At 63.9% G+C, this 56,929-nt stretch carries 55 protein-coding genes and 2 pseudogenes (1 of these 57 cut by a window edge); 34 read left to right on the top strand and 23 right to left on the bottom strand.

Annotation, left to right across the window (positions count from 1 at the left end; all coding sequences use genetic code 11):
- Positions 1-1,478 carry the 3' portion of a CYTH and CHAD domain-containing protein gene (locus HNP00_RS20635; protein ID WP_184741586.1) on the top strand. It extends 28 nt beyond the left edge of the window, so only the last 1,478 of its 1,506 coding nucleotides appear in the window; its start codon lies beyond the left edge, outside the window; the stop codon is at positions 1,476-1,478.
- A 24-nt stretch (positions 1,479-1,502) separates the two neighbouring features.
- On the opposite strand, the gene HNP00_RS20630 is transcribed toward HNP00_RS20635, so the two are convergent.
- From HNP00_RS20630 to HNP00_RS20595, 8 genes are all read right to left on the bottom strand, one after another.
- Positions 1,503-1,805: a DUF4193 domain-containing protein gene (locus HNP00_RS20630; protein WP_184741585.1), complete on the bottom strand. Its 303-nt coding sequence runs from the start codon at positions 1,803-1,805 to the stop codon at positions 1,503-1,505.
- Positions 1,806-1,890: 85 nt separating this feature from the next.
- Positions 1,891-2,637, bottom strand: a complete 747-nt coding sequence (locus HNP00_RS20625) for a copper homeostasis protein CutC (protein WP_184741584.1) — start codon at positions 2,635-2,637, stop codon at positions 1,891-1,893.
- Positions 2,638-2,664: 27 nt separating this feature from the next.
- Complete coding sequence (locus tag HNP00_RS20620) at positions 2,665-3,834, bottom strand: ROK family transcriptional regulator (protein WP_221451700.1); 1,170 nt, start codon at positions 3,832-3,834, stop codon at positions 2,665-2,667.
- A gap of 32 nt (positions 3,835-3,866) precedes the next feature.
- The gene (locus HNP00_RS20615; RefSeq protein ID WP_184741583.1) at positions 3,867-4,883 is read right to left on the bottom strand and encodes an ROK family protein; all 1,017 of its coding nucleotides are present in this window, start codon (positions 4,881-4,883) and stop codon (positions 3,867-3,869) included.
- A 1-nt stretch (position 4,884) separates the two neighbouring features.
- Positions 4,885-5,724 (bottom strand): carbohydrate ABC transporter permease, encoded by an 840-nt coding sequence (locus tag HNP00_RS20610; RefSeq protein WP_184741582.1) that lies wholly within the window; start codon positions 5,722-5,724, stop codon positions 4,885-4,887.
- Positions 5,725-6,687: a carbohydrate ABC transporter permease gene (locus tag HNP00_RS20605; protein ID WP_184741581.1), complete on the bottom strand. Its 963-nt coding sequence runs from the start codon at positions 6,685-6,687 to the stop codon at positions 5,725-5,727.
- A gap of 30 nt (positions 6,688-6,717) precedes the next feature.
- Complete coding sequence (locus tag HNP00_RS20600; RefSeq protein ID WP_184741580.1) at positions 6,718-8,016, bottom strand: extracellular solute-binding protein; 1,299 nt, start codon at positions 8,014-8,016, stop codon at positions 6,718-6,720.
- A 154-nt stretch (positions 8,017-8,170) separates the two neighbouring features.
- Complete coding sequence (locus HNP00_RS20595; RefSeq protein WP_184741579.1) at positions 8,171-9,688, bottom strand: M81 family metallopeptidase; 1,518 nt, start codon at positions 9,686-9,688, stop codon at positions 8,171-8,173.
- A 173-nt stretch (positions 9,689-9,861) separates the two neighbouring features.
- On the opposite strand from HNP00_RS20595, the gene HNP00_RS20590 reads away from it, so the two are divergent.
- Entirely contained in the window at positions 9,862-10,716 is an 855-nt protein-coding gene (locus HNP00_RS20590; protein WP_184741578.1) for a sugar phosphate isomerase/epimerase, read from the top strand.
- The gene (locus tag HNP00_RS20585) at positions 10,717-11,778 is read left to right on the top strand and encodes a Gfo/Idh/MocA family protein (protein ID WP_184741577.1); all 1,062 of its coding nucleotides are present in this window, start codon (positions 10,717-10,719) and stop codon (positions 11,776-11,778) included.
- A gap of 4 nt (positions 11,779-11,782) precedes the next feature.
- Here the strand turns inward: HNP00_RS20585 and HNP00_RS20580 are convergent, their stop codons facing one another.
- On the bottom strand, positions 11,783-12,280 hold the full coding sequence (locus HNP00_RS20580; protein WP_184741576.1) for a MarR family winged helix-turn-helix transcriptional regulator: 498 nt from the start codon (positions 12,278-12,280) through the stop codon (positions 11,783-11,785).
- A 98-nt stretch (positions 12,281-12,378) separates the two neighbouring features.
- On the opposite strand from HNP00_RS20580, the gene HNP00_RS20575 reads away from it, so the two are divergent.
- Positions 12,379-13,122: a hypothetical protein gene (locus HNP00_RS20575; protein WP_184741575.1), complete on the top strand. Its 744-nt coding sequence runs from the start codon at positions 12,379-12,381 to the stop codon at positions 13,120-13,122.
- Positions 13,119-13,934 (top strand): SDR family NAD(P)-dependent oxidoreductase, encoded by an 816-nt coding sequence (locus HNP00_RS20570; RefSeq protein ID WP_184741574.1) that lies wholly within the window; start codon positions 13,119-13,121, stop codon positions 13,932-13,934. The genes HNP00_RS20575 and HNP00_RS20570 overlap by 4 nt, the downstream gene beginning before the upstream one ends.
- Positions 13,935-14,257: 323 nt before the next feature.
- Here HNP00_RS20570 and HNP00_RS20565 read toward each other — a convergent pair whose 3' ends face one another.
- Positions 14,258-14,830, bottom strand: a complete 573-nt coding sequence (locus HNP00_RS20565; RefSeq protein ID WP_260405091.1) for a DUF1992 domain-containing protein — start codon at positions 14,828-14,830, stop codon at positions 14,258-14,260.
- Positions 14,831-15,031: 201 nt separating this feature from the next.
- Between HNP00_RS20565 and HNP00_RS20560 the strand changes: the two genes are divergently transcribed.
- The gene (locus HNP00_RS20560; protein WP_184741573.1) at positions 15,032-15,283 is read left to right on the top strand and encodes a DUF2630 family protein; all 252 of its coding nucleotides are present in this window, start codon (positions 15,032-15,034) and stop codon (positions 15,281-15,283) included.
- A 98-nt stretch (positions 15,284-15,381) separates the two neighbouring features.
- Positions 15,382-15,852, top strand: coding sequence for an NUDIX domain-containing protein (locus tag HNP00_RS20555; RefSeq protein WP_184741572.1), 471 nt, complete (start codon positions 15,382-15,384; stop codon positions 15,850-15,852).
- On the opposite strand, the gene HNP00_RS20550 is transcribed toward HNP00_RS20555, so the two are convergent.
- Positions 15,849-16,346, bottom strand: a complete 498-nt coding sequence (locus HNP00_RS20550) for a nuclear transport factor 2 family protein (RefSeq protein WP_260405090.1) — start codon at positions 16,344-16,346, stop codon at positions 15,849-15,851. The genes HNP00_RS20555 and HNP00_RS20550 overlap by 4 nt on opposite strands.
- Before the next feature lie 156 nt (positions 16,347-16,502).
- Between HNP00_RS20550 and HNP00_RS20545 the strand changes: the two genes are divergently transcribed.
- Positions 16,503-16,862, top strand: a complete 360-nt coding sequence (locus HNP00_RS20545; protein WP_184741571.1) for a VOC family protein — start codon at positions 16,503-16,505, stop codon at positions 16,860-16,862.
- A 128-nt stretch (positions 16,863-16,990) separates the two neighbouring features.
- Positions 16,991-19,381: an excinuclease ABC subunit UvrA gene (locus HNP00_RS20540; protein ID WP_184741570.1), complete on the top strand. Its 2,391-nt coding sequence runs from the start codon at positions 16,991-16,993 to the stop codon at positions 19,379-19,381.
- A gap of 96 nt (positions 19,382-19,477) precedes the next feature.
- On the opposite strand, the gene HNP00_RS20535 is transcribed toward HNP00_RS20540, so the two are convergent.
- Positions 19,478-19,771 carry a hypothetical protein gene (locus HNP00_RS20535; RefSeq protein ID WP_221451699.1) on the bottom strand — a complete coding sequence of 98 codons (294 nt, stop codon included), beginning with the start codon at positions 19,769-19,771 and terminating at the stop codon, positions 19,478-19,480.
- Between the two features lie 411 nt (positions 19,772-20,182).
- Here HNP00_RS20535 and HNP00_RS20530 point away from each other — a divergent pair, with 411 nt between their 5' ends.
- Complete coding sequence (locus HNP00_RS20530) at positions 20,183-20,413, top strand: hypothetical protein (RefSeq protein WP_184741568.1); 231 nt, start codon at positions 20,183-20,185, stop codon at positions 20,411-20,413.
- A gap of 209 nt (positions 20,414-20,622) precedes the next feature.
- Here the strand turns inward: HNP00_RS20530 and HNP00_RS20525 are convergent, their stop codons facing one another.
- The 3 genes and pseudogenes from HNP00_RS20525 to HNP00_RS20515 form a co-directional block, all read right to left on the bottom strand.
- Complete coding sequence (locus tag HNP00_RS20525) at positions 20,623-20,874, bottom strand: hypothetical protein (protein WP_184741567.1); 252 nt, start codon at positions 20,872-20,874, stop codon at positions 20,623-20,625.
- 305 nt (positions 20,875-21,179) lie between these two features.
- Positions 21,180-22,595, bottom strand: a complete 1,416-nt coding sequence (locus tag HNP00_RS20520; protein ID WP_184741566.1) for an MFS transporter — start codon at positions 22,593-22,595, stop codon at positions 21,180-21,182.
- Between the two features lie 128 nt (positions 22,596-22,723).
- A pseudogene (locus HNP00_RS20515) lies at positions 22,724-22,849 on the bottom strand (FCD domain-containing protein); the annotation flags it as partial.
- On the opposite strand from HNP00_RS20515, the gene HNP00_RS23710 reads away from it, so the two are divergent.
- On the top strand, positions 22,820-23,329 hold the full coding sequence (locus HNP00_RS23710) for a carboxymuconolactone decarboxylase family protein (protein WP_184741565.1): 510 nt from the start codon (positions 22,820-22,822) through the stop codon (positions 23,327-23,329). The pseudogene HNP00_RS20515 and the gene HNP00_RS23710 sit on opposite strands and share 30 nt — an antisense overlap.
- Positions 23,330-23,588: 259 nt before the next feature.
- Entirely contained in the window at positions 23,589-23,801 is a 213-nt protein-coding gene (locus tag HNP00_RS20505) for a hypothetical protein (protein WP_184741564.1), read from the top strand.
- Between the two features lie 91 nt (positions 23,802-23,892).
- On the opposite strand, the pseudogene HNP00_RS20500 reads toward HNP00_RS20505, so the two are convergent.
- Positions 23,893-24,351 (bottom strand): annotated as a pseudogene (locus HNP00_RS20500) (SRPBCC domain-containing protein); the annotation flags it as partial.
- Positions 24,352-24,378: 27 nt separating this feature from the next.
- Between HNP00_RS20500 and HNP00_RS20495 the strand changes: the two are divergent.
- A complete protein-coding gene (locus tag HNP00_RS20495) occupies positions 24,379-24,711 on the top strand; it encodes a hypothetical protein (RefSeq protein ID WP_184741628.1) in 333 nt (110 codons plus the stop codon).
- Here the strand turns inward: HNP00_RS20495 and HNP00_RS20490 are convergent.
- The 4 genes from HNP00_RS20490 to HNP00_RS20475 form a co-directional block, all read right to left on the bottom strand.
- Positions 24,708-25,469, bottom strand: a complete 762-nt coding sequence (locus HNP00_RS20490; protein WP_184741563.1) for an SUMF1/EgtB/PvdO family nonheme iron enzyme — start codon at positions 25,467-25,469, stop codon at positions 24,708-24,710. The genes HNP00_RS20495 and HNP00_RS20490 overlap by 4 nt on opposite strands.
- Before the next feature lie 157 nt (positions 25,470-25,626).
- Positions 25,627-26,460, bottom strand: a complete 834-nt coding sequence (locus tag HNP00_RS20485; RefSeq protein WP_184741562.1) for a type IV toxin-antitoxin system AbiEi family antitoxin domain-containing protein — start codon at positions 26,458-26,460, stop codon at positions 25,627-25,629.
- Positions 26,461-26,631: 171 nt separating this feature from the next.
- Positions 26,632-28,602 (bottom strand): ABC transporter ATP-binding protein, encoded by a 1,971-nt coding sequence (locus HNP00_RS20480; protein WP_311770637.1) that lies wholly within the window; start codon positions 28,600-28,602, stop codon positions 26,632-26,634.
- Positions 28,599-30,332, bottom strand: coding sequence for an ABC transporter ATP-binding protein (locus HNP00_RS20475; RefSeq protein ID WP_184741618.1), 1,734 nt, complete (start codon positions 30,330-30,332; stop codon positions 28,599-28,601). The genes HNP00_RS20480 and HNP00_RS20475 overlap by 4 nt, the downstream gene beginning before the upstream one ends.
- Positions 30,333-30,652: 320 nt before the next feature.
- On the opposite strand from HNP00_RS20475, the gene HNP00_RS20470 reads away from it, so the two are divergent.
- The 15 genes from HNP00_RS20470 (at position 30,653) to HNP00_RS20400 (ending at position 47,460) form a co-directional block, all read left to right on the top strand.
- A complete protein-coding gene (locus HNP00_RS20470; RefSeq protein WP_184741561.1) occupies positions 30,653-31,492 on the top strand; it encodes an alpha/beta fold hydrolase in 840 nt (279 codons plus the stop codon).
- Positions 31,493-31,612: 120 nt separating this feature from the next.
- Positions 31,613-32,086, top strand: a complete 474-nt coding sequence (locus HNP00_RS20465; RefSeq protein WP_184741560.1) for a sensor histidine kinase — start codon at positions 31,613-31,615, stop codon at positions 32,084-32,086.
- A gap of 97 nt (positions 32,087-32,183) precedes the next feature.
- Complete coding sequence (locus tag HNP00_RS20460; RefSeq protein WP_184741559.1) at positions 32,184-33,074, top strand: MurR/RpiR family transcriptional regulator; 891 nt, start codon at positions 32,184-32,186, stop codon at positions 33,072-33,074.
- A gap of 158 nt (positions 33,075-33,232) precedes the next feature.
- Positions 33,233-34,384 carry an ABC transporter ATP-binding protein gene (locus HNP00_RS20455; protein WP_184741558.1) on the top strand — a complete coding sequence of 384 codons (1,152 nt, stop codon included), beginning with the start codon at positions 33,233-33,235 and terminating at the stop codon, positions 34,382-34,384.
- 79 nt (positions 34,385-34,463) lie between these two features.
- Positions 34,464-35,816 (top strand): extracellular solute-binding protein, encoded by a 1,353-nt coding sequence (locus tag HNP00_RS20450; RefSeq protein ID WP_184741557.1) that lies wholly within the window; start codon positions 34,464-34,466, stop codon positions 35,814-35,816.
- Between the two features lie 32 nt (positions 35,817-35,848).
- The gene (locus HNP00_RS20445; protein ID WP_184741556.1) at positions 35,849-36,676 is read left to right on the top strand and encodes a tyrosine-protein phosphatase; all 828 of its coding nucleotides are present in this window, start codon (positions 35,849-35,851) and stop codon (positions 36,674-36,676) included.
- A 52-nt stretch (positions 36,677-36,728) separates the two neighbouring features.
- Positions 36,729-37,691 carry a phosphodiesterase gene (locus HNP00_RS20440; protein WP_184741555.1) on the top strand — a complete coding sequence of 321 codons (963 nt, stop codon included), beginning with the start codon at positions 36,729-36,731 and terminating at the stop codon, positions 37,689-37,691.
- A 31-nt stretch (positions 37,692-37,722) separates the two neighbouring features.
- Positions 37,723-38,679, top strand: coding sequence for a carbohydrate ABC transporter permease (locus HNP00_RS20435; RefSeq protein WP_184741554.1), 957 nt, complete (start codon positions 37,723-37,725; stop codon positions 38,677-38,679).
- A 173-nt stretch (positions 38,680-38,852) separates the two neighbouring features.
- A complete protein-coding gene (locus tag HNP00_RS20430) occupies positions 38,853-39,650 on the top strand; it encodes a carbohydrate ABC transporter permease (RefSeq protein WP_260405088.1) in 798 nt (265 codons plus the stop codon).
- A gap of 261 nt (positions 39,651-39,911) precedes the next feature.
- The gene (locus HNP00_RS20425) at positions 39,912-41,255 is read left to right on the top strand and encodes a cytosine permease (RefSeq protein WP_184741552.1); all 1,344 of its coding nucleotides are present in this window, start codon (positions 39,912-39,914) and stop codon (positions 41,253-41,255) included.
- Positions 41,256-41,306: 51 nt separating this feature from the next.
- Positions 41,307-42,866, top strand: coding sequence for a hydantoinase/oxoprolinase N-terminal domain-containing protein (locus HNP00_RS20420; RefSeq protein ID WP_184741617.1), 1,560 nt, complete (start codon positions 41,307-41,309; stop codon positions 42,864-42,866).
- Complete coding sequence (locus tag HNP00_RS20415) at positions 42,859-43,926, top strand: DUF917 domain-containing protein (protein ID WP_184741551.1); 1,068 nt, start codon at positions 42,859-42,861, stop codon at positions 43,924-43,926. Before HNP00_RS20420 ends, HNP00_RS20415 begins: the two co-directional genes overlap by 8 nt.
- A 70-nt stretch (positions 43,927-43,996) precedes the next feature.
- Entirely contained in the window at positions 43,997-45,046 is a 1,050-nt protein-coding gene (locus HNP00_RS20410; RefSeq protein ID WP_184741550.1) for a DUF917 domain-containing protein, read from the top strand.
- Positions 45,043-46,602, top strand: a complete 1,560-nt coding sequence (locus HNP00_RS23705) for a PucR family transcriptional regulator (protein ID WP_184741549.1) — start codon at positions 45,043-45,045, stop codon at positions 46,600-46,602. Before HNP00_RS20410 ends, HNP00_RS23705 begins: the two co-directional genes overlap by 4 nt.
- A gap of 138 nt (positions 46,603-46,740) precedes the next feature.
- Positions 46,741-47,460 (top strand): aspartate/glutamate racemase family protein, encoded by a 720-nt coding sequence (locus HNP00_RS20400; protein WP_184741548.1) that lies wholly within the window; start codon positions 46,741-46,743, stop codon positions 47,458-47,460.
- Positions 47,461-47,503: 43 nt separating this feature from the next.
- Here HNP00_RS20400 and HNP00_RS20395 read toward each other — a convergent pair whose 3' ends face one another.
- On the bottom strand, positions 47,504-48,256 hold the full coding sequence (locus HNP00_RS20395; RefSeq protein WP_184741547.1) for an HpcH/HpaI aldolase/citrate lyase family protein: 753 nt from the start codon (positions 48,254-48,256) through the stop codon (positions 47,504-47,506).
- 168 nt (positions 48,257-48,424) lie between these two features.
- On the opposite strand from HNP00_RS20395, the gene HNP00_RS20390 reads away from it, so the two are divergent.
- Positions 48,425-49,630, top strand: a complete 1,206-nt coding sequence (locus HNP00_RS20390) for a cysteine desulfurase-like protein (protein ID WP_184741546.1) — start codon at positions 48,425-48,427, stop codon at positions 49,628-49,630.
- Between the two features lie 141 nt (positions 49,631-49,771).
- Here the strand turns inward: HNP00_RS20390 and HNP00_RS20385 are convergent, their stop codons facing one another.
- Positions 49,772-51,145: a formimidoylglutamate deiminase gene (locus HNP00_RS20385; RefSeq protein ID WP_184741545.1), complete on the bottom strand. Its 1,374-nt coding sequence runs from the start codon at positions 51,143-51,145 to the stop codon at positions 49,772-49,774.
- Positions 51,142-52,341 carry an allantoate amidohydrolase gene (locus tag HNP00_RS20380; RefSeq protein WP_184741544.1) on the bottom strand — a complete coding sequence of 400 codons (1,200 nt, stop codon included), beginning with the start codon at positions 52,339-52,341 and terminating at the stop codon, positions 51,142-51,144. The genes HNP00_RS20385 and HNP00_RS20380 overlap by 4 nt, the downstream gene beginning before the upstream one ends.
- A gap of 201 nt (positions 52,342-52,542) precedes the next feature.
- Here HNP00_RS20380 and HNP00_RS20375 point away from each other — a divergent pair, with 201 nt between their 5' ends.
- The 5 genes from HNP00_RS20375 to HNP00_RS20355 all read left to right on the top strand — a co-directional run bounded on the left by HNP00_RS20375 (position 52,543) and on the right by HNP00_RS20355 (position 56,779).
- Positions 52,543-53,274 (top strand): IclR family transcriptional regulator, encoded by a 732-nt coding sequence (locus HNP00_RS20375; protein WP_184741616.1) that lies wholly within the window; start codon positions 52,543-52,545, stop codon positions 53,272-53,274.
- Positions 53,271-54,377 (top strand): ABC transporter ATP-binding protein, encoded by a 1,107-nt coding sequence (locus HNP00_RS20370; RefSeq protein ID WP_184741543.1) that lies wholly within the window; start codon positions 53,271-53,273, stop codon positions 54,375-54,377. The genes HNP00_RS20375 and HNP00_RS20370 overlap by 4 nt, the downstream gene beginning before the upstream one ends.
- Positions 54,374-55,024 carry an ABC transporter permease gene (locus HNP00_RS20365; protein WP_184741542.1) on the top strand — a complete coding sequence of 217 codons (651 nt, stop codon included), beginning with the start codon at positions 54,374-54,376 and terminating at the stop codon, positions 55,022-55,024. The genes HNP00_RS20370 and HNP00_RS20365 overlap by 4 nt, the downstream gene beginning before the upstream one ends.
- Positions 54,985-55,749 carry an ABC transporter permease subunit gene (locus HNP00_RS20360; protein WP_311770634.1) on the top strand — a complete coding sequence of 255 codons (765 nt, stop codon included), beginning with the start codon at positions 54,985-54,987 and terminating at the stop codon, positions 55,747-55,749. The genes HNP00_RS20365 and HNP00_RS20360 overlap by 40 nt, the downstream gene beginning before the upstream one ends.
- Before the next feature lie 115 nt (positions 55,750-55,864).
- Positions 55,865-56,779 carry an ABC transporter substrate-binding protein gene (locus HNP00_RS20355; protein WP_184741540.1) on the top strand — a complete coding sequence of 305 codons (915 nt, stop codon included), beginning with the start codon at positions 55,865-55,867 and terminating at the stop codon, positions 56,777-56,779.
- Positions 56,780-56,929 lie beyond the last annotated feature (150 nt).

Raw genomic sequence — 56,929 nt, 5'->3', positions numbered from 1 at the left:
AACGCAAGTACGACGTTGACATTGAGACGCCCCTTCCCGCGTTCGAGGACATTGCCGGCGTCGAACAGGTCGCTGACCCGGCCGATCATCAACTTGAGGCCGTCTACTTCGACACGGAAGGCCTCATCCTCGCCAAGCACCGCATCACCTTGCGGCGCCGAACCGGCGGCGCGGATTCCGGCTGGCACGTGAAGCTACCGGCTGAACAGGACAGCCGCGTCGAGATCCATGCGCCGCTGGGACAACCTGAGACCGTCCCGGAGGATCTGGCGGAGAAGCTCCTGGTATTCACCCGCGGTGACGAGCTCAGGCCGGTGGCCCGGATCCACACCCGCCGAACCTTGCATCGACTGCACGGAAGCGAGGATGTGACCTTGGCCGACTTCGTGGATGACCATGTGACGGCCGAGACCTTGCACCCAGCGCAGCTTGAGAGGCAATGGCGGGAATGGGAAATTGAACTTGTCCATGGTGACGAAGCCCTCTGGGAGAGCGCGGAGAATATCCTGTCCCAGGCCGGAGCCACTCGTTCCGGGCATGCTTCCAAACTGGCCCGAGCGTTCGGCACGGCCTGGCCTCCCGCCGTTCCTGCACCACCAAAAGCCCGCCCGAAGGGTTCCGCAGGAGACGCGGTAGTTGCGTACTTGGCCGCACAAATCGCCGAAATCACGGCGCAGGATCCGGGAGTCCGGCAAGGCGCCGACGATGCTGTCCACCGCATGCGCTCGGCCACCCGCCGGCTTCGTTCCGCGCTGTCCGCCTACGGCAGGCTGTTCGACGCCGAGGCGGCGGCCCACCTCAAGACGGAACTGAAATGGCTGGCCACGGTCCTTGGCAAGGCCCGGGATGCCGAGGTGCTGCGGGACCGGATCGGGGAATTGCTGAATGACCAACCCGATGCACTCCTGTCCAGTCCGGCCGCCACCAAGATCACGGACGAGCTCGAGGCCGCCTACAACTCGGGATATCGCGAAGCGCTCCGGTCCGTGGGAACGGAGCGCTATTTCCGGCTCCTGGACGAGCTCGAGAAGTTCCGCGACGAACCGCCGACGAGACCGCGTGCTGACAAGAAGGCCCGTCGCGTCACGGCCAAGCTGGCCGGCAAAGCGATCAAGCGGTTGCGCCGGTCCCAAAAAGCAGCGGCCCGGCAGACCGGCGTCGAACATGACACCGCGTTGCATCAGGTCCGCAAAGACGCCAAACGGCTGCGCCACGCAGCCGAAGCGCTACGGGACGTCCACCGGAAACCCGCCGTGAAGCTGGCCCGTGACGCGCAGGAGCTCCAGAAGATCCTGGGGGAGCACCAGGACAGCGTTGTGGCCCGCTCCGTGCTGCTTCGCATTGCGGGCGACGCCGAAGGATCGCCGGAGAACAAAGCAGCCCTCGGCCGCCTACTCGCTGCCGAAGAGCAGCGAGCAACAGACTCCGAGGCCCGCTATGAAAGGGTCGCCAAGAAGAATCGCTTGAATCCCCTGTGACGGACGGGACTGCGCCTCAGGGGCTCAGCCTTCGCACTCTACGCAGTAGGCGTGGCCATTCTTCTCAAGGGCAATCTGGGAGCGGTGACGGACAAGGAAACACGAGTAGCACGTGAACTCGTCTTCCTTCTGCGGGACCACCGCAATGATCAGTTCCTCGGCCACGAATTCGCCGCCGGGCACCTCGTTGCCTTCAAAAGCATCGGCCTCGTCCAGCTCCCGTACTACGCTGCGGGCGTCCGGAGCATTGGCAGACTGCAGGGCCTGAAGTGACGTGCTTTGGGATTCCGCGACGTCGGAGCGGAGTTCGTCGTAATCGGTTGCCACTTGGGGTTTTTCTCTTCTCTTGTGTATTGACTGGCGAATGTGCAACATACACCATGTCGCTGCTATTCCCCACAATGGGACAAAATCAGCGTGTGCGCATCACTGCCTCTGCGGAACGCACGGTCCTGACCAGTCGCTCCACAATGGCCGGATGCGTGACTGAGCGTATCCCATCCCCGCCCCCTGGTCCGGACGGAGCGGAATCGACTGTGAGTTTACGGCCGGAAAAGTGAATCGCCTGAATTCCTGTGGCCAAAAGTCCGGGCACCGACTCTTCCGTGACGCCGCCGCCAGCCATCACCGCAACCCCCTCGGGGAGCGCCGCGACCATGAGCTTGAGCATGTCGACTCCATCGCCTGCGGCCTGTGCGGCTCCCGAGGTGAGAATGCGGCGCGCACCCAGCCGGGCGGCGTCGGCCACTGCTTGAAGCGGTTCCCTTGCCGCATCCACGGCGCGGTGGTATGTCACGAAGTTCCCGTCCGCCGCATCCACCAGCGCCTCGCTGCCCGCGACGTCGACGTCGCCTGAAGCAGTCAGCAGTCCGATGACCACCCCGTCGGCTCCGGCTGCAAGAAGATGCCGGATATCCCGCCGCATGACGTCGATTTCGCACCGTGAATAGACGAAGCCTCCCGTCCGGGAGCGGATGAGCACCTGGACGAAATCCCGGCGACCAGCGTCGCGCGCAAGCTCAACGGCCGCTTCGACCAGGCCTGCGCTCGGGGTCAGGCCGCCAGTGTCGAGCGCCGAACAGAGCTCCACACGGTCCGCGCCGGCCTCGATGGCGCAACGAACCCCGTCCAGGTCCTGGACGCACACTTCAATCTTCATGGTTCCCCTCTTGCGTGGGCCGGATGTTCAGGACGCCAGTACCGTGCGCAAGCACAGCTGGCCGGCCCCGAGCAGGCCCGCCTGCGATCCCGCGAGCGACGCCTCGATCGCGATATTTTTCGTGGCGAGCGGGTGGCAGCTTTCGTAGAGCTGCGACCGCACAGCGGCGACGTAGGGCTCCAATTGCGAGAGCCCGCCGCCCAGTACCACCACATCCGGGTTGACGAAATTCACGACGATACTGAGGGTCTGCCCCAGGATCCGGCCAGCGGTGCGGACACGCGTTGTGGTGTGCGGATCGCCGTTGATGACTTGCTGGACGATGGCGTTGACGTCCACAGCATCGATTCCGACGGCGGCAAGGTCGCGAATGATGGCGGCCCCGCTGGCGACCGTCTCCAGGCAGCCGCGGTTGCCGCAGGAACACGGGGCATCGCCCGCTGCCGGGATCTGCACGTGGGCGATGTCTCCGGCGGCACCGGTGGCGCCCCGGTAGACCTGTCCGTCAATGATGAGCCCACAGCCGATCGCCGCGCCCGCTTTGAGGAACAGCGTGTTCTGCCGCACTTTGGAATCCGGCGTTTCCCGTTGACGGAGCGTGTGCTCCCCTAGAGCCATCATGTTGGCGTCATTGTCGATGACGGCCAAAGTCCCGAATTCCTCGGCAAGCCACTCCCGCACTTTGAATTCGTGCCAGCCGCGCATCCTAGAGGGCGAATCCAGCGCACCCGAGGAAAAGTCGACTGGTCCGGGCAAGGACATCCCCACGCCGCGCAGCGGAGGATCGACGGCCGGATCGCTCAGGGCACGCATCATCGCCGCGGCCTGCGGCAGGACCACTTCGGGGCCGTCGTTGATGTCGATGGTCCTGAGTTCGGACGCCAGCAGATTGCCTGAAAGGTTGAGTCGGCCCACCCATGTGTGGTGCGCGCCCAGATCGGCGGCCAAGATGAAGCCTGCGTCGGGCACCAGTTCCAGGAGGGTGGGCCTCCGCCCGCCGGTCGCCGAACCGGATCCGCTTTCGCTGATAAGCCCGGCTTCCATCAGCTCGTTCACCTTGATGGTGATGGTAGATGGGGCAAGGTTCAAGGTGCGGGCAAGATCTGCGCGCGACGTCGCCCGGCCACTGGCGATCATGGACAGGATGCTGGAAGAGTATTCCGTCAGCGCGATGTCGCGGGGACCGGTTCTTTTCACTGTCTTGGCGTAGGACGGCTTGTAACCCAAAGTCAATCCCTCCAGGGGCTCGGTGTCTGCCGCCCGCCGGTGGGCTGCTCTTTGCAGAGTAGCCGACGAGCCTGCACGGCACCCCCGATCAGTCCGGCGAGGGGGCCGAAGTGCGCAGACCGGAGCAGCGGCCGTCGGTGGAAACTCAGGATGGACTCCAGCCGGGCAGCCACCGGCAAAAGGAGCGCGTCTCCAGCGTTGGACAGCCCGCCGCCGAAGATGACGGCCTGCGGTGCCAGCAGCGCAACGCTTTGCGCGATGGCCAACGCGAGCCCGTCAAAGGCCTGGTTCAGGACCCCGACGGCGGCCGGGTCACCTGCTTCTGCGGCCGCCATGACTTCCTTGGCGCCTTCAACCGGGACACCGGAGACTGCCGCATAGTTGCGTGCGATGGCGGATGCCGAGGACATCGTCTGAAGACACCCGGACGCGCCGCACGTACACGGCATGGCCACGGTGCTCGCAAGGGGTTCCATGCGGGCGTGGCCGATTTCCCCTGCGTACCCGTCGCCGTCGTAGACTTCGCCGTCCAGGATGACCGCGCTGGCAATCCCTGTGCCGATGACCATCACCAGGGCGTTCCGCAGCCCTTTCGCGGCGCCCAGCCTGTGCTCTGCCAGCCCGGCCATCTGGACATCGTTGCCGAGCACCACGGGAAGTCCGGTCCTCGCCTTCAGTGCCGCCGAGACCGCGAAGTTGCTCCACCCTAGATTCACCGCCGAGACCACGACGCCGGCATCTGCGTCCACAATGCCCGGCGCGTTCACCGCGATGGCTCGCGGCCGCTCTGCCACGGGCTTGGATTGATAGGTGGCGACGAGGCCGGAGAGTTGGTCCAGGAACTCCTCCTGCGAACCTCTGGCCGTCGGCGTGGTTCCACGATGGGTGAACCGGCCGTCTTCATCCACGTCGCCGAACTTGAGGTCGGTTCCGCCGACGTCGAAAACCAGGACCGGTGCTCCCCGTCCCAGAAGCAGCGACGCCAGTGGAGGACTGGTGGTTTGTACGCTCGACCGCATTTCAGCCTTTCACCGCACCAGCGACGAGGCCCTGGGCCATCTTCTTCTGGACGATGACAAAGAGAATGATCACCGGCAGCGCCATGAGGGTGGAGCCGGCCATGATTCCGCCCCAGTCCGTGGCTTGGTTCTGGCCGCTGAAGCCCTGGATCCACAGGGGAAGGGTCTTGCTGTTGTCGCTGCTCAGGAGCACAAGGGCCAACGTGTACTCGTTCCAGGCGGCCAGGAAGGCAAAGATCCCGGAAGCCACCAGTCCCGAGCCGAGCAGGGGGAAGGTCACACGGAAGAAGGCGCCCATCCGGGAGCACCCGTCGATCATGGCCGACTCCTCGAGCTCTACCGGGACCCCGTCAACGAAGCCCTTGAGCATCCAGATGGTGAAGGGCACGGAGGCCCCGACATACAGCAGGCTGAGTCCAAGCATGGAGTTGAGCAGATGCCAGCTGTCGATCATCTTGTACTGGGAAATGAACATGGCTTCAGCGGGGATCATCTGGATGACGAGCACCGAGATGATGACGATCTTCCGGCCTTTGAAGCGGAAGCGGCTCAGCGCCATGCTCGCGAAGAAGGCGAAGAGCAGGGCGGCTACCACCACAATCAGGGCAACACCGAAGCTCATCCGCAGGGCGGACCAGAAACGGCTGTCGTGGAGCACCGTCTCGTAGTGTGCCCAGGTGAAGTCGAGCGGCAGGAACGACGGCGTCCGCGATTGCAGGGCATCGTCCGTGACGAGCGAATTGTTGACCAACCAGTAGACCGGGAAAATCCACAGCAAGCCGAAGACCAGGCCGGTGATGTTGGCCGCCGAGCGGCGGACGGGGCTGGGTTTGAGGGCCATTCAGACTTCTCCCTGCTTCAGGAATTGGGTGACATAGCGCCAGGTCAGGAGCAAGGTGATCAGCAGCATGATCAGGGCAGTTGCCGAAGCCACACCATAATCTCCGCCGGACAAGCCCACTTGGTAGACGTAGGTGCCAAGGACGTTGGTCTGCTCGGTGATCCCACCGTTTTTCTGCAGGATGAAGATCTGGGTAAATACGCGCAGGTCCCAGATGATTTCGAGAATCGTGACCAGCAGGAGTACCGGGGCGATCGTTGGAACGGTGATTTCGCGGAATTGTTTCCAGCCGTTGGCGCCGTCGAGGGTGGAGGCCTCCAGCATGGACTCGTCGATCTGGGTAACCGATGCGTAGACCATGAAGACCACCAGCGGGACGCTCATCCAGATGACCAGAATGGCCGCTACTGCGAAGAAGGTCACGGGGTTGGAAAACCAGTTGTATCCAGCCATCCCCTGCAGCCCCAGTCCGGCCAGGCTCCAGTCGACCACACCGGACCTGGAATCGAAGATCCACTGGAACACCTGAAGCGATGACAACACGGGCATGGCCCACGCGAGCAGCATGGCGGCCTGGACGAAGACGGACACCGCGCGGGAGAGCTTGGTGAGCAAAAGCGCGCCCCCGATTCCGATGGCCATTGTCAATGCGGCACACACGAGGCAAAAGGCAAGGGACCTACCCAGCGTGAGCCAGAATGCCGAATCGCCGAGCACGCGGGTGAAGTTATCCAGTCCGACGAATTCGGCTGGTTTGCCGAACTGCTGTTCAAGGGAAAAGTGCTGGAACGCCATGGTGATTTGGCGTAGCAACGGGTAGCCCATGTCCACCAGGACAATGAGCACCGCGGGAAGCAGAAGGAGATACGGCAGGGGGTTGCGCCGGCGCTTTTTGGGGGCCGGTGGTTCAGGCCGGCCAGGCAGAATCCCGCCCGGCTTTGCACGCGTACTGGTTACCGTCATGATTTGGGTCCTTTCTGCTTCCCGCCGGGCTTACTTGCTGTTGAGGATCTCGGTCATTTTGGCGTCGGCGGTCTTGGCCAGGCCAACCGGATCCTTCAGTGCGCCCATGGCCACGAAGAAGTCGTCAACCACCTTGGCGCTCTCCACCAATGCCCAGTTCTTAGCCGCCGGGGTTCCCACGGAATTCCTGACCGCCTCGATGGTGACCTTGGACAGCTCGTCCTGCCCGAGGGCTGCCGCATAGTTCAGGTTTCCGGGGACCCAGCCTCCCTCGGTGGCGAAGAATTCCTGGAACGGCTTGCTGAAGATGAGTTTCAGGGCTTCTTTGGCGAGCCCCCGTGCCTTGCTGTTGTTCGAGATGGCTACGTTCGAGCCGCCGGCAAAAGGGTTGCCTGCGCCATCGCTCTTGGGCGAAGGAAAGTTGAAGTAGCCCACCTTTCCGGCGTCCAGGAGTTCCTTCTTAATCTTCTTCAGGTGGAAGTTGAAGCCGAAGAACATTCCTGCTTCGCCCGTGTTGAAGGCGGTGTACGGCTGGGAACCGATGGTGGAGTCGGTGATCGTTCCAGTGGTGGAGCCCGTCTTCCACAGCTGCTGCAGCTGGGCGATGGCTTTCTGGCTTTCCGGCGAGGACAAGCTGCCTTCCCATTTCCCGTCCTTCTGCACCGCCAGTCGCCCGCCGTTGCTGAAGACCCACGCGAACGCGGATTGGGATGAGATCCCGGGCAGGAACATCCCGGAAAAGTGCGCGTTCTTCTCAGGATTTCCGGCCTGGATTTTCGTTGCGACGGCGGTCAACTCATCAATGGTCTTAGGGATCGCGAGCCCGAGCTCCTGGAACATGTCCTTGCGGTAGAACACAATCCGGCTTCCCGCGTAGAACGGAGCGGCGTACATCTTGTTCTCGAAACTGCCGAGCTCCACGAGCGACTTGGTCAGGTTTGCGCCGCCCAGCTCTTCCTTCACGCCGCTCAGATCGGCGAGGGCTCCCACCGCACAGAACGTGGGGGCCTGGGTGTTGCCAAGTTCGATGATGTCCGGCGTCGATTCGGGGCTGGCAAGGGCGGTCTGGAGCTTCGGGACGATGCCGTCCCACTCCTGCTGCTCGATAGTGAGGGTGGATCCTTGGAACTTCTTTTCGAACTCTTGCTTCAACCAGGCCTGGGCCTTGTCCGAGACGGAGTCCTTCATGAACCAGACCCGCAGCTTTGCCGGGGTGGAAAGGCTGTCTGAAGAAGCGGAGCCCGAGGCCTCGCCACATGCTGACAGCAAAGCTGCGGCGCCCAGTGCTCCGCCCAGACCGAGCAATCCACGTCGACTAAGTTCTTTCATCGCTTCCTCCACTTTGAACTCACAGGGCCGATTGACCATGCAGGAAACGAAATCACGGAGGGTTGATGCTTCGGAAGGTGTTGGAACTTAGTTCGGAATCGAAGTTAGTGAGAGTTCAGTTTGGGTGCCTCGGGCGCCGCCCTCAGCTCATCCGTCAGTGCTCGACGCCGGCAGGCTCGTTGGACGCCGGCACTAACCGCGCGTTCAGATTCGGCGCCGGCTCGCCGTCGTCGAACGGGAACATGGGCCGCGCGATCCTTTGGTGACCCAAGCGGTGCAGATCCTGGTCCACGCCGCCCGGGGTGAGCGCCAGCATCCAGTCGGCGGCCATGTCGAAGAGCTCCGGCTCGAGGTAGCCGATCTTGACCACCACAACATCGGCTGAGCGGGCATCTACGCCGTTCCGGAGGAAGTCCGATTCCAGGTGGTAGGGCTTCCGGCGCCGGGTGACGATGACGCGCAGTCCGCCGACGCGTATCACTGCCTCGTCAAGGGCCACGGGGTCGCCGTGGGCCAGGTGCTCCACGGTGCCGTCCAGCCTTGCCGGACCGGACTGGGTGGCGTCCACGCGTGCGCCGACGTCCACGGAGATGGAGCCTCCGACGCCGGCCGCAATGCAGGCGTCCAAGGCGGCGGCATCCGGGATGGAGGCATAGATCGCCTGCAGTGTTCCGTCAGCGATCGGAGGGTGTTCAAGGAGCCTCTGCAGGGTCCATGTGACGTCCCCGGCTCCCCCGGCAGTGGGGTTGTCCCCGGAATCGCTGATGAAATACGGGCGCTTCGTACTTGCCTCCGCTGCAGCAAGGCATTCAGCGAGCGGCGCCGACGGCGCGACGAAACGGAACTCGTCCCGCCTGTTCCACATCTCGACGGCGAGCCCGCCCGCGTGGCGCGCGACGGCGTCGGCGTCGTCACCGGTGACCATCACCACAGCACGGTTGCGCGGCTCGTCAGCCCAGGCATAACCGATCCACAATGCCGCGTCGAGCACGCCGGGCCGCTCAGCGATCACGGCCACTTTCTCGTACAGCGACTTGGCTGGTTCCAATCGGGTACTGGTCTTCTCGCCGGGCAGCAGGATGGGGACCGGAACCCAGGCCTTGATGGGGCGCCGTGTGGCCTCCGGCAGTGCCAGTCGCTCCAGCAAGTTCATGGCGGCGCGTTCCTTGGTTTCCAGCCAGTCCTCGTGCGGGGCCATGCGGTAGCAGCTGGGGATGTCGAGTTGGTGCGCCAAAGTCCAGGAAACGTTGCCGTGCAGGTCCATGCCACTGGACACCAGTACGTCCGGGCCAAGCAGGCCGCGCAAGGCCAGGAGCAAATCACCTTCGGGATCGTCGACGCCATCGACGCTCATGGCACCGTGGATGTCGAAGTACAGGCCGTCCACCGGGCCCTCGCCCAAGGCATCCGCCACGGCTGAGAGGATTGTCAGTTTCATTTCGGCGTAATCCTCGGCAGGCACGGCCCCGCCGGGGATGGACCGGAAATGGACGAGCGGCACCCACTCCGCGGCTTCGCGCACCGGGTGGCCGGGGGCGAAAAACGGGTACTGCTCCAGGATCTCCTGGCCATCTCGCCGGACGAAGTCCTCCATGCGGGTCCGGGCGGGCGAATAGGTACTGGCTTCGAGTGCGATTCCGGTGATGAGGATCCGGGGCTTCAATTCCGTCATGCAAGCCACCATATTGAGGTTGGGCGCGGAGCCGCGAGGGTCCAGGCGCCAGCTGCGAAAGTTCAATGCCGAATGAAGTTCAGGCCACCCTTTTCGCACGGAATCCTGCGTAACGTGGGCTCGCAAGCGACGGCAAGCGGCACCCAGCGGGACGAACAGAAGAGGATCGAACAATGCAGATAGGGCTAAGCACGTACAGTCTGGCAGGAGCCTTGGCCAACGGACGGGTGGGCCTCTTGGACCTTCCGGGCTGGGCGGCGACGCACGGTGCCAGCCATCTCGAAGTGGCCGAAGCGGGACTGGGCGTGGACCTTTCCTCAGACCAGGCGGCGGCCGAAGGACTGCGGGAACGTGCAGGGGAATCGGGCATCGCCTTGGTCAACTATGTGGTTGGCGCGGACTTCCTCGGCAATGACGCGGCCGAAGAAATCGAACGAGTGAAGACCCACCTGGACACAGCCCACCGGCTGGGGATCAGCCGCTTCCGGCACGATGTTGTGCCTTGGGCCTGGCGCCCGGCTTCCTACACCGAATACCGCAATGCCTTGGAGAGAGTGGTTCCAGCGTCCCGGGAGCTGGCCGACTATGCAGCGGGCTTGGGCATCACCACGAGCGTTGAAAACCATGGCATGGCGTTCAACGTCAGCGAGCGCCTCCTCCAATTGGTGCACGCCGTGGACCGTGAAAACTTCAAGATCACCTTGGACATCGGCAACTTCCTGTGCGTCGATGAACTGCCGGAATCGGCCGTCGCCAAGCTGCTCCCGTATGCGGCAGTGGTCCACCTCAAGGATTTCTACAGCCGGAAGCGAAGCCCCGGCGAAGGTTGGCTGCGAACGTTGGCCGGCGATTACATCCAAGGCTCAGTGCTCGGACTCGGCGATATGGACCTGCCGCGGATCCTGCGCCTCATCAAGGACTTTGGCTTCAGCGGACCATGCTCCGTGGAATACGAGGGCCGCGAGGAGAGTCTCACCGCTGTCCCGGAATCGCTGCGCAACGCCGCCGCACTATGGGAGGGCTGCTGAATGGGGGCGCTGAACGTAGGCGTCATCGGACTGGGAACGATCTCCGAGCTGCATCTGGACGCATACCGGGATTCGCCATCGGCGCACCTCCTTGCCGTCTGCGACATCGATGCCTCGCGCGCCGGGAGCCGCGCTGCCGAATACGGTGCAGTCAAGGTCTTCACCGACTACGCGGAGCTCTTGGCGGATCCGGAGATCGACGCCGTCAGCATCTGCACGCGCAACGACACCCACGCGGAGATCGTGATTGCGGCACTCGAGGCCGGCAAGCATGTGCTGATTGAGAAACCCATGACGGCCTCGCTGCAGCAGGCCCTAGCCGTAGTTGCCGCCGCCCAGCGGAGTACTGCGTCGCTGCAGGTGGCCTACGTGCGCCGCTTCTCGCCCAACGCCGAGGTGCTCAAGCGCTTCATCGACGCCGGAGACCTGGGCCAGATCTACTATGCCAAGGCCACGTGCCTGCGCAGGGTGGGCAATCCCGGTGGCTGGTTCGCTGACAAAACGCTGTCCGGCGGAGGGCCGCTGATCGATCTGGGCGTCCATTTCATCGACATTTGCTGGTGGCTCATGGGCTGCCCTTCCGTGGCCTCGGTTTCCGGGACCGTTTTCCACAAGATCGGTGCCCGGAACAATATCGCCAACTTCAGCCGGTATCTGTCCGCTGATTTCGATCCGGCACGGCAGCCGGTGGACCCGGTGGAGGACCTTGCCACAGCGCTGATCAAATTCAGCAACGGCGCAGTAATGCACTTCGACACTAGTTACTCGATGCACGGCACAGATGAAACCCGGGTCCAGGTCTTTGGAGACAAAGGCGGGGCCCAACTGGAGCCGGCCTTGGAAATCTTCACCGAGCAGCACGACACGCTACTGGATATTTCGCCCGTGCTCGATTCGCCCACCTTCAGCAACGTGGCCTACCGCAACGAGGTGGAACAGTTCCTGGCCACTGCCCGGGGCGAGGCGCCCGAGGCCGCGCCCGCAGCCCACGGCCTTGAACTCATCAAGATCATCTCAGCGATCTACGAGTCCGGCCGGACAGGACGCGAGGTGGTGCTGTAGCAGATCAGGCCGGACGCCCGGCGTCGCGAGGGACGTCCCGCGCGACGTCGCGGTGCAGGTCCCTGTCTAGCCCCTGGCCATTGGCGAGCTGCGCGAGCAGCTCGCCAAGTTGCGTGATCTGTTCGTCTGTCAGCGGGGCCAGGAGCTCCATTTCATGCTGTTCGGCAATCCCGCGCAGTTCCCGCAGTACGCGTTTGCCGGCCTCCGTGAGGTGGAGTTCATAGTTCCGTCGGTCCGTGCTGCTCCGCATTCTCTCCACCAGCCCGCGTTCCTGCAGGGAATCAATGAGTGAAACCACGCGGCTAGGGACGGCACCCAGCCTGTCCGCAAGCGAGCGCTGGCTCAACCCCGGCGAGCGCCCGAGCAGTCGGATGACACCGGCGTCGCTCGGGGTGAGGCCGATCGCCCGGGTGCGCTCGGCAAAGCGGGACGACGCCACGGCACCAAGCTGCGACAAGAGAAAGGCGGTCCGTTTCGGCCGGCCCGGCGTGGCTGAATCCATGGATTCAGAATACATGCTTGACAGAACAATTCCATAGGTGAACCATTTCAATAGTGATGCAATTACGAAGGTTCAGCCACTACGAGAAAGGTTCAGCCATGAGTAGTCGTTCGATTCCCGATGAAGGCCATCCAGCCCGGTCAGGCGGTCCACACCCGGGCGTTCTTGCCCTCGTCAGCCTGGGCATATTCCTCGCCAGCCTCGTCACGTCCGCAATCCTCACGAGCGGCCAAACGTTCGTCTCGCCCTTCGCGCCCGAGGGGCAAGTGGCCGCGTTCTTCCAGCAAAACGTCCCCGCAACGCGCCTCGGCGGCATGCTCCAATTCGGCTCAGCCGTGCCGTTGGGGATCTATGCCGCCACCGTCTACGCCCGGCAGCTCCGGCTCGGCGTGCGCGTCCCCGGACCGGCCATTGGCTTCTTTGGCGGCGTCAGCGCAGCCATCTTCCTCATGTTCTCGGGTTCTGTGACCTGGCTGCTGAGCCGGCCCGAAATCACCACGGATGTCACACTCACCCACGCGCTCTCATTCCTCGCGTTCATCACCGGAGGGGTGGGCTTCGTCGTCGGGATCGGTCTCCTGGTGGCGGGTATCGCGGTCCCTGCCCTGATCCTGCGCTTCATGCCCCGCTGGCTGGCCTGGACCGGCCTCGTCATCGCTGCCCTGTCCGAATTGAGCTTCCTGTCGATGGCGATCGAGCCCTTGCAGTTCCTCCTGCCGATCGGGCGGTTCGGTGGCCTCCTCTGGCTCGTAGCAGCCGGTTTCCTGCTGCCGCGAACCCGGGCGGCCGCGAACCAGGAGCCCCGCGCACACGCGCCTCACGCAAGCCGGGAACGGCCATGACGACGGCGGATCCCACCCGGCCGCTATCCGGCAAGGTCGCTCTCGTCACCGGAGCCAGCCGTGGTATCGGCGCGGAGATCGCAGCCGCCCTTGCCAGCGCCGGCGCAACCGTTGTTCTTGCCTCCCGTGACAGCTCGGGCTTATCCGAGAAGGTCGCCGCCATCGCGGCGGCTGGCGGGAGTGCCGTGGCAATACCCGTAGATGTAGGCAGCCGGGACTCCGTGAAAGCCTTGCTGACCCAGATCCGGGACCGCTTCGGCAGGCTCGACGCTGCGGTCAACAACGCGGCGGGCGGCGGACGGACGCCGGCGCCTCTGGTCGAGTGGTCCAGCGAGGAGTTCGACAGCGCCATCGCGGTGAACCTGCGCGGAGTCTTCCTCTGCCTGAAATACGAAATCGAGCTCATGCTGGCAAGCGGAAGCGGCGGGGCGATCGTGAACATGTCCTCCACAGCCGGCGAACAAGGCGTCTCCGGCATGAGCGGCTACGTGGCGAGCAAATTCGGCGTCGGCGGCCTGACCCGGGTGGCTGCACTCGATTACGCCTCCGAGGGTATCCGGGTCAACGCGATCGCTCCCGGCCCCATCCTCACCGAGCGACTTGCAGGAGCGGGACAGGCCGCCCAGGACCGCGTCGCTGCCGCCGTTCCGCTGGGCCGGATCGGCACGACCGCCGATATCGCTGCAGCGGCCCTCTGGCTTTGCTCGGAGCAGTCGTCGTTCGTCACCGGAACCGTTCTCGCCGTCGACGGCGGCCGGCTGGCGGGAACGCCCGCATTCAACACAAGCCGAAAGGGAAACCAGCCCGACTGAGGTCCAGCGGATGGAGGCGGTGGCAGCACCCCCGGCAAACCCTCCTGCAGATATCCACCCCTCCCGGCAAACCCTCCTGCAGCTATGCGGCCCTCCCGGCAAACCCTCCTGCAGATCTAGGGCGGGATATCGGCCGGAGCGGCGACAGATTGGGTATCAAAGAACGTCCGACGGCGGCTTCCCGCCCGCCTGGCGGGCGACCGCCGTCGCGCGTTCAAGTAACACGACTGCAGGAGGGTCTCGGGAAAACCCGCGATATCTGCAGGAGGGTCGGGAGAAAACGACCCATATGTGAGCGAGGATCCGACGGGCGGCTGACCGGCCTATCCGGTTCCATTCCAGATGCGACGCCACCACGACTGCTTGGCGGCACGTTCGCGATTAACAGTTTCCTCGGCCGCCGCGGCGGCTGCCTCAGTAGCCGCCGCCCGACGCTCGCGCCAGCGTTCCAGCTCGACGCCGACGTCGCGGGTCTTCGTGATCACCGGCGGTCCGCCCTGGAGCTGGCGCCGTGCGTCAATGACGCGTGCGTTGAAATCCTCCACCAGCTCCCGGACCTGCTGCTCTGAGTACAGCGCATCGAGCTTGGCATCCAATTCGGCGTCCTCGGTGCGGAGCAGAATGGCCTTCGGCCCTAGGCCGCTGAGATGCTCACGTTGAATGAGGCCCTTGACCCACCAATCGGGATCGTAGCGCTCCCCCAGCCCCGGGATCGGCTTGCCTGAGTACTTCAGGTTGTCGAACTTCCCCTGGGCCATGGCTTCGCGGATCAAATACTCAACGCGCGCGGCGTCGTCTACCTTCTTGCGCTTCTGCCGCTCTTCTTCCTCGGCGGCCTCAAGTTCGGCTTCTTCCTGTGCCGTCATGCCAGTGGCGCGCACATTTCGCAGTTCCATGGCACGTTCCATCCGGCGCCTGAACGCACTGTTCTCGCCGTTCACGGGTCTTCACCGCCCTCGTTCGCGGAAATCCTGGATCTGAATCCAAGTATTCCGCAAACAGGAGATGGGCGGGCGGGCGAAACAAGACTGCTCTGGCCACGCCCAGTGCACCTCATTACGCTGACTGGTAACGGCTAGGTCAGGAAGAGGGTCACCATGGACGAACAGGGCATTCTCCACCGCATCCAATCGCTCGTCGAAGAAGAACGCGAGCTCCGGGAAAAAGCAGAGGCGGCGCCGCCTGGCCCTGGGCACGCGCCTGACCGCGCAAGGCTGGAGCGCATTGAGCAGGACTTGGATCAGTGCTGGGATCTCTTACGGCAACGGCGCGCAAAGAGGCAGTACGGGGAGAACCCGAACGAGGCCACACCACGGCCCTCAAAACAGGTGGAAGGCTACACCGGCTGAAGCCACAAGGAAAGCAGGACAACGACGGCGGGAGGCTCCCGCCGTCGTCGTCCTGCTTTATACAGCGCGCTACAGCGCCGACCGATAACCTTGGGCAAATGACAGTTCGAAGCGCAGGAATTCTGTTGTATCGTCGGACCTCCACAGCGGAATTGGAGGTGTGGATAGCCCACATGGGCGGACCGTTCTGGTCCCACAAGGATGAACGCGCATGGTCCATTCCCAAAGGCGAATACCTCGAAAGCGAGGACCCGCTGGTAGCTGCCAAGCGCGAGTTCGCAGAGGAAATGGGCACTCCCCCGCCCGACGTCGATTACCTCGGGTTGGGCACCTTCCGGCAACCGTCGGGCAAGCTCATCACCGCCTTCGCGGCTGAGTCCGACTTCGCGCCCGAAAGAATTGAAAGCAACACCTTTGAGCTGGAGTGGCCGCGAGGATCCGGCATTGTCCGGAGCTACCCCGAGATCGACGACGCCGTGTGGGCCACGGAGACCATAGCCCGCGCCAAACTGGTGGGCGGGCAGGTGCCTATCCTCGACGCGTTGATCCGGCACCTCGGGAGCGCTTAGGCCTGCACGATCGACTCGATGGGCCGCGGGGAAAGTATCGGATCTGCGTGACGGTGGAGAACCTTCCACTCCCCGTCTTCCCATCGGAAAATCGTGGTCACGCGGAGGGGTATTGGGGACACTTCATCAGACCCGCCTACCTTGGCCCGGGCCCGTTCAATTTCAACAATGTACGCAAGATCCGTCCCGGTGTAGCCGGAGATTCGTTCGAAGCTGATGGGCTCGCCTTCCCTCAACTGGGAGGCTGCCCGGTCCATGGTCGCCTCGACCGCGTTCCGGCCCCGTGCTGGCGGGCCGAGCGGATTGGCGAGCGTGACGTCGTCGCGCTTCGAAAACAGCTTCTTCTGCAGTTCCGGGTCTCCCGTGACGAACGCGTCGAGCGCCCGATGATATTTCTCCACCATCAGATCGAGATCGGACCCGTGCATTGGTTCCTCCACCCTCGCTTTTGCGCCGGCGCGGCGTGCCAGGTGCGGCGTGCCGTATTCGGTCATAGTGGCACCGTTGACGAACGGCGTCTACGTGCGATTTCCTTTGCGCCCAGACCGGTCAGGAATGGAGAAGCGCCGCTAACGGGCCGCGCCTAGAATGGCGGTCATGGACAACATCGTCCACGCCAGCTTTGTCCCGCAATGACTTCAGGAGTGATCATGAGCGACTCTTCCAACGAGGGAATCAAGACCGTGCTGCATCCCGTTTCCGATCTCGCGGCGGCGAAAGCCGTTTATGCCGCACTGCTTGGCATACAACCGCAAGCCGACGGACCCTATTACGTCGGCTTCGACGTCGCGGGCCAGCACATCGGGCTGGTGCCGGGCGGCGGTCCCCAACACATGACCTCGCCCGTGGCCTACTGGCACGTTTCGGACATCGAGGCGAAGCTGGCCGAAGTAACCGCCGCGGGTGCCACAGTGAACGAAGCAGCCCACGACGTCGGAGGGGGCCGTTTGGTAGCCACCGTCACCGACCCGGACGGCAACGTCCTCGGACTGCTTCAGGATCCTCAATAGCCAACCGCGCACACGGGCTTCCGCCCGTGTGCGCGGCCACCAAGACGTACTACTTGGTGCTAGTTAGATAGAGCCAGACTTGCCAACGGAGGCCGCGAAGGCGGCACCGCGTACCAGATGGAGACATGATGAGCACGGCCACGAGCACGGACACGCAGTCGCCTGAGCTGCACATCGCTGACACCCACGATCTGATCCGGGTGCAGGGCGCGCGGGAGAACAACCTCAAGGACATCAGCATCGAGCTGCCAAAGCGCCGGCTGACCGTGTTCACGGGCGTCTCCGGTTCGGGCAAGAGCTCCCTTGTGTTCGCCACGATCGCCGCGGAGTCGCAGCGGATGATCAACGAAACGTACAGCACTTTTGTGCAGGGGTTCATGGCCACGATGGCCCGGCCGGACGTCGACCTGCTCGAGGGACTCACGACGGCGATCATCGTCGACCAGGAGCGAATGGGCGCAAACCCCCGTTCCACGGTGGGTACCGCCACCGATGCGAACGCCATGCTGCGCATGCTCTTCAGCCGGCTTGGCCAACCGCACATCGGATCACCCCAGGCGTTCTCGTTCAATGTCGCCTCGATCTCCGGCGCCGGCGCGGTCACCCTAGAGCGCGGCGGCACCACGACGAAGGAGCGCCGCAGTTTCAGTATCACGGGCGGCATGTGCCCGCGCTGCGAAGGGCGCGGCTCCGTCACCGACTTCGACTTGACCGCCCTGTACGACGGCGGCAAGTCGCTCGCAGAGGGCGCGCTCACCATCCCCGGCTACAGCATGGACGGCTGGTACGGCCGCATCTTCAGCGGCTCCGGCTTCTTCGACATGGACAAGCCGATCAGCAAGTACACCAAAAGGGAACTCCACGACCTGCTCCACAAGGAGCCGACCAAGATCAAGGTCGAAGGCATCAACCTGACATACGAAGGCCTGATCCCGAAGATCCAGAAGTCCATGCTCTCCAAGGACCCTGAGGGAATGCAGCCGCACATCCGTGCCTTCGTGGAGCGGGCGATCACCTTCACCACCTGTCCAGAATGCGATGGCACCCGGCTCACCGAGGCGGCCCGCTCGTCGAAGATCAAGGGAATCAGCATCGCCGACGCGTGTTCGATGCAGATCAGCGACCTCGCCGAATGGGTGCGGGGCCTCGATGAGCCGTCAGTTGCCCCGCTGCTCAAAGGGCTGCGGCACCTCCTCGACTCGTTCGCGGAGATCGGGCTTGGTTATCTCTCACTCGATCGGCCGGCAGGTACTCTTTCCGGCGGTGAGGCGCAGCGCACCAAGATGATCCGGCATCTGGGCTCCTCACTCACCGACGTCACCTACGTCTTTGACGAGCCCACCATCGGCTTGCACCCGCATGACATCGAGCGCATGAACAAGCTCCTGCTGCAGCTGCGGGACAAAGGCAACACCGTGCTCGTCGTGGAGCACAAGCCGGAAGCGATCGCGATCGCCGATCACGTCGTCGACCTCGGCCCTGGCGCGGGCACCGCCGGTGGCGAGGTGGTGTTTGAGGGCACGCTCGACGGGTTGCGGTCCAGCGGCACTCTGACTGGCCGCCACCTTGGGGACCGCGCCACCCTCAAGGAGACCACGCGGAATCCCGCGGGGGCGCTGGAGATCCGTGGCGCGGCTGCGAACAACCTGCGCGAGGTCGACATCGACATTCCGCTGGGGGTCCTCGTCGTCGTCACCGGCGTCGCGGGTTCCGGCAAGAGCTCCCTGATTCACGGCTCGCTGTCCGGGAGGGACGGCGTCGTATCGATCGATCAGGCGGGGATCAAGGGCTCGCGGCGGAGCAACCCCGCGACGTACACAGGATTGCTTGAGCCGATTCGTAAGGCGTTCGCGAAGGCCAACGGCGTGAAGCCGGCGCTGTTCAGCGCGAACTCGGAGGGCGCGTGCCCCACCTGCAACGGCGCGGGCGTCATCTATACGGACCTCGGGTTCATGGACACCGTGTCCACTCCCTGCGAGGAGTGCGAAGGCAAACGGTTCCAGGCATCCGTGCTCGAATACCGCCTCGGCGGCCGCAACATCGCCGAGGTCCTGGCGATGCCCGTGAAAGAAGCCGAAGAATTCTTCTCCGACGGCGAGGCCCGCATTCCGGCCGCCCACGCAATCCTGAAGAGGCTGGCCGACGTCGGACTCGGCTACCTCAGTCTCGGCCAGCCGCTCACGACGCTTTCCGGCGGCGAGCGGCAGCGGATCAAGCTCGCCACCCACATGGGTGAAAAGGGCGGCGTACTCGTCCTCGACGAGCCCACCTCGGGCTTGCATCTCGCCGACGTAGAACAGTTGCTCGGCTTGCTCGACCGGCTCGTGGACTCCGGCAAGTCGGTCATTGTCATCGAGCACCACCAGGCGGTCATGGCGCACGCCGACTGGATCATCGATCTCGGCCCAGGCGCCGGTCACGACGGCGGGAAGGTCGTGTTCGAGGGCACGCCCGCCGATCTCGTCGCCGCGCGTTCAACCCTCACCGGCGAGCACCTGGCGGCGTACGTCGGGGGGTGAGCTAGCGGGATTGTAGAGCGCATCCCCAGGTTTGTGCTTCGACCGGGCAGTACTCAACTTTGCCCCGATGCCACTCAATTTGTGGTCATCGGACACTCAGTGGCATTTTCGCGCACCTAGGCTCATCCCAGGACCGGCGTCGATCCTGATAGCTCCAAAATCATAGTGCGGCAGGACCTCCAGCCGGGCCTCTTGCGGAAAACTATATTTGGGGAGTCGAATTTTGATGAAGAAGATATCAATTTGGACGAGATCCGGGATGGTTGGAGCGGTGGTCGCAGCTGTGATGGCTGCTGGGGCAGGCGTTGCAAACGCTTCGTCGGCCGAAGCCTTACCTTCGTCAAGCCAGAGTGCCGAGCCGCCTTCGCTCGAAGCAAGAGTGACCACCACTGTTCAGCCTGGAACCACCACGGTTGAGTCACAATCTGGAGCACAGGCAATGCGACTCACCGTTCCCGGTCAAAGGTCAGGGACGACGCCGGCTGAACTCAAAGGCGTCCCTGACGGTCACTTTGTTGGCGAGGGCGCCCCGCTTTTGACTACCGTCCTGTCCGGTGCGACAACAACTACCTACGGCACTCAGAACGGTTCGCAGACGCTGATCACAGTCCAATCAGACAAGGCACCTCGCGAGTACCGATTCCCGTTAGATCTCGCGGTTGGATCCACCGCGAAGGTGGAAGCTGATGGTTCGGTCCTGATTCGAGACAGCGCAGGTGCTACGGCATCAACCTTTCCAACCCGTCCTCTCCGCTCCGGGATATGCCTGGGCGAGACTGCGGCTTCTGAGAGAAGGCAATCGTGAAATGGTACAGCTACGCGCATCCGCCGATCTTTATGGTGTCCCTGGCGATCCTTTTTATGACCAATTGGGACCTGTGGCTTCGAATCCTCTTGCCATCGGTGGTTCTAGTTTTGTACGTGATCAATGAAGTAGTTCTTTACCGGAGGGAGAAGGCCGCACGTGCACGCGCAGCCGAGCTTGATCATCAGGACCCGTTGGCGCACGCCTACCGGGAGCCACATGGCTAGGCTCCAGATAAACGGCACGCACTCATCGCGTAGGCCACGCGGGCTTTGAAGCGAAACAGTTGACCTGGCTTCCATGCCAGGTCAACTGAGCACTGCCTCGACGCGTATCGGAACTGATCTACGACGAGCTCGAACGTACGGTCCCACAACTTCAGAAACGCGACACTAGATCCGTAGGATTCCCTGTGCGGGCCTCCGGCCTGGCCCATTCATATTGCTTCCGGGATACCGAATCGCCTCGCCACGAGTACGCGAATGGCCCAGAGTAAAGGCTGATCTTCTAGCTCAACTCCCTTGTCCCCGTAAATTACGCCCTTTTCGCTGCCCACTGCATCGATGTCAAAAAGCCTCAGGATCTCGCTCACGTGAAACTGATACTCGGTGGAGATCATTTGGCGAGACGCACGAACTGGAATTGTGCTGAGTGCGCGCGCGACCTCAGCCTGGATGGATTCAGTCATTTGGCCGCGTCGCTTTACCTGCGCACCAGTCGCTCACCGTCAGGTTGTTTCCACCGGTTCCCACCCTCCAGTTCACTGTCCTGGTTCGGTCTTGCCGTACAAATTTAGATCGCGCCGACTTTCGAGTTTTCAATGCTTTCCCCTGAGCGTCCGGACGGGATTTCGGTGCAACCGCCGCCACTATTCGTGCACTGTTGCATGACGTTCGCCCTTGCACAAGGTGCTCGGCTTGCTCGACCGGCTGGTCGATTCCGGCAAGTCGGCCATCGTCACCGAGCACCTGGCCGCGTACGTCGGGGGGTGAGCTAGCGGGACGGCTGGCTCTCCTTGGTAGCGCCCGGCACGTGGATGAAGAGGCTGGCGAGGGCGGTGACCAGGAGAAGGGCCGCCGCGATGATGAAGCTGGTCTGCATTCCGTGGACGAAGCCGGCGGGGTCGGCGATGAGGGCGCCGAAGACGGCGATGGCGACCGCGCCGCCAACTTGTCGGAAGGTGTTGAAGACTGCGCTGGCCGTGCCTGCCTTTTCGCCCGGTACGCTCGCGAGCACGACGGCGGTCACCTGCGGCATCGCGATCGATCCACCGGAACCCGTGAAAACAAGGAAGGTACCGACGAGTAGCGGCGATCCCAGCGGCGCCGTGAAAAGCATCGCGGTGAGTCCCACCACCATGGACGTCAATCCGACGACGACCGGTACCCGTGTCCCGAACCGGTTCGACAAGCTTCCGCTGACGATGTTGCCGACAATACTGAATGCCGCAGAAGGAAGGAAAGCGAACCCGGCCTGAAGCGGTGTGAGTCCGAGGTGCTGTTGGAGGAAGAGACTGACGACAAAGACGGTACCGAAGTGGCCCACCATGAACGCAAATCCCACCGAGAGTGAGATTCTCATGCCGGTGGATCGAAACAGCCCAAGCGGCATCATCGGGTGCCGGCCACGCGCCTGGATCAGGAGGAAAGCTGCGAGGCTAACGCCTGCGAGGACCAGGCTCACGATGACGGGCACCGCGCCGAAGCCCTCGGTTCCTCCCGTGATGAGGCCGTACATCAACGCGGTCAGGGCAACGATCGCTGCGGCCTGACCAGCCCAGTCGAATGGAGTTGGCCGTCGGGGCGATGTGGCAACGGAAGCCAGGAGCACCAGCATCGCGACGCAGACGGGAAGGTTGATGCCGAACACGAGCCGCCAGTTCAGCGTGGTGAGGAGGCCGCCCACAAGCGGTCCCACGGCTCCGGCCACGGCCCCGCCGACCGCCCAGATCCCGAGGGCATGTGCACGACGGCGTGGATCGGGAAAGGCCTGCCGAATCAGCGCCATCGACGCCGGCAGCATGATCGACGCCGCACCTCCTTGGAGGAAGCGGGCGGCAATGAGAACCCCCGAGGTCGGCGCGAGGGCGCACGCGACCGACGCCACCAGGAACAGCGCGATACCCCATCCCAGTGACCTTTTCGCGCCGATCCGATCCGACAGGTTCCCCGCGAACAGCAGTAGCGAAGCAAACATCAGTGTGTAGCCGTCGATCACCCACTGCAGGCCGGCTGTTCCGCCCCCGAGCTCCTTGCCGATGCTGGTGAGCGCGACATTGACGATCAGGATGTCGAGGGTGATCAGGAGGAACCCCAGCGACGCAATCATGAGCGTGAGCCGTGCCCGGGGCGCATCGGCCACGGGCGATGAAGGAACCGGAGCCGGCAACGTGGTTTCAGGGTGCGTCATGGTTTAAGGAAACAGCCCACGGAAAAAATGAGGGAGTCTCTATCGTGAGCGGTACTGGCAGTGACCCCCAACCGAGGCGCGATTACCGGGAAAGCTAAGCGCCGCCGTCGGGCACCCGTCGTCGGGCACTAGGCGACCAACACAGCGGCAGCGCTGTCCATGTGCTCGAGGATGGTCTTGCGGGCCAGCGAGGCATCGCCAGTCTCGATGGCGGCCACGATGTCATGGTGCCGCTCGACACTCATGTTCCTGACGCCCTTCCGTACGTCGGCATGGCCAAAGTCTTCGACTTCGTCCACACGACAAACGAGGTCCTCGCCGAGAACGGCGTCGAGCTCCCCCTCCCGGGCCAATCGACCACGACGCCCGGGGACAGGGCGGAGAAGGGCCTTGCGGTGCAGAAAGCAATTGCCGGGGCAGAGAAGATCGACGACATGTACGCTTCCGCGCCCGACGACGAGATGCACTTCCAGCGCTACCTGGCGGCAAACTGCTTCGGAGACCACCTCACGCGCACTGGCATTGATGTCCCGACCCGGGAACTGCTCACCTTCTCGATACTCGTCTCCCTCGGTGGGTGCGAGCCCCAGGTCAAGGGACACGTGGCCGCAAACCTGAACGTCGGCAACGGCCGTGGTGCGCTGATCGACGTCATCACCCAGCTTCTGCCGTACATCGGCTATCCCCGCACGCTCAACGCGCTCCGTGTGGTGAACGAGGTGGCTCCTGCCTGAGTCGAATCACTGTGATGAGACTCACTCGCAAAAAACGCAATCTGGCTTGAGCCGTTTGCGCCTGCCTGTGCACTATGGAAAGGCAGGCTAGGACACAATGTCCCGGCCAAGTTTTACCCATCCTGGTGGACGCGATGAGGCCAAACCGGTGAGCTCGTCGAGCCGCCTTGAGTCTCAGGCGTTCATGGATTGCTCGTACCGCGGCTTCGCACTGGCGCGATAGCCGAATATCCGGATTCATGAATGGAAGCGCTGAACAATGACGTTTGAAACTGCCGACTCTGTGACCCTGAAGATTTGGGACCGCTCAACCACCCACCACACGCTGGACGCACTGGTGCATGACTTCTCGGTGCGCCACAACACCTCCAAAGCCAGCATTGCGGTTACCTGCAGCGGGCCGAACACCTTCACTGTCAGCCTGAATGGCAGCGCAGCCAAGGCCACAGCCTTCGACGCACACTCCCTGTAACAGCGCTCTTTCAGACGCAACGCGACGACGACGGCGGGAGGCACCTCCCGCCGTCGTTCGCTGTTCCGGCCCGGTCCGGAGGGGCGGGTCCGGCGCGGGAGTGCTCGGAAAGGAGCGCGTCGATCTGGCTGGCTGCCTCCTGCATTCCTTCTTCCTCTCCCATGTCGATCATCTTCTTCATCTGTTCTTCTGATTCGAAGGTGGACAGGATGGTCATGCGGGTGCGGTCGCCGATCTCCTCGAGGCTCACGGTCGCGTGACCGGCACCGATATCCTCCACGGGAGCGCCATTTTCGTCGGCAAAACCGTCGTCGAACTCCAGACGGGTCGGAGCTTGGATGGACGTGATGCGCCACCAGCCGCCAGGTTTCTCGCCGTCGGGACCGGTCATGTAATAGCTGGCCTTTCCGCCCGGCTCGAACTCGAACTGCTCGAACGTGGCTGGCCAGGTAGGCGGACCCCACCAGCGCTCAAGCTGGCGTGGATCTTCCCAGATTTGCCAGACCCGTTCAGCACTGGCATCGAACTCGGCGACGAGGGTTAAGCTCAACGCTTCGGGATTCTTGGTGGAACTGTCGTGGCGGCAGTTGCACTCGCAGTCACTTACTTCGCGGACTCTCGGCGTTTCGTCGACCTTAGATCCGTGACGGCAAATTTCTACGATGGGTCGACTGAGAAGACCAAGGAAGTCTGCTGGCTGGACGTGGATTGCACTCAGGCATTCAGAACCAGGGACGTTGTCCTGATGAAGTTCGAGTCGCGAGATAGTGCTGCGAAAGCAGCCGGCAAACTCGATGGCAAGGCTTATCAATCCGACTATGTGGTCTTGGATTTCACGAATTCGTCAACGACTTCAGCAGAGGAAGACAACATGAAGAAGGTTCTCGACAGCATGAAGACTTCGCACTAGTCGAACTTCAGCGGAGTCCAACCGAACGGAATCGGGCCTCGCACATTGGCCTGGTTCCGGTCGGATTCGGCGGACCAACCCTGTGCTGACTTTGCGGTTGGTGCACCACAGGCGCCGCGCGCCACCCGGAAACCCACATCTTCCAGGACGGCATCGGGAGCACTGCCCCGCCGTACCGACGCACGCACGTTCCATGCTTCGTCGGCCCAGCCACCGCCACGGAATGTCCTGTAGTCGCCGTATCTCGCCGTATCCGCATAGTCCCAGCACCACTCCCAGACATTGCCGAGCATGTCGTAGGCGCCGAACCCGTTGGGAGTCTTTAGCGCCACGTCGCTCGGCGCGGACAACTCGTCCTTCGCGGTCCAAGCAATCTCGCTGAGCGGACCATAGTGCGGGCCGACGGACCCTGCGCGGCAGGCATATTCCCATTCCGCCTCGGTGGGCAGCCGGTAGCCGTTGGCCGCGACGTTCCATTCGACGCTGCGGCCCGATCGCGCATATGCCGGGTTGAGATCCTCGGCTTCAGATGCCGCGTTGCACCAATCGATCGCCTCAAACCAGGTGACGCCGTGTGCTGGCGTTCGCGGATCCGTCAGCCCACGCCCGGCGGTTGCGGCAAATTCGGCTCGCGTAACCACTGTCCGAGCGATTTCAAAACCCATCAGGTCCACTGAGTTTGTGCGGCCACTGCGGGCATCACGGAGTTCAATCTGGCCAGCAGGCAGGCTGAGGAGCTGTGGCGGGTTGATGTCCATGGGAACCAACCCTAAATGTCGCGCGCCCTCTTCGTCTCTCCCCTGTACAGCGAGTGTCACGCGAGGCAGGTTTTTGGCCGCGGCTGGCATCCAAGCTCCTGATTTCCCGGGCTTTTCCCTGACGCATGGCCCCAAAAAGTTGCCCGGAGTGACACTGCTACGCTGCCGGACGGGCAATTTTCCCGCGCCCAAGCACCGAAAGAACCTCCGCAACCATGGTTTCTGCTTCATAGACCACGTCCGAATAGTAGTAACGGAGCACCGTATAGCCCTGAACCACGGACGAGTTGTTACGGCGATGGTCTTTCTTTACCTGCCGCCAATCCGCATGGTGGCGCCCGTCGAGTTCCACCAATAGCCAACCGTCCAGCAACAGGTCCATGTAGCCCACGCCGTCGAGATAGAACTGTGGCAGGACGTGTATTCCGGCCCTCCGGAAGTAGGTCCGGGCCAGCGTCTCCAACATCGATTCAGCCCCGCGATCCACCCAACGTAGAACCTCGAGTGCCTTGCCGTTGCGCTTTCCCGGCAACCGCTCCCGCAGGAATCCCACTGTCATATCACCCCGGGTCACAGCACACTCCACCATGACCAAGGAATCTTGCCAGGGCAGGCAGCGCAATGCGTGGATCAGGATATCTGCCAGGGAGGCCACTGGTCTGTGCGGATGCGCGGGGAGCAGCAAACCACCGTGATGTAGGACATCGCAGGCCCCTTGGTTGCGCCTGTGGTGGACGTGCAGCGGGCCGGACTGGTCAATAACCCACAACCCGTAGAACGGGGCCGCACTGACGCAGGTCCGTATTTGGCGGTTCCGGACCAGGGCCACATCGGCGACGGATGCCGAAGCCAGCGCGTAGACGCCGCGTGCCGGTTGTTCCACACCGCGGCGGACCGCCCTCCTCAGCTGGCCGTCCGTGATGCCAAGACGCGCCAGCACGGGCCTTCGCGCCACACCCCCACAGAGGTTGAGCGCCTTTTCGACGTCCATGTAGCCATCGTGCCGGGCCGCGGCGCGTCTGCGTCACCCCCGGCACGCCTATGTGGACAAGCAAACGTCACGCCTGGCACATTTTTAGCGGCCGGCTGGAACCAAAAGCCTGGATTTCCGGCTTCCCCCCGACCCAAGGCCCCAAAAAGTTGCCCAGCGTGACGGGCTCCCTCAGACCTCCGCCACCGGCGCCGCGAACTGGGCCTCATACAACCTCGAGTAAGCGCCTCCAGCGGCCAGCAGTTCCGCATGCGTTCCTTGCTCCACGATCTGCCCGGCTTCCATTACCAGGATGAGGTCAGCGTCGCGGATCGTGGAAAGGCGGTGCGCGATCACAAAGCTCGTGCGGTCCGAACGCAGGGCGCTCATGGCCTTCTGTACCAGCACCTCGGTCCGGGTATCCACGGAGCTGGTGGCCTCGTCCAGAATCAAGACTGACGGACGGGCCAAGAACGCCCGGGCGATGGTGAGTAGCTGCATCTCACCTGCAGAAACGTTGCTACCTTCGTCGTCGAGCACGGTGTCGTACCCTTCCGGGAGCGAGTGCACGAAGCGGTCCACGTACGTCGCTTGTGCGGCCTCCAGAATCTCGGCTTCGGTAGCGTCCGGCCGGCCGTAGGCGATGTTGTCCCGGATGGTGCCGCCGAACAGCCACGTATCCTGCAGCACCATGCCCATCCGCGAGCGCAGCTCATACCGCGACATCGAGGCGACGTCGACGCCGTCGAGCGTAATCCGCCCCGCGTCGAGCTCGTAGAAGCGCATCATCAGGTTCACGAGGGTGGTCTTGCCTGCCCCCGTGGGTCCGACGATCGCGACGGATTGTCCGGGCTCGGCCACAAGGCTCAAGTCCTGGATCAGCGGCTTGTCGGCCGAGTAAGAGAACGAGATGTTCTCGAACACCAAGCGCCCGCGCGTCACTTCGGGAACAGCCGAGCGCTCAGGATCAGCGCTCTGCTCCTCGGTATCGAGCAGCGCGAAGACGCGCTCGGCGGATGCAACCCCGGACTGGAGCAGGTTGGCCATGGAACCAAGCTGCGCGAGCGGCTGGGTGAACTGGCGGGAGTACTGGATGAAGGCCTGGACATCGCCCAGCTGCATGGCGCCGGAGGCTACCTGTAGCCCTCCCACCACGGCGATCCCCACATAGACCAGGTTGCCGATGAATGTCAGTGCCGGCATGATCAGGCCGCTGATGAACTGGGCACCGAAACTGGCCGAGAACAACTCCGCGTTCTTCTCGCGAAAGCGCTGCTCCACCTCCCGCTGCCGGCCGAACACCTTCACGAGAGCATGTCCAGTGTAGGTCTCTTCGATCTGGCCGTTCAGCTCTCCGGTGTTCTTCCACTGGGCCACGAACAGCTTCTGCGAGCGCTTGGCGATCAGCATGGTGGTCGCGAGCGTCAAGGGCACAGTGACCAAGGTGATGAACGCCAGAATCGGCGAAAGCAGGAACATCATGAAGATGACGCCCGCCACGGTGAGCAGCGAGGTGACCGCCTGGCTGATGGACTGCTGGAGGCTTTGCGAGATGTTGTCGACGTCGTTGGTCACCCGGCTGAGCAGCTCACCGCGCTGCACTGAGTCGAAGTAGCGCAATGGAAGGCGGTTGATTTTCGCCTCGATCTGCTCGCGCAGCCGGTACACAATGCGCTGCACGACGCCGTTGAGCACGTACGCCTGAATCCACCCGAACGCTGAGGCCAAGACATAGAGGACCAGCACCCACAGCAGGATCGAGGACAACGCCCCGAAGTCGATCCCGACCCCCGGGGTCAGTTCCATGCCCCTGAGCATGTCCGCCCTGGAGTTCTGGCCGGATGCGCGCAACCCGTCGATGAGTTGTTGCTTGCTCACCCCGGCGGGAAGTTGCTTGGATACGACGCCGGCAAAGATCAGGTTGGTTCCTTCGCCTAGCAGCCGCGGGCCGATCACTGACAGGGTCACGCTCGCGACAGCCAGGAAAAGGACCAGGGTCAGCCACATGCGCTCTGGCCGAAGGGTGCCCAAGAGCCGCTTGGCCGAAGGCAGGAAGTTCATGGCCTTTTCGGCTGGGACGTTCATGCCAGCGAAAGGTCCGCCGCGGCCTGGCCCCATCGGCGGACGGGGCGGGCGGTTGGCGGTGCTGGGTGCGCTGCTCATGCCGCCTCCTCCGCTGCCAGTTGTGAAGAAACTATCTCGCGGTAGGTTTCGGAGGTCTCCAGCAACTCGTCGTGGGTTCCGCGCCCCACCAGATGCCCGTCGTCGAGCACCAAAATCTGCTCAGCGTCGGCGATGCTGGACACCCGCTGGGCGATGATGACCATGGTGGCGCCGGACGTGTGGCGCTTGAGCGCTTGGCGCAGCCTGGCGTCGGTGGCGGTATCCAGGGAGGAGAAGGAATCGTCGAAGATGTAGAGCTCGGGCTGCTTCACGAGCGCCCGGGCGATGGCGAGGCGCTGGCGCTGTCCGCCGGAAACGTTGGTGCCGCCCTGCGAGATCGGAGCATCCAGCCCGCCTTCCATTTCCTCGACGAAGTCCTGGGCCTGGGCGATGGAGAGGGCCCGCCAGAGTTCTTCCTCCGTGGCGTCGGGCTTGCCGTAGAGCAGGTTGCTGCGGACGGTGCCGGAGAACAGGTAGGGCTTTTGCGGGACCAGCCCGATGTGCCCCCACAGGAGGTCCGGGTGCAGATCGCGGACGTCGACGCCGTCGATCCTCACCGAGCCGCTGCTTGCGTCGAAGAGCCGTGGCAGCAAGTTGACCAAGGTGGTCTTGCCCGCACCTGTGCTGCCGATGATCGCCGTCGTCTGGCCCGCGCGGGCCTGGAAGCTGATCCCGTTGAGGACCGGCTGCTCGGCGCCCGGATAGGCGAATCCGACGTCGAGCAATTCCAGTTCGCCGCGCCCGGCGGTCTCCGTGACCGGATTTTCGGGAGGCCGGACGCTCGATTGGGTCTCCAGAACCTGTCCGATGCGGTCCGCCGAAACAGCCGCACGCGGGATCATCACGGCCATGAATGTGGCCATCATGACGGACATCAGGATCTGCATGAGGTAGCTCAGGAAAGCGATCAACGTGCCCACTTGCATGGAGCCGTCGTCGATCCGGAACGAGCCGAACCAGATCACGGCAACGCTGGAGACGTTGAGCACCAGCATCACCACCGGGAACATGAGGGCCATGAGCCGCCCTGCACGCAATGCCATCTCCGTGACGTCCTGGTTGGCTGAGGCGAAGCGTTCTGTCTCCATGTCCTCGCGCACGAACGCACGCACCACGCGGATGCCGGCAAGCTGTTCGCGGAGCACCCTGTTCACGGTGTCGATCCGGACCTGCATCTTGCGGAACAACGGCACCATGCGGCTCACAATGAGGCCCACCGCAACGAGGAGCACGGGAACGCTCACTGCGATCAACCAAGACAACTGGGCATCCTGCCGGACGGCCATAATCACGCCGCCAATGCTGAGTATGGGCGCCGCCACCATGAGTGTGCAGGTCATCAGGACGAGTTGCTGGACCTGCTGCACATCGTTGGTGGAACGGGTGATCAGGGACGGCGCGCCGAAGCGGGTGACCTCCTGCTCGGAGAACTCCCCCACCCTGGTGAAAATGGCGCCGCGCAGATCCCGCCCCAACCCCATGGCCGCTTTCGCGCCGAAGTATACGGCCGTCACCGAACAGGCGATCTGCAGGAGGGTGATGAGCAGCATCAGGCTGCCCATGCCAAGGATGTACCCGGTGTCCCCCTTTGCCACGCCTTCGTCAATGATGTCGGCGTTCAGAGTGGGCAAGTACAGCGACGCGATGGACTGCGCGAGCTGGAAAACGACGACGGCGATCAGCAGCCGCCGATGTGGCCGCAGGTACTGAACGAGAAGTTTCCAGAGCATCGGTCTCCAACTCACGTAGTGATTCGAAGGCCAGTCTACGACTGGTTGCTGGGGGCAACTAGAGCTTTCCCTCAGGGCGAAGCCTCCGGTGATCCTCGCTCAGATATGACGCCCCTCTTGGCGACCCTCCTGCAGATATACGGGCCGTTCGCCCAAACCCTCCTGCAGATCTTGTGAGTGAGCGTCTGCCGAAACGCCCTCAAAAGTGAGCGAGCGTCCCAGGCCGCCAGCGACTGCGAAGACGAAGACGGGTGCCGCCGTCGTACCCGGACAGTAGGCTGGGAACGCTCGATAAGAAACGCTACGAAAGGACCGTAGTCATGGCTTTCATCACCGTCGGAAATGAAAACAGCACCGAGATAGAGATCTATTACGAGGACCACGGAACCGGCCAGGCAGTGGTCCTGATCCACGGCTACCCCTTGGACGGTTCGTCCTGGGAGAAGCAGTCCGCGGCATTGCTCGACGCCGGCTACCGCGTCATCACTTACGACCGCCGCGGCTTCGGCAAGTCCAGCAAGCCAACCGTTGGCTACGACTACGACACCTTCGCAGCAGACCTGAACACGCTGCTGGAAGCACTGAACCTGAACGACGCCGTGCTGGTGGGATTCTCGATGGGTACCGGCGAGGTGGCCCGCTACATCAGCACCTACGGCTCGGCACGGGTGGCGAAGGCCGTGTTCCTTGGGTCCCTGGAACCGTTCCTGCTTCAGACCGAAGACAACCCCGGCGGAGTCCCGCAGTCCGTGTTCGACGGCCTCACCGAAGCCGTCACAGCCGATCGATACGCCTTCTTCACCGAGTTCTTCCAAAACTTCTACAACAGCGGCACTTTCCTCGGAACGCCGCGGCTAAGCCAGGAGTCGGTCAATGCCAGCTGGAACCTCGCAGCCCAATCAGGTGCCCACGCCTCAGTTGCCGCACAGCCCACGTGGCTCACGGATTTCCGCGCGGACATCCCGAAGATCGACGTTCCCGCCTTGATTGTCCACGGCACCGAGGATCACATCCTCCCCATCGACGTCACGGGCCGCAGGTTCGCCGAAGCACTGCCCAGCGCGGAGTACCTGGAGATCGACGGGGCCCCGCACGGCATGCTGTGGACGCATGCCGCCGAGATCAACAGGGCCTTGCTGGGCTTCCTGACAAGAAATTAGGACGAAACTAACCAAATCTCGCGGGAACCTTAATCCCCAGGGTCCACTCTTAATTCAAGCAGAGGCGGAATCCACCCGCCCGCGAAAGCACCAAAGCTGCAAGGGGAAGCAGGACCGGCCATGAAGACAGCAACAGCGCTGGACGAGGTTACCGCCATCAACGGCGTCATCACCGATCAGCAACCCGTTGACTTCCACGCTTTGGGGCTCGCGGGCTGTATCGACCGCCTGGCCGCACCGCTCCGCCGCCAGGGCACCGAGGTCCATTGGGAGACGCCGCACCATGGGATCGAAATCTCGTCCAGCTCCGCTTCCCTCCTCTACCACGCAGCCAAGGAAGCCCTCAGCAACGCGTTCAAGTACGCGCACGCCCACGACATCACCGTCCGGCTTGCCGCCGTCTACCACGGGATCCGGCTGACCGTCACGGACAACGGTGCCGGCTTCGACGGCCAGGCCTTGCCGGCAGGCGGGCACCACGGATTCGGACTCCGCCTGATGTCCATCGCAGTCAACGAGGTGGGCGGCGATGTCTCGGTCGTCTCCACGCCAGGCAGTGGCACTTGCGTCACCGTCACGCTGCCGCTCGACTGACGTCAGGTCCAGTGCCCGACGGCGGCGCGCACCCGCCGTCGTCATCGGTTTCGACGCTGCTGGTTCGCTATTCAAGTGAATCTGGTATGAAAGGCCAATGACCCCGTACAAGTCCGAGCCGCCCTTGGGCGGTTCCCGCGCTCACATCAAGTCGATTTTCCCGTCGTTGGCCCGCAGCGAACAGCGTGTGGCCCAGTTGTGCCTCGATTCCCCGGAAACCGTGGCCAGGATGTCGGTGGCGGACCTCGTGACCCAGACCGGGACGTCGCCAGCCACGATCGTGCGGGCCTGCAAGAGCATGGGCTTCGACGGATTCCAACACTTGCGCCAAGTCCTGCTGCGGGATCTGGGCGCGGCTGCACGGGACAGCATCCAACAGGAGGATTCCGGGGCCACGGGAGAACCTGGGTCCTCGGAGCATCTGGTCTCGGGGATCTTTTCCCGGGCATCCCACGATATCCGCGGTGCGCTGGGTTCTTTGGACTTCAAGGCCTTCGACGCCGCGGTGAAGGCGATCCGCGAAGGCGGGCGACTGCTCGTGGTGGCCAATGGAGGGTCCCTCGCTCCCGCCCAATCCTTGGCCCTGCGGTTCCTGGCCGCCGGGGTGCAATGCGAGGCGCCATCCGACATTGTTTCGCAACACATCTCCGCCAAACTCCTCTCCGCCCGGGATGTCTGCATTGCCGTGAGTGACAGCGGAATGAACTCCTTCACGATTGGCTCGGCGCGGATCGCGGCCGACCGCATGGCCACGGTGATCGGGGTGACCAGCTACGCGAAATCCGAGCTTGCCGAGCTCTCGACCCACACTCTGGTGGCCGGGGCGGAATTCCATTCGTGGAACGACCAGCTGCCCATTGGGAATATCGTCCAGATGCTGGTGCTGTCCGCCCTGCACGCCGCAGTGACTGCGGACTCTCCCGAGGTTGAACGCGCCCGCTCCGCCGTGTTTGAAGAAGTCCTCCACATGGTGGAAAACCCCGAATAGCTTTTGGCGCGAACGCGGGCAGTTTCAACTGTTTCCTGTCCGCGCACGGGGAGTTCATCAACTCCGCACCGACTGTTAATAATCGAACCCCACTCTTCAAGGGTAAGACGTTTCCTAAATAATTCGATGTAGGAAACATCGTTTCCCCGGAGGTGCTCGTGGGCCGACTTGTGCTCAACCAGTTGTCGCGTTCATTCAAGAACGTGTCGGCGGTAAAGAACGTATCGCTCACCGTTGAAGACGGTGACTTCTTGGTCTTGCTCGGCCCCAGCGGCTGCGGCAAGACCACCCTGCTCCGCATGATCGCGGGCCTGCTGGACCCGACGTCGGGGTCGCTCGAACTGGACGGCAGGGACATCACAGCTGCTCCGTCCAAGAAGCGGGACTTGGCCATGGTGTTCCAGAGCTACGCCCTGTACCCGCACCTGAGCGTGGCGAACAACCTGGCCTTCCCGCTCCACGTGCGGCGCACCGACAAGCAGGAAGTCAAGAAGCGTGTGGAAGCCGTGGCCGAAATGGTGGAGATCGGCCACCTCCTGGACCGCAAGCCCAAGGAACTGTCCGGCGGCCAGCGCCAACGCGTTGCAGTAGCACGAGCCTTGGTGCGCGACCCCAAGGCGTTCCTCATGGACGAACCCCTGTCCAACCTGGATGCCAAGCTGCGCACGGCAACCCGGCAGGAGCTGGCCGGACTGCACAAGCGCCTCGGTGCCACGTTCATCTACGTCACGCACGACCAAGTGGAAGCCATGACCATGGCCACCAAGATCGCGCTCCTCAACGGAGGCCAACTCGAGCAGCTCGGCACACCGGAAGAGCTCTACGACAAACCCGCATCCGTGTTCGCCGCGGGCTTCCTGGGCTCCCCTGCCACCAATCTGATCGAAGCCGAGCTTTCCACAAGCAACGGCTCCATCACTGTCATGGCACCCTCGGTGGAAGCCGTGCTGTGGGACGGGGAGACACCCCGGCGTGACGTGGTGCTCGGCATCCGCCCGGAGCACTTGAGCATCCACGCACCCGGTTCTTCCGCAGCCGCGCCGAGTTCCGGAGCAGCCCTTCGGGGCATCGTTGACCTGGCCGAAAACCTTGGCAGCGAACAAGTCATCTACTGCCGGGTCGGCGAGAACCGCGTGGCCGTTCGCGCACCGCGGGACCTGCACTGGGAGCCGGGCAACGCCGTCGTCCTCAGCGCCGACGCCAAGCACCTCCACCTCTTTGACCGCACAAGCGGCCGCCGCCTCGAATGGCAGGCAGACGCGAAACACGCGTCCACTGCCAGCTCGGCCCAACCCACCGCATCGGTATAGCCTCCGCGCTTTCCCCCCATACTCCGGCCCCCAACCGGAACCTGCAGTACCCACCCAACCCAGCAATCAAGGAAGTATTGTGCGTCCTCTCCGTTCAATTGCACTGACCATCGCTGCCGGCACAGCCGCACTGGCACTCGCCGGTTGCTCCGGCACCTCCCAGGCCAGCACCGTGACCAACCAGATCCCAGAGCTGAAGTCCGATCAGCAAGTAAACATCACCTTCGAAAGCTACAACCTGGCACAGGCAGGCGTCTGGACCGATACCGTCAAAGGCCTCGTAGCCGACTTCGAGAAGGCCCACCCGAACATCCACGTCACCGCGCAGGCACCGCAGGGCGGCGGCGCCGTCGGATCCAACACTGTCAGCAGCGTCCAGACCCAGCTCCTTGCCGGCCACGCACCCGACGTCGCACAGTTGACGTTCGATTCGCTGGACTTCGCCGCCACTCAGCTCGGCGCCCAGCCGATCAGCGACCTCGTCGGCAAGGACGCCGTTGACCAGGCGCTCGGAGGCGCCCACCCCTTCCACCCGAACGCGAAGCACCTGGCCGACTGGAACGGCAAGACCTACGGCATTCCCTACGTTTTCTCCACCCCTGTCCTCTTCTACAACGCCACCAAGCTCGCCGACGCCGGCATCGCCAACCCGGACCTCTCCACGTGGGACAAGGTCGAAGCCGCGGCCAAGGCCGTCACCGCAAAAACGGGAAAGCCCTCCCTCGACATTTCCTGCACAAGCATCGGCGGCAACTGGTGCATGCAGGGCGTCTTCAAGTCGAACGGGGCCCAGGTCCTCTCCGATGACCGCAAGACCATCGGTTTCGGCTCGGACGCGGCAATCGACACCGTCACCAAGATGGCTCAGCTGTCGAAGGACGGCGTGCTGCGCAATGCAGACAGCAATGCGCAGTTCGAAGGCCTCCCCAAGGGCGACACCGCCTTCATCCTCACCACCTCGGCCCTGCAGGGATCGTTCATGTCGGCTGCCACCAAGGGCGGCTGGCAGCTCAAAGCAGCCGGAATGCCGTCCTTCGGAAGCAAGCCGGCCGTGCCCACCAACTCCGGCTCGGCCTTGTTCGTCCTCTCCCAGGATCCCGCAAAGCAGCGCGCCGGCTGGGAACTGATCAAGTTCATGACCAGCGACCACGCCTACGAACAGATCTCCACCAAGATCGGTTACCTGCCGCTGCGCACCTCGCTGACGGCTGCTGGTGGTTCCCTTTACGACTGGGCCCAGAAGAACCCGCTCCTGGCCCCTAACCTCGTCCAGCTTGACCGCCTCCAGCCGTGGGTTTCCTACCCGGGCAACAGCTATGTGCAGATCGACGACATCCTCGGCAAAGCCGTAGAGAACGTCGTCTACTACGGCAAGGACGCAAAAACCACCATGGCCGACGCCCAGAAGCGCGCCCAGGACCTGATCCCCTAACTTTCACTGATCGATCCGGAAGGACACCAGCTGTGACAACCACTGCCGAGGACGCCGTCTTCGGAACCCGTAACCGCCCCTACCCCGTGGAGGGCACCTACAACTTCCGGAGCACGGCGGGCTATGCCGCCGCCGCGCGGACCGACGCTACCGCGCAGGCCGACGCGCAGACCGACGCTACCGCGCGGACCATCCGCGAAGGAAAGCTGTACCGCTCGGACGCACTGCACGGACTGACCGACGCCGGACGCCGGCAATTCTCAGAGCTCGGCATCCGTATGGTCATCGATTTGCGCGACCGCACCGAGTTGGCGAAATCACCCAGCAAACTCGACGGACTCGCCGTCGACATAAGGCACAACCCGATTTTCGAAGAGGGCCACGTCCCGGGTACCGCGGAGATCACCACCCTCGTGGACATCTACCGCCTCATGATCCGCAGCCACGCCCGGCGCCTTGCCGACGCGGTTCGCCTCATTGCGGACTCCGGAACGGACCCGGTGCTGGTGCACTGCACGGCAGGCAAGGACCGCACCGGCGTCGTGATTGCCCTGGCCCTCCTGGCGGCGGAAGTGGATCGCGAGCAAGTGATCCTCGACTACACAGCCAGCGAGGAGAACCTACGCGGCGAATGGAGCGAGGCCATGATGGCCGCCGCCTCCGGCCACCCGGGCCTGGCCGGCATCGGCGAGGAACTCCGAGAAATCATCTCCGCGAGCCCCGCCACCGTCCTGGCGACCACCTTGGACCTCGTTGACGAAATGTACGGCAGCACCACCGGCCTGCTCCAGGCGCACGATTTCAGCGACGCCGACCTCGAACGGCTCAGGGACGTCCTGACCGTCAGCTCCACCCGCTAAGAACCACCGCTACCGCAGCTACTTACGAAGACCCTTACAAGGAGACAAGACCATGAGCACCGAACGTCAGCACCCCGCTCCCGAGCACTTCATCCTGCACATCAGCGACACCCACTTTGTGGCCGACAACGACCTCCTGCACGGCAGCGTGGACAGCGACGAGAACCTCCGCCAACTGTTCCGCGACTTCGTCAAAGCCCAGGTCAAGCCCGAGGCTCTGGTGTTCACCGGCGACCTCGCCGACACCGGACGCCCCGACGCCTACGTCCGCCTGCGCAACATCGTGGAGCCCGTGGCCGAGGAACTCGGCGCCAAGATCATCTGGGTCATGGGCAACCACGATGCGCGCACGGCCTTCCGTTCGGGCCTCCTGGACTCCGACGCCGGTGAAGAATCCGTGGACATGGTCCACGACGTCAACGGCCTGCGCATCATCGCCCTGGACTCCACGGTTCCGGGCAAGCACCACGGAGAAATCTCCGACGAGCAGCTGGCCTGGCTGTCCGATGTCCTCGCCACCCCGGCCCCGCACGGCACCCTCATCGCCCTGCACCACCCGCCGGTCCCCAGCCCCCTGGAGATGATGGCAATGTTCGAACTTCGTGAGCAGAGCCGCTTCGAGAAGGTCATCGAGGGCACCGACGTCCGAGGCATCCTGGCCGGCCACCTGCACTACTCCACCTTCAGCACCTTCGCCGGGGCTCCCGTGACGGTTGCTTCGGCCACGTGCTACACACAGGACCTGAACGTTGCCCCGAAGTCGATGCGCGGCCAGAACGGCGCCCAGGCGTTCAACCTGATCCACCTCTACCAGGACAAGATGCTCAGCTCCGTCGTCCCGATCGGCGAGTTCTCCACCGTGTACTCGGTCACGGCCGAGCAGATGGCAGCCTTCCAGAAGATGACCCTCGAAGAAGCAACCGCCGCGATGACCGCCCCCAGTGAGGCGTCCGACGTCGAGCGCTCCACCGACGCCGAGACGGCCGACGGCGAGTTCGCCGAAAGCGTTCGCTAACCAGCCACAGCACCGAAAGGAAGCCGACAGAATGTTCATCGAGACCGCCGGGCCGGCAGCGGGCATTGCCCCTGCCGGCCCGGCCGGGCGCACGGCTACGCGGCGCTCCAAGCGCCGCATCCTGAGCCCTTACCTCTACATCCTTCCCGCCGTCGTCCTACTGCTCGTCTGGACGTACTGGCCGCTGGGACAGACCGTCAACCTGTCCTTCAACGACTGGAACCTGATCCCCACGAGGCCCAAACAATATGTTGACGTGCAGAAGTACGCGAAGGTCCTGAGCCTGCCCGAACTGCACCAGGCCCTGATCAACACCGGCTTGTACATCCTGGCGTTCCTGGGTATTTCCGTTGCCTTGCCGCTCGTGTTCGCGCTACTTTCGCGCAAGGTCCAGGGCAAGGCCCGCACTGCCTACCAGGCCCTGATCTTCGTGCCGTTCCTTATCACTCCCGTGGCCAGCAGCGCGATCTGGCGGTGGCTGTTCGCTCCTGAGGGCGGAACGATCCCGGCGATTGCCGCAGCCCTTGGCGCCCCGATGGGGAATGTGTTCCGCGATCCTGACAGTTCGATGACTGCGGTGATCGTGATCGTCGGCTGGCAGATGCTCGGCTTCGGCGTGCTGGTGGTTTCAGCCGGGCTGGCAGGAATCAGCCCGGACTATGCCGCCGCTGCATCGATCGACGGCGCCAGTGGAAGGCAGATCACGTGGCGGATCATCATCCCCCTACTTTCGCCCAGCCTGGTCTTCCTCGCGCTCATGACCATCCTGCTGTCTGCGCAGTGGACATATCCCATCATCGACCTCGTGACGCAGGGCGGGCCGGGCAATTCGTCTACCAACATCTACTACCTGCTGTACCAGTTCGGTTTCAGGAACTTCGATGCCGGCCTCTCCTCCGCCGCGGGCACGCTCTTCTTCCTCGGATTCGGGCTGATCGCCCTGGTCTTCGTGGAGCTCTCGGAGCGACTCAGCTTCTACGACAACTAGAAAGAACCACCATGGCCTTCATTACCATCGCCCCGCCGGCCCAGCCTGGTTCCGCTGATACTTCGACAGTCCCGGAGCGTTCGAAAGCTTCAGGGCCGACGACGGCCCCTGCCGCCGGTCTTAGACGCACGCGGTTTGCGTCGTTGCGGCTTGGGTCGTTGCGGACTGTGTTTTTGAGAACACTGCCCAGTCACGTTCTGCTGATCGCCTTGGCGATCGTTTCGATCTTCCCCATCTACTGGATGTTCGTCACGGCCTTCCGGCCGCCGTCGGACGCCCTGTCCATCAACCCGTTGCCGGGACCGCTGAGCCTGGAGAACTTCCAGTACGTCCTGAAGACCATCCCCATCGCGGGCATGCTGGCGAATACCTTTGGCATGGCACTGGCACTGGCTGCGTCCCAGCTGCTCGTGGCCATCCTGGCTTCCTACGGCTTCGCGCGTTGGGACTTTGTTGGGAAGAAGGCCCTGTACCTGCTGTTCGTGGGGTCCTGGCTGGTGCCCTTCCAAGTCACCATGATTCCCAACTACCTGCTGGTGTCCCAGATGGGCCTCCTCAACACCATCACCGGCGTCGTCATCCCGCAGCTTTGTTCGGCCTTCGCCGTGATGATGCTGCGGCAACACCTTGAGGCCTTCCCCAAGGATCTCCTGGATGCGAGCCAGATGGATGGCCGGTCTTCGTGGCGGACACTGTGGGAAGTGGTGGTTCCGAACCTCCGGCCAGCGCTGGCGGCCCTGGGCATCATGCTGTTCATCAGCGCCTGGAACGAATACTTGTGGCCTTCCCTGATCATGCAGAAGTCCGATGCCCTGATCCAGGTAGGCATCCGCGGCTTCCTGGGCGCCGAAGGCAACAACTGGGGCGCCATCATGGCTGCATCATCCCTCGCCTGCCTGCCGATCTTCCTGATCTACATCTTCCTGCAGCGATACGTGGTGGACGCGTTTGTCCGCTCGGGTTTGAAGTAGCGACCGCCCCGACGCTCGCTCACATATGCCGCCGTTTCGGCCGACGCTCGCTCACATATGCCGCCGTTTCGGCCGACGCTCGCTCACTAGAAATGAGCGAGGGTGCCGAAAAACAGCCACAAAGGTGAGCGAGCGTCCTGGGTGGGAGTAAATGCATGATGCCCTGCTACTCTTCGTAAACAGGGCATCATGCCCCGTGATGGACACCACATTCAGGCATATCTTGAAGACCTCCCCAACCCACAATCCTTGGAGGTCCCGATGGCAACAGCAGTCGGTCACGATGACTATGCACTTGAACGGGTTCCCGCATCCGCACGCTTCCACTGGTTTTCGGTGGCCACCCAGCGCTTTGGCCAGCTCAGTTCCCTGGCCAGCTTCTTGCTCGGGGCCACCCTCGGTTTCGGCATGGATTTCTGGAGTGCCGTCCTCGCCATAACGCTCGGCTCGGTCATCCTTGAAATCGTCACCATCTTCACTGGTATCGCGGGACAGCGCGAAGGCCTGTCGACGTCGGTACTCGCCCGTTGGACGGGCTTTGGCGGAGCCGGATCCTCACTGATCGGCATCGCGATCAGCCTGAGTGCCATCGGCTGGTTCGGCATCCAGAACGCGGTCTCGGCGCAAGGCCTGGCCAACTTGGTCGGCGTTCTTCCCGCGTGGGCATGGGCCCTCATATTCGGTGTGCTGGTCACCCTGATCGTCATGTTCGGCATGGCTTCCATGGCTTGGACCGCGTACGTCGCCGTACCCGCGTTCCTCCTGCTCGCGGGCTGGTCCATCATTGCCGAATTGTCCAAGCACAGCCTGGGAGACCTCCTCACGGCACCGCCCGGAGGCCCCGCGCTCACGCTGATCCAAGGCACCACGATTGTTGCCGGCGGCTTTATCGTTGGCGCGGTCATTACACCGGACATGTCCCGCTTCAACCGCTCGGCCAAGGACGTCGTCAAGCAAACGGTCCTCGGTATCACCCTAGGGGAATACGTCATCGGACTCATCGGCGTCCTGCTGGCGTTGGCCCTCAAGACCAACGACGTCGTCGCGATCGTCACCTCGACGTCCGGCTTCATCGGCACGCTGATCGTCATCACCGCAACGCTCAAGATCAACGACTGGAACCTCTACGCGGCTTCCTTGGGCATCGTCAACTTCGCCGATCGCACCATGAAGCGCAAACTGCACCGCGGTGCTGTTACCCTCACCGTCGGGCTCATCGGCACTGTCTTGGGCGCGGCGGGAATCCTGGGACACTTCACGGACTTCCTCATCCTGCTCGGCGTCGTCTTCCCGCCCATCGCAGGCATCATGGTGGCCGAGTATTTCGTGGTCCGCAAATGGCGAAGTGAACTGGACTCCAGCCGCAAGCTCGGCCGCTTGCCCGAACACGCCCCCTCGTGGGTGCCCGCCACGATCGTCATCTGGGTGCTCGCCTCTGTCATCGGATACTTCGTGGCATGGGGCCTGCCGTCCATCAATTCCCTCTTCATTGCTTTCATCCTCTACGCCGTCGCAGGACGAATGGGCTTGATCCGGGGCATCGGCAGCACCAAGACCTACCCGGACCACGAGCCAATTTCCGTCCCGGAACCTGCCGCCTCCTAACGCCGAACGTCGCCGTCCCCCGTACCTGAAATCAAAGGAGAATCAACCATGATCCGCATCGGCATAGACGTCGGCGGCACCAATACCGACGCCGTCCTCATGAATGGCAGCAGCGTCCTGGCTGCCACCAAGACCCACACCACCGAGGACGTCACCAGCGGAATCGTCAGCGCCCTAAGGCAGCTCCGCGAAGCTGCCAGCTTCGAACCCGGCGACGTAGCCGCCGTCATGATCGGCACTACGCACTTCATCAATGCGCTCGTGGAGGGCAAGAACCTGACCCCAACGGCAGCCATCCGCTTCGGACTTCCGGCCACCCGGGCACTGCCGCCAATGGTGGACTGGCCAAGCCGCTTAGTGGACGTCCTCGGCGGACACAGCTACCTCTGCCACGGCGGACACGAGTATGACGGCCGCCAGATCAGCCCCTTCGACGAGCGCGAGTTCAGGGAAGTCCTGGACAAGGTTGCGGACGCCGGTGCCCGCTCCATTGCGCTGTCCTCGGTGTTCTCCCCCATCAATGCCGAGTTCGAGCTGCGGGCAGCACAGATCGTGGAGAGCGAGTATCCGGAATTGTCCGTCAGCCTCTCCCACGAGATCGGAAGGATGGGCCTGCTCGGCCGCGAAAACGCCACCATCATCAATGCTGCGCTGCGCGACCTCGCCGACCACGTGACGTCAGGCCTCAGCCGCACCGTAGCCGATGCAGGTATTAGCGCGCCGGTGTACCTCAGCCAGAACGATGGCACCCTGATGGACATCGACTACGCCCGCAGGTACCCGGTGGCCACGTTCGCGTCCGGTCCCACCAACTCCATGCGCGGGGCCGCGTTCCTCTCCGGAGAGCAGGACTGCGCGGTGGTCGACGTCGGCGGCACCACCACCGACGTCGGAATCCTCCAGTCGGGCTTCCCCCGCGAGGCGTCCACCGACGTCGCAGTCGCCGGCGTCCAGACGAACTTCCGCATGCCCGATGTGCTGTCCATTGGAATCGGCGGCGGCAGTTTGATCCGCTCGCTCGACGGGAGGGTCGAGGTGGGTCCGGGCAGTGTCGGCTACGCGTTGACCGAACGTGCCCTGCTCTTCGGCGGAGACACCCTGACGGCTACCGATGTTGCCGCAGCGGCTGGCCTGATCCGGCTCGGCGAGCAGGACCGGGTGGCTGGACTGGACCCCGCAATGGTGCGGGCCGCCCTGGAAAGCATCGCTACGCGGACGGCCGAGACCGTGGACCGAATGAGGACCTCGGCCGAACCTGTGCCCGTGGTGGTAGTCGGCGGCGGCGGATTCTTGGTCCCGGACAACCTCGCCGGCGCCTCGGCAGTGCTACGGCCCGAGCACGGTTCGGTCGCCAATGCCATTGGTGCGGCGATCGCGCAGGTGGGTGGCGAAGTGGACCGGGTCTTCTCCGTGGATCCCGGAAGTCGCGATTTAGTGCTCGACGCCGCGCGGCAGGAAGCCACCGACCGTGCCATCGCGGCCGGAGCACGCCCCGATTCGGTCTCGATCGTGGACATCGAAGAAGTTCCCTTGGCGTATTTGCCCGGCAACGCCACACGTATCCGGGTCAAAGCAGTCGGCAACCTGGCTCTTGGAGGCAACAATGCGTGAAATTGACGAAACCCAGATGTCGGACATCGCCCGCGGTGCCGCGGTGCTGGGCACGGGAGGCGGCGGCGATCCCTACGTCGGCCGCCTCCTGGCCGAGCAGGCACTGCGCCGGCACGGTCCAGTGACCCTGCTCGACGTCGACGAGTTGCCAGAGGACGCCGTCGTCGTCCCAGTTGCGCTCATGGGCGCCCCCACGGTAATGCTCGAGAAGATGCCGGCGGGCGACGAAGCCACCAACGCCCTCCGCGCCGTCGAGCAATTGATCGGCAAGCGCGTCACGCACACGGTCTCGATCGAGGCCGGCGGCCTGAACTCGGTGACTCCCTTCATTGCCGCGGCGGAACTGGGATTACCCCTGGTTGACGCCGACGCTATGGGCCGAGCCTTCCCCGAGCTTCAAATGGTCCTGCCCACGCTGAGCGGAGTCCAAGCGAGTCCCATGACCATGGCGGACGAGCGCGGTAATGCCATCACATTACAGACCGTGGACAATGCCTGGGCCGAACGCTTGGCCCGCGCCGTCACCGTGGAGATGGGTTGCACGGCCGCGGTCAGCCTGTACGTCTTGACCGGTAAGCAAATCAAGGAGCTCATGGTTCCTGGAACCATCACCTTGTGCGAACGGCTGGGAACCGGCATCCGCGAAGCCCGCGAACAACACCGGGATCCGGTAGCCGTAGCGACGGAACTGCTGCGCGGCCGGAAGCTGTTCACTGGCAAGATCGTGGACATCCAGCGCAAGACGGAGGCCGGCTTCGCACGCGGCGAGGCACACGTGGATGGCGTTGGCGAGGACCTTGGCTCACACTTCGAACTCGCCTTCCAGAACGAACACCTCGTGGCGCGGCGCGACGGCGAAGTGGTAGCCAGCGTCCCGGATCTCATCTGCGTCCTGGACACGGATTCCGGCGAGCCAGTCACCACGGAGATGCTCCGCTATGGCGTCCGGGTCACAGTCCTCGCTGCCCCTTGCGATCCGCGCTGGCGCACCGATGCAGCGCTCGAACTGGTAGGACCGGGTTACTTCGGCTACGACCACCAGTACGTGCCAATCGGCTGAATCGCCATGCCACAATGATCAACATGAGGACCCATCCCGTGCCACCACAGCAGTGACACCAGGATCGCCGATGGAGCGTTATCTGGGCGTGGACGATGTGTCCGCTTTGGCCTCAGGCGCTGGGCTGCTGGGTTCCGGGGGCGGCGGGGACGTCGCCGTCGGGGCCCGGCTTTTGCGTCATGCGCTCCAGGACGGAGGGCGTGCCCGTTTGGTAGCAGCGGAAGACTTGCCGCCGGAAACCGTCGTGGTCCACGTCGGGCTTGCCGGAGCACCGGATGTCGTCGCCGAGCGGCCGCCCGGTGGAGAAGACTTCGCCAATGCCGTCACGGCACTGGCAGGTGCGCTGCGCCAACGCGTTGGAGCCATCGGCGTGATCGAAATCGGCGGCTTGAACGCACTCATCCCCTTGGTTGCCGCGCAAGTGCTTGGCCTTCCCGTGGTAGACGGCGATCTCATGGGCAGGGCCTTCCCTCGCATCAGCCAGACAACGCTCGCCGCCGCAGGCCATCCGGCGACGCCCATGGCGGTGGTCGGGCCTGCGGCAGATTCCGTCATTATCGAATCCGCATCCGTCGATGCCGCTGATCGGATCATGCGCGCGAACGTCGCCGCCCTCGGAGGCGCCGCAGCGGTGGCCCTCTACCCGTGCCGCGCGGACACCTTGGCGGCACTTGGCCTGCCCGGTTCGGTCAGCGGCTGCATTGCGCTCGGACAGGCCTTGGCCGACTCCGCGGGGCGCAGCGTTTCGGACCTCGCTGCCAGGCTGGGCGGCGAGTTGTTATGCGAAGGCAGGGTGGATGAAATCCGGCCCCGGCGCGGCGATATCCCTGGGAGCCTCACGGTCACGGACCGTTCAGCGGGGCATATCCTCAGGCTGGACATGCTCGACGAATACTTGAACGTAGCCGTCGACGGCGTCTCCCGTGCGTCCGCGCCGGATGTCTTGGCGGTGTTGGACCCGGTGACCTTTGCGCCCGTCCCGCCGGACAGGCTCCGCTCGGGACAATCCATCGCGTTGCTTCGTCTCCCGCTCATGCCGGGCTGGCCGCACGGGGCTGAAGAGCTGATCGGACTCGCCGCTTTCGGGATCGACTCGGGCCGGCCGGAGGCCACCCGGTGACCGCTAATTTCACCCCAGTCAGTGTCCGGGAACTCCTCACCGAAACAGTGCTCGCGTGTGCCGGCGTCGTCGCCGGACGCGAGGGTCTCGGCCGCGAGGTCCGGGACTTGAGCTGGTACACCGGGGAGCTCCCGACGACGGCGAACGGTCACCTTGTGGTGTGCGCCGCAGAGGCGGTGACACCGTCCTATCGTCTGGAAGCCCTCGTCCGGCGGGCGGAATCGGCCGGTGTTGCAGCGCTGCTGATCACCGCTGAAGCGCAGTCACCCTTGCTCTCCACCCTGCGGTTGGCCGACCGTCTCGCCATCCCCGTGCTGTCCATTGTGGGGGCCGACCTCGTGGACCTGCTCCATCGTCTCACCATCCGGGTCCGTGCACCCGAAGTGCAGCGGGCAAGGCTCATCGAGGACGTGGTCCGTCGGCTTAGCACCAAAACCACGGCGGAAGACATTCTGGCCGCACTGAGCTTGGCATTATCCCAAGCGGTCTGGCTGCTGTCCTCCGACGGGAGCACGATCCACGGTGAGTCTCTCAGCCTGCCTTCGACACTCAGGCTGGACCTCACCGTTCCACAGCACAGCGACCCCTCACCTTCCGGACAAATCCTGGTCCATCCGGTGACAGAGCCGGGGTCCACGCAGGCCGCCGCGTGGCTCGCTTCCCAGACGGCCGGCAGCGGCGAGCACCAGCGCATCGCAACGGCTTCTGCCTTGGCAGTTGCCGAACCCTACGTCCGGGCGTGGCTCACCAGTCAGCGCGCGGCAGCTGAGAGGGATTCAGTGTTCCATGGACGCCTTCTCGCGGACCTCATCGCGGGGCAGGGTGTGGCGAGCCAAGATGTCGTGGAACGTGCGTTGTCCGCGGGCTGGCGCCTCCAGGACTGGCACGTCGGTATCCATCTGATCCGGACTGCCCGGCTTGGGGATCCCTTGCAGGATGATCCCGTGACCTCCATGCGGAAACTGCGGAGCGCCCTGGAGGCCCAAAAGCTTGTTGGACCCGTTGTGGACCGTGGTGATGGCTGGACCGTCTGGATCAGCAGCGCTACCGAACCGCCGTCGTCGGATGGCCGCCGGGTTCTGCGCTCGGTGCGCCTTGTGCTGGCCCAACTGCCCGCCCACTGGGAGGTGGTGGCCGGAGTGGGACGGGTCCACCATGGCCCCGGTGGGTTGGCCAGCACCCTCTTGGAGGCGCGTGATGCGGCAACGCTGGCAAGGACGCACGACTACCGTCCTGCGGCCGAACACATCGATGAGCTGGGCGTCGCGAGACTCTTGGCTGCGTGGCAGGATTCCGAGATCCTGCGGGCGTTCGCCGAGACTGCGCTGGCACCCCTCAAAGGCGTCGACGGCGGGCAGCTTCTCCGCACGCTGCAGGTCTACCTTGAGGCTGGAGGCTCGGTCTCCACTACTGGCATCGTCCTAGGCTTGCACCGCAATACCGTCACGGCACGCCTGCACCGACTCCGCGAGCGCTTGGGCGTGGACCTCGATGATCCCAACCAGCGGCTGGCGCTTCAATTGGCCTGCCGCACCATCGAGACTGAGCACGGCTAAGCCCTGCCCGGGAAGATCGAAGTCCGTCCGGGCACTTAGCACAATGATCCTGGGTTCGCAGTGCGCTCTGCCCGTTCTGGGCCTTGGATGATGCACCTAGTGTTGCCAGCACATGTACCCCTTACAGAAGGATCTGTCATGCATCTTCGAGTCATAGTCCCCGTGATCAGCGAGAGCTTTGCCGAGCCGGTCGCCGCAGAGATCGCCGCCTGGGTTGCCCCTGGAACCACGTTTGACGTGGTCGCCCTGGCGCGCGGAACGGCAAGCATCGAGTCCGAGTACGACGAAGCCCTCGCGGCACCGGGCATCCTTGACCGGATCGACGAGGCGAGCAGCGACGGCGTTGATGCCGTGTTCGTCACGTGCTTCGGCGATCCGGGCGTGCACGCGGCGCGGGAGATCGCGGACTACCCGGTGGTTGGCGGCTTCGAACCGGCCGTCTTGCACGCCTTGAGCCTGGGCGAAAAGATTGGCATCGTCACGGTGCTGCCCAACGTCCTGCCGATGCTCCGCAGCCTCACCCGGCGGTATGGCTTGAGCGAGCGGATCGGCTGCATCCGCGTGGTGGACTTGCCTGTGCTCGGCTTGGAGGACCACGAACTCCTTCTGGACCGCCTCTACGTCCAGGCGTCGGAGGCTGTTGCCAAGGGCGAGGCCGATGTCATCGTGCTCGGGTGCACCGGAATGCTCGGGGTGGCTGCCGCACTACAGCGGCGGCTCGAAGAGAGCGGCACGTACGTACCGGTGGTGGATCCCACCGGTGCCGCTGTCACTTGGCTCGAAAGCAGCGCAAGGCTGGGCGTACGGCCAAGCCGCACCACGTACATGCGTCCGCCGGTGAAGACCCGCAGCGTCTGACTCGGTGGCCGAGTCCTGTGGTGAACCTAGTCCCGTGGTGAACCTAGTCCCGTGCGGCCGAAAGTGCCGCGCGGGTGGCCGCCAATTTGGCTTCGGCGCCGGCCCGCAGGAAGGCGAGGTCGGAGTCGACAGCCAGCAAATCGGCGTCGTGCAACGCACGGCTCAACTCCGGGGAGCCGCTGAACGCACCCGACAGCTTCCCATGATTCCGGGCCACCGCCAGAACGCGGCCGATCGCGTCGATGGTCTTCGGATCCGTGACGCCATGGGCGGCGCCCAGGGATAGGGCCAAATCGTAGGGGCCGAGGAAGATCCCGTCGATCCCATCGGTCTGCGCGATTGCTTCGGCGTTGGCCAGCCCGGCGTCGCTCTCGATCATGGCCAGGCATAACACCCTCCCTTCAGGCTGGAGCAGCGAAGGCGCCGCGACGGCAGATCGTGAAGCCCCGGAACTGCGGACACCCTCCGGCGGAAAGGTGCGGGCGGCGGCGATCGCCGCGGCCTGTGCCGCGGACTCGACCATGGGGACTACGACGCCGGCCGCTCCGGCGTCGAGCGCACGGCCGATCTCCGCCGCGCTGTGCCCAGACGTTCGCACCAAAGCAGGCGTTCGGTTGAGTTCGCAAGCGCGAAGCAACCCGGGGAGTCCCTCCAAGGCGGCGGTGCCGTGTTGCAAGTCGATGCCGATCCAGTCGAATCCGCTGCCGGACAAGGCTTCTATGCCGTGCGCGTCCAGAAAAGTGACCCAAGCGCCAAGGCGGTTCGTCAGTTGACTGAGCATATGGGCCGACGTCATGGATTCTCCTGGCTAGGTTCCGGGGCAGGGCAGTTGAAGGGTCGGGTCAACCAACGCAAATCTACGGCGGGAGCGCAACAGGCACGTTAGGCAGACTGCCCTTTCTGAGCCCGGAAACTAGGCGTTCCGCCCTTCGACGCCCGAACGACAAACCCATAGCCTAGCCCCATGACGCTCGACATTCATCTCCTTCGGAAGCTGTACCCCGCCCTCTCCGACGGAACCGCCTACCTGGACGGCGCTGGAGGCACACAGCTTCCGGATTCCGTGATCGACGCAGTGTCGGACGCCTACCGCAGCGGACTCGGCAACGCCCATGGAGAATTTCCCGCCAGCCGGCGTGCGGACAAGCTGGCGGCCGAGGCGCGGCTCGCCGTGGCGGACCTGGTGGGCGGCCAGCCCGACGGCGTCATCCTCGGTCCCAATATGACCACCTTGACGTACCGGCTTGCCGGCGCACTCGCAAGACAGTGGAGCTCCGGAGACGAGATCGTCTTGTCCCAGCTGGATCACGATGCCAATGTGCGCCCCTGGGTGCAGTTCGCCGGAAGGCATGGCGTTCGCGTGAGGTGGGCAATCGTGGATACGTCCACGGGCGAACTCCCGGTGGACCAGTTCGAAGGGCTGGTCAACGAGCGCACCCGATTGCTCGCCGTCACCGCAGCGTCGAACGTTCTGGGAACCCGGCCGGATGTCCGCGCCATCACCGATATCGCCCATCGTCACGGCGCTTTGACCTACGTAGACGGAGTCGCCGCCGCGCCGCACGTACCCATCGATATGGCCGCATTGGGCGCAGATTTCTTCGCTACCTCGGCGTATAAGTGGTCCGGCCCGCACATCGGCACGGTGGTAGCCGATCCGGCCCTGCTCGAGTCGCTTCAGCCCGACAAGCTCGCCGCATCATCAAACTCAGTCCCCGAGAGATTCGAAACCGGAACGCTGGCTTTTGCGGACCTCGCAGGCGTCACCGCCGCCGTCGAGCACGTTGCGGGACTCAGCGGCAACCCGGGCCAATCCCGCAGGGAGCGGGTGCTGAACTCAATGGCGGCCGTCCAGGCACATGAGGAAGCTGAGTTCACCGTGCTTCTCGACGCGCTGGCGGCCATGCCGCACGTGCGTTTGTTCGGCAGACCGGCGTCGCGCACGCCGGTGGCGTACTTTCGAGTTGCCAGCCGCACTCCGCAACAGGTGGCGGCGCGTCTCGCGGCCCGTGGGGTGAACGTGTGGCATGGACACGCCTACGCGTGGGAGCTCACCCAGGCTTTGGGCGTCAGGCACGACGGCGGTGCTGTGCGGGCAAGCCTGGCGCCGTATAACGACGCGGACGACGTCGCCCGGCTGCTCCGCGGGGTTGAGGAACTGGCACCGTAGTTCGTTCAGGCTTGGACCTAAGCGTGCCGTTCTTGCCTCCGTCACGCCCTGCAACTTCTTGTTGGCGCCAGCGTCCCTCCACCCCGGAATTCCGGGTCCAAGTACCGGCAGCACCTCCAAAAACCTGCTCAGCGTGACGCCCTAGGAAAACTCTTTGAGTGCCTCCATCAGGAGCCTCCCCGGGGCGCCAAGGCGTACATGGACTCCGTTCGAAGCCACCAGTTCACCGGCAATGACGACGGCGGTAACGTCACTCGCTGTCGCGCTGAACGCGAACTGCTGTGGCATGGAACCGGCGGTCCGCACCGAGTCCGGAGCCACAGCCATGAGGTCGCACACTGCGCCTACCTCGAGTGCCGACGCTATGGGAGTGCCCATCGAAGCTGTCGCCCCGACCGTGGCGGCGCGAAGCAGTTCCTGCGGTGAAAACCTGCCCCGCTGACCGGAACCGAGGCGTTCTCCGTGCTCCAGGGTGCGCATTTCAACCCAAGGATCGATCACGGCGTGCTGGTCCGTGCCGAGCGCGATGATCGCCCCGGCGTCGGACAATGCGCGGGCCGGCCCGATCCCATCGGCGAGATCGGCCTCGGTGCTCGGACACATCACCACAGTGCCTCCAGCGTCCCCAAGCAACTGGATGTCCTCCGGTGTCAGGTGGGTCGCATGGACGGCGGAGAGCTGCGCGGACAACAAGCCATGCCGGGCAAGAAGTCCTGCCGGGGTGACGCCGTAGGCCTGCAGGCAGGCCTCGTTCTCAGCCGGTTGTTCGCTCAGATGAATGTGGAGCGGGATGTCGTCTGGCAACTGCCGGGCGACCGTCTTGAGGGCATCTTCGGGTACGCCACGGACGGAATGCAGGGCGGCGCCCACGCTGACCATGTCCGGCGGGAAGTTCCGCGCTATCTCGACTCGCAGGGAGGCGAGCCGGTCCAACCATGCCTGGGCGTCGGCGTCGCCGAACCGTGCCTGTTCCGGGCTGAGCGGTGTTCCGATGCCTCCCGCGAGATAAAGGGTGTCCAGCAAAGTGAGGCGGATCCCGGCTGCGACGGCTGCCCTTGCCAACGCCAATTCCATCGCGTGCGGCTCGGCGTATGGTGTTCCTTCGGGCTCGTGGTGAACGTAGTGGAACTCCGCCACGCTGCTGAAGCCCGAGACCACCATTTCGGTGAAGACTGCCGTTGCGAGCTTTTCGTATTTCTCGGGTGTCAGTTCCGCGGCGCTCCGGTACATCTGCTCCCGCCATACCCAGAAGTCACCGCGGCCATCGTGCGTCCGTCCGCGCAGGATCCGGTGGAATGCGTGCGAGTGGGCGTTGGCCGCCGCCGGGAAAACGACGCCATTCAGTACCTGGTCACCGGGCTCGGGCTGGACCCCGGTGGAGATGCTGGAAATGCGAAAGTTTTCCACCTCCAGCCGGACGCCGGCGGCTGCCGTCGAACCGCCGGCGCCAGAACCCCTCGCGCCAGCACCGCCGTCGATGCTTACCAAGGCCGTCTCGCACCAGAATGCAATCACAGGAGTCCCTCCAAAACGTCGGCAAGGGCAGCGGCGCCGGCAGAAGCGTCCTCGTCCGCCACGTACTCTTCCGGGGAGTGCGAGATTCCGCTGGGGTTGCGGACGAAGACCATCGCCGAGGGGACATGTCCAGCCAGCACACCGGCGTCGTGCCCTGCACCGGTAGCCAGAACTGGGGCCCCGGGCAGGAGGTCGTTGATGCGTCGGCTCAAGCCGGGATCGAAGTGCACGGTGTCGCTGTAGGACTCCTCGGTGAGGGTGACGGTGCATCCTTCGCTCGCCGCGATTTCCCGGGCTGCGGAGTAGATCGATTCGATCAGTTGTGCCGTGACGGCGTCGTCGGGATGGCGGGCGTCAAGCCACAGATCGACGCGCGACGCAATCACGTTGGTGCCGCCGGGAACCGGCGTCAGGCGGCCCACGGTGGCCCGGGCGTCCGGCTGCTTGGCCGCGGTGTCGCGGACGGCAACGACGATCTGTGCGGCCGCGACCATCGGATCGGCACGGTCGGCCATGAGCGTCGTACCGGCGTGGTTGCCCTGGCCGCTGACGCTCAGCTTCCAGCGGCCGTGGCCCAGAATGGAGCTTCCGACGGCGATGGCCGGCCCGCTCTGGCCCAGCCCCTTGCCCTGTTCCACATGGAGTTCAACGAAGTCGCCGATTCGCGCAAGCGCCTCCTGATCGGGCCCGACGTGCCGTGGATCCAGGCCGTGGCCCCGGGCGACGTCGGCAAAAGTGTTGCCGTCGACGTCGCGCAGGTTCAGTGCTTTGTCGACGTCGATGGCGCCGGTCAGGAGCCGCGACCCCAAGCAGGCCACGCCAAAGCGGGATCCTTCTTCTTCCGGGAAGACCGTGACGGCCAGCGAACGCTTGGGGGCCGTGGTGCGGGACTTGAGGAGGTCGACGGCGGCCAGCGCGGAAGCGACGCCGAGCGGCCCGTCAAACGCCCCTCCGCCAGGGACGGAGTCGAGGTGGCTGCCGGTGACAAGCGCACCGTCCTGGGGCTTTCCCCACCAAGCCCAGATGATGCCATTGCGGTCGGTCTCGACGTCGAGGCCGCGCTGCTGGGCTTGTTCGATGAACCACTGCCTGAGGTCGAGCTCGGGCGTCGAGTAGACGGCCCTGGAGTATCCTCCGCGCACCGCATCGCGGCCCACGTCCTTGATTGAGTCAAGGAGCTGATTGACGGTTTCCACGTGTTCCTCCGATTAATGAAGACTGCCACCAAGTAAAAACTAGATTCCACTCCTTGACAAGACCCCGAGCGTAGAGCCATCACAATTAACAGGCTAGAAACACCGCCGATACGCCTTGACGTCACAGGGTGTCTCAAATCCCGGAATATTTGGAAATTTCTAGAAATCTATTGCCATCCGATGAAAGTTGATTTTTACTTAGTGGCAAGACAAGGTGATTCAGACCACTTGAAAGCAGGCCAAGCAGTGGCAGCAGATTCCTCCACACGGACGGTCGAAAGGGCCTTGGCCCTCCTGAGCGCGGTCTGCACCGATGGCTCCATCAGCCTGAGCGACGCAGCACGCGTTGTTGACTTGTCGGCCAGCACCGCACTCCGCCTCCTCCGTACCTTGGAAGGCAGCGGATTCGTGAAGCGGGATCCGGGCGGAAACTTCCGTCCTGGTGCCAGCGTGATCCAGTTGGGAGCCCTCGCGTTGGGACAGGAGTCTCTCGTATCGCTCTGCACGCCACATATGAAGCGGCTCGTGGCTGAAACGGGCGAGTCCTGCTATTTGAGTATTCCCGGTCCTGGGGAAACCGGAATCTACATTGCCATCGTCGAAGGTACCCGCTCCGTCCGGCACACCAGCTGGGTCGGCAGGAGCATTCCGCTGGAAGGGTCCGCCGCTGGCAAGGTCCTCACCGGCGGGCAGAACGGCCGCGGCTACGCCATCGTGCGGAGCGGCGTGGAAGACGACATCACGGCCGTCGCCGCACCCATTGTGATCGGCGGACGCACCGTGGCAGCCCTCAGCATCGTCGCGCCCAGCTACCGCTTGGACGAGGCGAAGGCCCAGACATTTGGCGAGGAACTGGCGAGGGTGGCGGACAACATCCTCGTGGAACCCTCCGGAGACCATGAAGTGCCCCAGGAAAGCATGGAAAAGAAATGATCAAGTTTGAAAATGTCACCAAGGCGTACCCGGATGGGACGGTCGCCGTCGACGGCCTGAACCTCGAGGCACCCACCGGCAAGCTGACCATCTTGGTTGGCCCGTCCGGTTGTGGCAAAACCACTTCGCTGAGGATGATCAACCGCCTCATCGAACCCACCAGCGGTACCATCTACCTCGATGACCAGCCGACGTCGGGCATGGACGCAGCGCTGCTGCGCCGCCGCATCGGCTACGTCATCCAGCATGCAGGCCTGTTTCCGCACCGCACCATCGTGGACAATGTGGCCACCATGCCCGTGCTGCTTGGCGAGAGCCGGCAAAAGGCGCGCATGAAGGCCCTCGAACTCATGGAGCGCGTCGGCCTCCCGGCGAGTTTCGCCAAGCGCTACCCGTGGCAGTTGTCCGGCGGACAGCAGCAGCGCGTTGGCGTGGCCCGCGCGCTGGCTTCGGATCCGGCTTTCATGCTCATGGACGAACCCTTCAGCGCCGTCGACCCCGTGGTGCGGGCGCAACTCCAGGAGGAGTTCCTCCGGCTGCAGCGCGAGATCGGCAAGACCATCATCATGGTCACCCACGACATCGACGAAGCCCTCAAGCTCGGCGACCAGGTTGCCGTGATGCGCGTCGGTGGCAAGCTCGCCCAAATGGCAACGCCGTCGGAGCTGCTGACGTCCCCTGCTGACGAATTCGTGGCCGACTTCGTGGGGCGTGACCGCGGTTACCGTTCGCTCGGTTTCACCAATGCGGCCGGCACGGTAGCAGTTGCGGAAGAAGCCGTGGTCACGCTGGGGGCCTCCGCCGCCGAGGCACAGAGCAAAGCTACCGGCGCCTGGGTCCTGGTGGTCGACCCTCTGCGGAGGCCGCTCGGCTGGGCGCAAGCCGATCTCATCAAGGGCGAACTCAAGAGGGAGCACCTGAACCTCAGCGGCACCTCCGCATCGTCCTCCGGGACCATGCGCCAATTGCTCGACGCCGCACTCTCCTCACCCAGCCGGCGCGGCGTCGTCGTCAACGAACACGGCGAGCTCATCGGCACGGTGACTGCCACCGACGTCGTCAAGGCGATCGAGGCAGAACCACACTTGGAGACGGCGCGATGAACTTTGAATGGCTGGGCCGCCAATCCGACAACATCGTCTTCCTCCTCGGCTGGCACGTACTGCTCGCCGTCACTCCCCTCATCCTGGGCCTGTTGATCGCGCTGCCCCTTGGCTGGTGGGCACACCGCAGCCGCCGGATCTACCCCCTTTTGGTGGGCATCGCGGGCCTCCTTTACACGGTCCCTTCCCTCGCGTTGTTCGTCCTGTTGCCGCTGGTCCTTGGCACCAAGATCCTGGACCCGCTCAACATCGTTGCCGCCCTGACCATTTACACCGTGGCCCTGCTGGTACGAGTGGTGGCTGACGCCTTGGATTCCGTACCGGAAGACACAGTCCAAGCCGCGAAGGCCATGGGCTACCGCGGATACCAAAGCCTGGTGAAAGTGGAGCTTCCCGTGGGCGTCCCCGTCATCAGCGCAGGCCTGCGCGTCGCGGCGGTCTCCAACGTGAGCCTCGTTTCCGTGGCAGCGTTGCTGGGTATCCCTCAGCTCGGTTCGCTCTTCACCCAAGGCTTCCAGTTGCGGTTCTTCACCCCGATCATCGCCGGCATCATCCTCTGCGTGGTCCTGGCCATGATCCTTGACGGACTGATCATCCTCCTCAACCGGTGGCTGACACCGTGGACCCCCAAGGTGGTGGCATCATGATCAACTACTTGTTCAATCCCGCGCACTGGAGCGGCGCCGACGGCATCCCCACCCTAATCGGGGAGCACCTGCTCTACTCCCTCATCGCACTGGCCGTCGCGGCCATCATCGCAGTTCCGCTCGGCATCTACATCGGCGTCACCGGCAAGGGCGTCTTCATGATCGCCGGCCTGGCCAACGCCCTCCGCGCCCTCCCCAGCGTGGGCCTGCTGATCCTCTTGGTCCTCCTCATCTCGCCAGCCTTCCCGTCCAAGATGGGCTACATCCTGCCGAGCCTCATCGTCCTGGTGCTGCTCGCGGTCCCGCCCATCCTGACCAACACCTACGCCGGTGTCCGCGCTGTGGATGCCGCCGCCGTCGATGCCGCCAAGGGCATGGGCTTCCGCACCATGAAGATCCTCACGGACATCCAACTCCCTTGCTCGCTTCCGCTCATGCTGTCCGGTGTCCGGAGCGCACTGCTGCAGATCATCTCGACGGCGACCATCGCAGCGTACATTTCGCTCGGCGGCCTCGGACGGCTGCTGATCGACGGCAAAGCCCAGAACGACTACAGCCAGATGGTTGCCGGCGCCGTGCTGGTTGCGCTGCTGGCCCTGTTCTTCGACCAATTGCTCGCCTTCATCACCCGCAGGGTCGTCTCACCCGGACTGACCCGGCGCACGGTCAAGGCGGCCGCTGTGGCCGCCCCGGACGAGACCGTGAAAACGCCCGTCACGGTCTAAGCAACTCCCCGTTCCATCGGTTGCCAGGCCCCCGCCCGGCGGCTGCAACACCCTTCGACCCACCCCCACTTGGCCACCGCATGCCCTGCGACGGCCCTCCCCAGAGAGAATTGACATGAAAAAGTACCTGACCGGATTCGCCCTGGCGGCAGCCACCACGATCGCCCTGAGCGCTTGTGGCGGCGGGGATCCCATGAGTTCCTCCAACAACTCCCAGGCCGCCGGCTCCACCGACAGCATCATTGTGGGCTCCGCGGATTTCCCGGAAAGCCAACTCATCGCGAAGATCTACGCCGAGGCCCTCAAAGCCAAGGGCGTCAAGGTCACGGAGAAGCCCAGCATCGGTAGCCGCGAAGTCACCATTCCGGCGTTGAAGGACGGTTCCATCGACCTCATGCCGGAATACGGTGGAGCCCTCCTGCAGTACCTCGACTCAGCCACCAAGGCGGTCACCCAGGATGAAGTCACCAAGGAGCTGAGCAGCAAGATCCCGTCCGGACTGACCCAACTGACGGCGTCCAAGGCACAAGACAAGGACGTCCTGGCCGTCAAGAAGGAAACTGCCGACAAGTACAACCTCAAGGCCATCAGCGACCTCCAGCCCGTGGCCAAGGACCTCGTCCTCGGCGGCCCGCCGGAGTGGAAGACCCGTATCAACGGTGTCGCTGGCCTGAAGTCCGTCTACAACCTCGACTTCAAGGACTTCTCAGCGCTCGACGCCGGAGGTCCGCTCACGCTCAACGCCCTCCTTTCCGGTCAGGTACAGGTTGCCGATCTCTTCAGCACCGATCCGGCAATCGCCGCCAACAACCTGGTTGCCCTGGAAGACAACAAGAACCTGTTCCTGTCCGAAAACATCGTCCCGCTCATCAACCAGAAGAAGTCCACGGACACCGTCAAGGGCGTGCTGGACAAGGTCTCCGCCGCACTGACCACCGAAGACTTGATCCAGATGAACGGCAGGACCGCCAAGTTCGAGGACATGGGACAAATCGCCCAGGACTGGCTCAAGTCGAAGAATCTGGCCTAGTTCGAGCGCGAAGCAACTAGTCCAGCAAAGACCTAAGGAGTACTAAATAATGAGTGCCGATTTCACTACCGGAGCGCGTCCGGTCAAAGCTGCCCGGGGTACGGAGCTGACCGCGAAGAGCTGGCAGACCGAGGCGCCGTTGCGCATGTT

This window comes from Arthrobacter sp. AZCC_0090 (assembly GCF_014207375.1).
GTDB lineage: Bacteria > Actinomycetota > Actinomycetes > Actinomycetales > Micrococcaceae > Arthrobacter.
The sequence above is the reverse complement of the archived record's forward strand: the minus strand, read 5'-3'. Positions and strand labels throughout refer to the sequence as shown.

Coding starts and splice junctions, on each gene's coding strand:
- HNP00_RS20625 (WP_184741584.1), bottom strand. CDS start 2,637: ATGAAGATTGAAGTGTGCGTCCAGGACCTGGACGGGGTTCGTTGCGCC.
- HNP00_RS20615 (WP_184741583.1), bottom strand. CDS start 4,883: ATGCGGTCGAGCGTACAAACCACCAGTCCTCCACTGGCGTCGCTGCTT.
- HNP00_RS20610 (WP_184741582.1), bottom strand. CDS start 5,724: ATGGCCCTCAAACCCAGCCCCGTCCGCCGCTCGGCGGCCAACATCACC.
- HNP00_RS20605 (WP_184741581.1), bottom strand. CDS start 6,687: ATGACGGTAACCAGTACGCGTGCAAAGCCGGGCGGGATTCTGCCTGGC.
- HNP00_RS20600 (WP_184741580.1), bottom strand. CDS start 8,016: ATGAAAGAACTTAGTCGACGTGGATTGCTCGGTCTGGGCGGAGCACTG.
- HNP00_RS20595 (WP_184741579.1), bottom strand. CDS start 9,688: ATGACGGAATTGAAGCCCCGGATCCTCATCACCGGAATCGCACTCGAA.
- HNP00_RS20590 (WP_184741578.1), top strand. CDS start 9,862: ATGCAGATAGGGCTAAGCACGTACAGTCTGGCAGGAGCCTTGGCCAAC.
- HNP00_RS20585 (WP_184741577.1), top strand. CDS start 10,717: ATGGGGGCGCTGAACGTAGGCGTCATCGGACTGGGAACGATCTCCGAG.
- HNP00_RS20580 (WP_184741576.1), bottom strand. CDS start 12,280: ATGGATTCAGCCACGCCGGGCCGGCCGAAACGGACCGCCTTTCTCTTG.
- HNP00_RS20575 (WP_184741575.1), top strand. CDS start 12,379: ATGAGTAGTCGTTCGATTCCCGATGAAGGCCATCCAGCCCGGTCAGGC.
- HNP00_RS20570 (WP_184741574.1), top strand. CDS start 13,119: ATGACGACGGCGGATCCCACCCGGCCGCTATCCGGCAAGGTCGCTCTC.
- HNP00_RS20565 (WP_260405091.1), bottom strand. CDS start 14,830: ATGGAACTGCGAAATGTGCGCGCCACTGGCATGACGGCACAGGAAGAA.
- HNP00_RS20560 (WP_184741573.1), top strand. CDS start 15,032: ATGGACGAACAGGGCATTCTCCACCGCATCCAATCGCTCGTCGAAGAA.
- HNP00_RS20555 (WP_184741572.1), top strand. CDS start 15,382: ATGACAGTTCGAAGCGCAGGAATTCTGTTGTATCGTCGGACCTCCACA.
- HNP00_RS20550 (WP_260405090.1), bottom strand. CDS start 16,346: ATGACCGAATACGGCACGCCGCACCTGGCACGCCGCGCCGGCGCAAAA.
- HNP00_RS20545 (WP_184741571.1), top strand. CDS start 16,503: ATGAGCGACTCTTCCAACGAGGGAATCAAGACCGTGCTGCATCCCGTT.
- HNP00_RS20540 (WP_184741570.1), top strand. CDS start 16,991: ATGAGCACGGCCACGAGCACGGACACGCAGTCGCCTGAGCTGCACATC.
- HNP00_RS20525 (WP_184741567.1), bottom strand. CDS start 20,874: ATGACTGAATCCATCCAGGCTGAGGTCGCGCGCGCACTCAGCACAATT.
- HNP00_RS20520 (WP_184741566.1), bottom strand. CDS start 22,595: ATGACGCACCCTGAAACCACGTTGCCGGCTCCGGTTCCTTCATCGCCC.
- HNP00_RS23710 (WP_184741565.1), top strand. CDS start 22,820: ATGGTGCCGCTCGACACTCATGTTCCTGACGCCCTTCCGTACGTCGGC.
- HNP00_RS20505 (WP_184741564.1), top strand. CDS start 23,589: ATGACGTTTGAAACTGCCGACTCTGTGACCCTGAAGATTTGGGACCGC.
- HNP00_RS20490 (WP_184741563.1), bottom strand. CDS start 25,469: ATGGACATCAACCCGCCACAGCTCCTCAGCCTGCCTGCTGGCCAGATT.
- HNP00_RS20485 (WP_184741562.1), bottom strand. CDS start 26,460: ATGGACGTCGAAAAGGCGCTCAACCTCTGTGGGGGTGTGGCGCGAAGG.
- HNP00_RS20480 (WP_311770637.1), bottom strand. CDS start 28,602: ATGAGCAGCGCACCCAGCACCGCCAACCGCCCGCCCCGTCCGCCGATG.
- HNP00_RS20475 (WP_184741618.1), bottom strand. CDS start 30,332: ATGCTCTGGAAACTTCTCGTTCAGTACCTGCGGCCACATCGGCGGCTG.
- HNP00_RS20470 (WP_184741561.1), top strand. CDS start 30,653: ATGGCTTTCATCACCGTCGGAAATGAAAACAGCACCGAGATAGAGATC.
- HNP00_RS20465 (WP_184741560.1), top strand. CDS start 31,613: ATGAAGACAGCAACAGCGCTGGACGAGGTTACCGCCATCAACGGCGTC.
- HNP00_RS20460 (WP_184741559.1), top strand. CDS start 32,184: ATGACCCCGTACAAGTCCGAGCCGCCCTTGGGCGGTTCCCGCGCTCAC.
- HNP00_RS20440 (WP_184741555.1), top strand. CDS start 36,729: ATGAGCACCGAACGTCAGCACCCCGCTCCCGAGCACTTCATCCTGCAC.
- HNP00_RS20435 (WP_184741554.1), top strand. CDS start 37,723: ATGTTCATCGAGACCGCCGGGCCGGCAGCGGGCATTGCCCCTGCCGGC.
- HNP00_RS20425 (WP_184741552.1), top strand. CDS start 39,912: ATGGCAACAGCAGTCGGTCACGATGACTATGCACTTGAACGGGTTCCC.
- HNP00_RS20415 (WP_184741551.1), top strand. CDS start 42,859: ATGCGTGAAATTGACGAAACCCAGATGTCGGACATCGCCCGCGGTGCC.
- HNP00_RS20410 (WP_184741550.1), top strand. CDS start 43,997: ATGGAGCGTTATCTGGGCGTGGACGATGTGTCCGCTTTGGCCTCAGGC.
- HNP00_RS20400 (WP_184741548.1), top strand. CDS start 46,741: ATGCATCTTCGAGTCATAGTCCCCGTGATCAGCGAGAGCTTTGCCGAG.
- HNP00_RS20395 (WP_184741547.1), bottom strand. CDS start 48,256: ATGACGTCGGCCCATATGCTCAGTCAACTGACGAACCGCCTTGGCGCT.
- HNP00_RS20390 (WP_184741546.1), top strand. CDS start 48,425: ATGACGCTCGACATTCATCTCCTTCGGAAGCTGTACCCCGCCCTCTCC.
- HNP00_RS20370 (WP_184741543.1), top strand. CDS start 53,271: ATGATCAAGTTTGAAAATGTCACCAAGGCGTACCCGGATGGGACGGTC.
- HNP00_RS20365 (WP_184741542.1), top strand. CDS start 54,374: ATGAACTTTGAATGGCTGGGCCGCCAATCCGACAACATCGTCTTCCTC.
- HNP00_RS20355 (WP_184741540.1), top strand. CDS start 55,865: ATGAAAAAGTACCTGACCGGATTCGCCCTGGCGGCAGCCACCACGATC.